General features: G+C 38.6%; 39 protein-coding genes and 3 pseudogenes. 30 read left to right on the forward strand and 12 right to left on the reverse strand.

Annotation, left to right across the window (positions count from 1 at the left end; translation table 11 throughout):
• Nucleotides 1–171: pseudogene (locus tag LPA49_RS19675) on the forward strand (IS5/IS1182 family transposase); the annotation flags it as partial.
• Nucleotides 172–349: 178 nt separating this feature from the next.
• Here LPA49_RS19675 and LPA49_RS19680 read toward each other — a convergent pair.
• Nucleotides 350–898 carry a hypothetical protein gene (locus tag LPA49_RS19680; RefSeq protein ID WP_036973812.1) on the reverse strand — a complete coding sequence of 183 codons (549 nt, stop codon included), beginning with the start codon at nt 896–898 and terminating at the stop codon, nt 350–352.
• Nucleotides 899–1,081: 183 nt separating this feature from the next.
• Here LPA49_RS19680 and LPA49_RS19685 point away from each other — a divergent pair, with 183 nt between their 5' ends.
• From LPA49_RS19685 to yfaE, 17 genes are all read left to right on the forward strand, one after another.
• Entirely contained in the window at nt 1,082–2,779 is a 1,698-nt protein-coding gene (locus LPA49_RS19685; RefSeq protein ID WP_036973813.1) for a hypothetical protein, read from the forward strand.
• Nucleotides 2,780–2,871: 92 nt separating this feature from the next.
• Complete coding sequence (locus LPA49_RS19690; RefSeq protein WP_230237544.1) at nt 2,872–8,796, forward strand: conjugal transfer protein TraG N-terminal domain-containing protein; 5,925 nt, start codon at nt 2,872–2,874, stop codon at nt 8,794–8,796.
• 8 nt (nt 8,797–8,804) lie between these two features.
• The gene (locus LPA49_RS19695) at nt 8,805–10,637 is read left to right on the forward strand and encodes a UvrD-helicase domain-containing protein (RefSeq protein ID WP_230237546.1); all 1,833 of its coding nucleotides are present in this window, start codon (nt 8,805–8,807) and stop codon (nt 10,635–10,637) included.
• Nucleotides 10,638–11,203: 566 nt separating this feature from the next.
• Entirely contained in the window at nt 11,204–11,521 is a 318-nt protein-coding gene (locus tag LPA49_RS19700) for a hypothetical protein (RefSeq protein ID WP_036973816.1), read from the forward strand.
• 79 nt (nt 11,522–11,600) lie between these two features.
• Nucleotides 11,601–11,789: a hypothetical protein gene (locus tag LPA49_RS19705; protein WP_199528639.1), complete on the forward strand. Its 189-nt coding sequence runs from the start codon at nt 11,601–11,603 to the stop codon at nt 11,787–11,789.
• Nucleotides 11,790–11,959: 170 nt separating this feature from the next.
• Nucleotides 11,960–12,553 carry a single-stranded DNA-binding protein gene (locus tag LPA49_RS19710; RefSeq protein ID WP_036973818.1) on the forward strand — a complete coding sequence of 198 codons (594 nt, stop codon included), beginning with the start codon at nt 11,960–11,962 and terminating at the stop codon, nt 12,551–12,553.
• 268 nt (nt 12,554–12,821) lie between these two features.
• Nucleotides 12,822–12,962 carry a hypothetical protein gene (locus tag LPA49_RS19715; protein WP_155950871.1) on the forward strand — a complete coding sequence of 47 codons (141 nt, stop codon included), beginning with the start codon at nt 12,822–12,824 and terminating at the stop codon, nt 12,960–12,962.
• An 89-nt stretch (nt 12,963–13,051) separates the two neighbouring features.
• A complete protein-coding gene (locus LPA49_RS19720; protein WP_036973819.1) occupies nt 13,052–13,663 on the forward strand; it encodes a hypothetical protein in 612 nt (203 codons plus the stop codon).
• 9 nt (nt 13,664–13,672) lie between these two features.
• On the forward strand, nt 13,673–13,993 hold the full coding sequence (locus tag LPA49_RS19725; protein ID WP_036973820.1) for a hypothetical protein: 321 nt from the start codon (nt 13,673–13,675) through the stop codon (nt 13,991–13,993).
• Nucleotides 13,994–14,078: 85 nt separating this feature from the next.
• Nucleotides 14,079–15,131, forward strand: a complete 1,053-nt coding sequence (locus LPA49_RS19730; protein ID WP_230237548.1) for an AAA family ATPase — start codon at nt 14,079–14,081, stop codon at nt 15,129–15,131.
• Between the two features lie 62 nt (nt 15,132–15,193).
• Nucleotides 15,194–15,718 (forward strand): hypothetical protein, encoded by a 525-nt coding sequence (locus LPA49_RS19735; protein WP_230237550.1) that lies wholly within the window; start codon nt 15,194–15,196, stop codon nt 15,716–15,718.
• A gap of 94 nt (nt 15,719–15,812) precedes the next feature.
• On the forward strand, nt 15,813–16,910 hold the full coding sequence (locus LPA49_RS19740; protein ID WP_036973823.1) for a DUF3150 domain-containing protein: 1,098 nt from the start codon (nt 15,813–15,815) through the stop codon (nt 16,908–16,910).
• A 103-nt stretch (nt 16,911–17,013) separates the two neighbouring features.
• On the forward strand, nt 17,014–18,594 hold the full coding sequence (locus LPA49_RS19745; protein ID WP_230237552.1) for a VWA domain-containing protein: 1,581 nt from the start codon (nt 17,014–17,016) through the stop codon (nt 18,592–18,594).
• Between the two features lie 338 nt (nt 18,595–18,932).
• Nucleotides 18,933–19,427 carry a DNA repair protein RadC gene (gene radC / locus LPA49_RS19750; protein ID WP_230237553.1) on the forward strand — a complete coding sequence of 165 codons (495 nt, stop codon included), beginning with the start codon at nt 18,933–18,935 and terminating at the stop codon, nt 19,425–19,427.
• An 81-nt stretch (nt 19,428–19,508) separates the two neighbouring features.
• Complete coding sequence (locus tag LPA49_RS19755) at nt 19,509–19,667, forward strand: hypothetical protein (RefSeq protein ID WP_161805763.1); 159 nt, start codon at nt 19,509–19,511, stop codon at nt 19,665–19,667.
• Between the two features lie 109 nt (nt 19,668–19,776).
• A complete protein-coding gene (locus LPA49_RS19760; RefSeq protein ID WP_230237555.1) occupies nt 19,777–20,898 on the forward strand; it encodes a toprim domain-containing protein in 1,122 nt (373 codons plus the stop codon).
• Entirely contained in the window at nt 20,895–21,137 is a 243-nt protein-coding gene (gene yfaE / locus LPA49_RS19765) for a class I ribonucleotide reductase maintenance protein YfaE (RefSeq protein WP_230237557.1), read from the forward strand. Before LPA49_RS19760 ends, yfaE begins: the two co-directional genes overlap by 4 nt.
• 831 nt (nt 21,138–21,968) lie before the next feature.
• On the opposite strand, the gene LPA49_RS19770 is transcribed toward yfaE, so the two are convergent.
• Complete coding sequence (locus tag LPA49_RS19770) at nt 21,969–22,940, reverse strand: integron integrase (RefSeq protein WP_230237559.1); 972 nt, start codon at nt 22,938–22,940, stop codon at nt 21,969–21,971.
• A 246-nt stretch (nt 22,941–23,186) separates the two neighbouring features.
• Between LPA49_RS19770 and LPA49_RS19775 the strand changes: the two genes are divergently transcribed.
• The 5 genes from LPA49_RS19775 (at nt 23,187) to LPA49_RS19795 (ending at nt 27,330) form a co-directional block, all read left to right on the forward strand.
• Nucleotides 23,187–23,570 (forward strand): hypothetical protein, encoded by a 384-nt coding sequence (locus tag LPA49_RS19775; RefSeq protein WP_230237560.1) that lies wholly within the window; start codon nt 23,187–23,189, stop codon nt 23,568–23,570.
• 119 nt (nt 23,571–23,689) lie between these two features.
• Entirely contained in the window at nt 23,690–24,064 is a 375-nt protein-coding gene (locus LPA49_RS19780) for a hypothetical protein (protein ID WP_058584486.1), read from the forward strand.
• 154 nt (nt 24,065–24,218) lie between these two features.
• Complete coding sequence (locus LPA49_RS19785; protein WP_230237562.1) at nt 24,219–25,226, forward strand: DUF4062 domain-containing protein; 1,008 nt, start codon at nt 24,219–24,221, stop codon at nt 25,224–25,226.
• Nucleotides 25,227–25,826: 600 nt separating this feature from the next.
• A complete protein-coding gene (locus LPA49_RS19790) occupies nt 25,827–26,102 on the forward strand; it encodes a helix-turn-helix transcriptional regulator (RefSeq protein ID WP_036973834.1) in 276 nt (91 codons plus the stop codon).
• Nucleotides 26,095–27,330 (forward strand): type II toxin-antitoxin system HipA family toxin, encoded by a 1,236-nt coding sequence (locus LPA49_RS19795; RefSeq protein ID WP_036973835.1) that lies wholly within the window; start codon nt 26,095–26,097, stop codon nt 27,328–27,330. Before LPA49_RS19790 ends, LPA49_RS19795 begins: the two co-directional genes overlap by 8 nt.
• 94 nt (nt 27,331–27,424) lie before the next feature.
• On the opposite strand, the gene LPA49_RS19800 is transcribed toward LPA49_RS19795, so the two are convergent.
• The 7 genes and pseudogenes from LPA49_RS19800 to tnpA all read right to left on the reverse strand — a co-directional run bounded on the left by LPA49_RS19800 (nt 27,425) and on the right by tnpA (nt 34,092).
• Complete coding sequence (locus LPA49_RS19800) at nt 27,425–27,601, reverse strand: hypothetical protein (RefSeq protein ID WP_155950874.1); 177 nt, start codon at nt 27,599–27,601, stop codon at nt 27,425–27,427.
• Nucleotides 27,602–28,516, reverse strand: coding sequence for a hypothetical protein (locus tag LPA49_RS19805; RefSeq protein WP_036973836.1), 915 nt, complete (start codon nt 28,514–28,516; stop codon nt 27,602–27,604).
• A complete protein-coding gene (locus LPA49_RS19810) occupies nt 28,516–29,301 on the reverse strand; it encodes a recombinase RecT (protein ID WP_036973837.1) in 786 nt (261 codons plus the stop codon). Before LPA49_RS19810 ends, LPA49_RS19805 begins: the two co-directional genes overlap by 1 nt.
• Nucleotides 29,302–29,361: 60 nt before the next feature.
• Nucleotides 29,362–30,498, reverse strand: a complete 1,137-nt coding sequence (locus tag LPA49_RS19815; protein WP_036973838.1) for a PD-(D/E)XK nuclease-like domain-containing protein — start codon at nt 30,496–30,498, stop codon at nt 29,362–29,364.
• Between the two features lie 320 nt (nt 30,499–30,818).
• Nucleotides 30,819–31,659 (reverse strand): annotated as a pseudogene (locus LPA49_RS19820) (IS982 family transposase).
• Nucleotides 31,660–32,745: 1,086 nt separating this feature from the next.
• Nucleotides 32,746–33,543 carry a hypothetical protein gene (locus LPA49_RS19825; protein ID WP_230237564.1) on the reverse strand — a complete coding sequence of 266 codons (798 nt, stop codon included), beginning with the start codon at nt 33,541–33,543 and terminating at the stop codon, nt 32,746–32,748.
• Between the two features lie 153 nt (nt 33,544–33,696).
• Nucleotides 33,697–34,092, reverse strand: coding sequence for an IS200/IS605 family transposase (tnpA, locus tag LPA49_RS19830; protein ID WP_036973840.1), 396 nt, complete (start codon nt 34,090–34,092; stop codon nt 33,697–33,699).
• A 38-nt stretch (nt 34,093–34,130) separates the two neighbouring features.
• Between tnpA and LPA49_RS19835 the strand changes: the two genes are divergently transcribed.
• Both LPA49_RS19835 and LPA49_RS19840 read left to right on the forward strand, forming a co-directional pair.
• Nucleotides 34,131–34,592 carry a helix-turn-helix domain-containing protein gene (locus LPA49_RS19835; RefSeq protein ID WP_230237566.1) on the forward strand — a complete coding sequence of 154 codons (462 nt, stop codon included), beginning with the start codon at nt 34,131–34,133 and terminating at the stop codon, nt 34,590–34,592.
• Nucleotides 34,592–35,365, forward strand: a complete 774-nt coding sequence (locus LPA49_RS19840; protein ID WP_230237568.1) for a transposase — start codon at nt 34,592–34,594, stop codon at nt 35,363–35,365. The genes LPA49_RS19835 and LPA49_RS19840 overlap by 1 nt, the downstream gene beginning before the upstream one ends.
• Before the next feature lie 30 nt (nt 35,366–35,395).
• Here LPA49_RS19840 and LPA49_RS19845 read toward each other — a convergent pair whose 3' ends face one another.
• Nucleotides 35,396–36,124, reverse strand: a complete 729-nt coding sequence (locus LPA49_RS19845) for a hypothetical protein (RefSeq protein ID WP_036973842.1) — start codon at nt 36,122–36,124, stop codon at nt 35,396–35,398.
• 159 nt (nt 36,125–36,283) lie between these two features.
• On the opposite strand from LPA49_RS19845, the gene LPA49_RS19850 reads away from it, so the two are divergent.
• Complete coding sequence (locus LPA49_RS19850) at nt 36,284–36,448, forward strand: hypothetical protein (RefSeq protein ID WP_155950875.1); 165 nt, start codon at nt 36,284–36,286, stop codon at nt 36,446–36,448.
• A 417-nt stretch (nt 36,449–36,865) separates the two neighbouring features.
• A complete protein-coding gene (locus tag LPA49_RS19855; protein WP_036973843.1) occupies nt 36,866–39,640 on the forward strand; it encodes a collagenase in 2,775 nt (924 codons plus the stop codon).
• Nucleotides 39,641–40,041: 401 nt separating this feature from the next.
• Here the strand turns inward: LPA49_RS19855 and LPA49_RS19860 are convergent, their stop codons facing one another.
• Nucleotides 40,042–42,519, reverse strand: a complete 2,478-nt coding sequence (locus LPA49_RS19860) for a hypothetical protein (RefSeq protein ID WP_230237570.1) — start codon at nt 42,517–42,519, stop codon at nt 40,042–40,044.
• 65 nt (nt 42,520–42,584) lie between these two features.
• Between LPA49_RS19860 and LPA49_RS19865 the strand changes: the two genes are divergently transcribed.
• The 3 genes from LPA49_RS19865 (at nt 42,585) to LPA49_RS19875 (ending at nt 47,844) form a co-directional block, all read left to right on the forward strand.
• Nucleotides 42,585–44,333, forward strand: coding sequence for an MFS transporter (locus LPA49_RS19865; RefSeq protein ID WP_036973845.1), 1,749 nt, complete (start codon nt 42,585–42,587; stop codon nt 44,331–44,333).
• Between the two features lie 4 nt (nt 44,334–44,337).
• Entirely contained in the window at nt 44,338–46,707 is a 2,370-nt protein-coding gene (ygjK, locus tag LPA49_RS19870; protein WP_036973846.1) for an alpha-glucosidase, read from the forward strand.
• Between the two features lie 168 nt (nt 46,708–46,875).
• Complete coding sequence (locus tag LPA49_RS19875) at nt 46,876–47,844, forward strand: dihydrodipicolinate synthase family protein (RefSeq protein ID WP_036973847.1); 969 nt, start codon at nt 46,876–46,878, stop codon at nt 47,842–47,844.
• 61 nt (nt 47,845–47,905) lie between these two features.
• On the opposite strand, the pseudogene LPA49_RS19880 reads toward LPA49_RS19875, so the two are convergent.
• Nucleotides 47,906–48,166 (reverse strand): annotated as a pseudogene (locus tag LPA49_RS19880) (RNA-guided endonuclease TnpB family protein); the annotation flags it as partial.

Here is a 48,166-nt window from a genome sequence, read left to right on the forward strand (position 1 = left end):
CCCTTTGGCACAATTAAACTCTGGATGGGAGCTACCCACTTACTAACACGAGGTTTAAAAAGCGTGGGGACAGAAATAAGTCTTCATGTCCTAGCTTACAACTTCAGAAGAATGATAACAATTATGGGAGTTAACGGCCTAAGTAAAGCAATTAGAGTAGCGTTGCCATAGCAGTTTCGCTCGCGCGGAGAAAATTGCGATACTGAGAAAAAATCGATCGCAACCATCTTAAATGGTTTCAAACTAAGAACATACCCAAGACAATTTATTAAAAATTAGTTTTCACACAGTCTGGGCAGAAAGCCGCCCTTTTGGAAATAGGTGTTAAAGAGAAGTATTAAAAGATTTCCTATAAATTACATTCATTAATCAATAACTGACTTATAGAGTCAGACTTTTTTGATAGTTTAAGGAGCTCATCATCCTTTGAAGGGGCTGTTGAATAGTTGAATTCTGAGCTAGAAAGAGTGTTCTTGATTTCTAAATAGTTAGATGAGAATTTTTGACAAAATTCAGTTATCTCCGCGTTAACTATTTCTTCGGAATTTTTCTTGTTCCTCATGTATAACTTGTAGTTCTCCGTTACAACTTCTAAAGCTGCATGATCGTAGCGTATGGTCGCAATCACTTCACTATCTTCGATTGTATAGTCAACAATATTAACAGAAATAGGTCGTAAGATGTTGGCCTTCTCGCTGTAGCTTGATAAACCGGCTTGAGAATTGTTAACAATGAAATAAGCGCCTAGCTTTTGAGCTGCTTCTTTATATATTAAATCTGCAATGTTGTACTCATTAACCGTGAGGCCGATAGTTTTAAACTTGATAACTCTGACAGTATCAGCCGCATGAGCGCCATGGCTCAATACAAAAATGACTAGTAAAAATACAAATTTCATAAATCCTCCTTCAAGCTGAAAAGTATAAATTATTGAATGCAGGTTTGTGAAAATATAAAAAACACAATGAGGTTTTTTTATAACCTATTGTAAATAATTGATATTTAGTTTTGTTTTTAACCGCTGCACGAAATGAAATTTATGAAATGATTAATACAGTTTTAGTTATTGGAGGTCGTTTTAATGAATTTATTGAAAGCGCTAGCAAATGGGGCTTTTATATCGATTGTATTCCATGCGATCGGGAGTGCTTATGGTGCAGAAAAGGTTAGTGTCAATTTAACGCTCGATAATACCACTGAGTACGACGCACAAGTAATAGAGTATTTACTTCACAAAAAAGCTGTGGAGCAAGCAAAAGTAAACCTCAACACGAATGTTATAAGCGGCAATCAATTATTGCCGAATATAAGGGCAAAACTTAAAGAGCTAAACATTAAGCAAGAGCAAAGTACCCTTAATGCAACGGCTACTTTTGAGTTAGCTGAAGGTCCTGAGTTAATGGCTAATAAGAATACTATTAGGATTTATGACGAAGTATTTCTGTTTAATGGCGTCGAAACAAAACAATCATCAATGAAAAAAAGACTCAAAGAAAAGGTGTTTGAATATAAATTCTTTGCTGATATCCAAAGCAAATTATCTAACCTAGTGACAATATCAGACTATAAAATCAAAGAACCTCAAATTAGTGAAGACCAAATGATTTATGGTGGCCTTAAGCTCTCAGAAGTATTGAACATCCGCGCTTTAGTTGCAGCCCAAAGTTACTCTCGTAAAAGTATCTCAAATGGAGTAAATATTCGAAATGAAGAGTGTGCGCAGCTTGATTCAAATCTGTTAGATGTAAACCCTCAATTTCCATCGATTGGAAAAACTGCACACTGGCCAGAATTTAAAGTAGGCGTATCGATGCTAACACTCCAGCTCTTGACTGGGTTATCTCCAAAAGTTTTAGAAATTGATTTTACTAAAAACTTACTACTATCCGAATTGCAAAAGTCTAGAGCGAGAGTAAAAGACTATAATAGTGACTTATTGCCTTATTCAAATATGTGGGATGCATACAGAGAAAGCATAGAGAACTTCAAAAATGTATTAAATGGGCAGACGTCCAATTTATCTGAAGAATATATGGGGAATATTGAGGCATCACCTTTCAGTCAATATCCGTTTGCAGATGTTAAGCAAGTTACAATGCACCTTAGCTTTGATGAATTAATTAGTGAAGGGGACTACGATGGTATTGAGTTCAATGATTGGTTTTGGGGTCCGAAAAACTACTATGGAGTACGAAACAGCTATATTAATCGCGTAGATGATTTATCGAGAGGCAAGCCTTACTTTTTTCTTGTGATAGAGGTTTCAGGTGTAAAATTCTATCGAGCTGTCCTAGATGTAAACTTTATTCATAACAAGCATAGTTCGGCAAAAGTAAATTTAATTCCAATAGATGTTTTGTCATTTTTACCAGGGTCAGAGTTAAATATCTTTAATCGAACAGACTACCGTAAGTTGTGGCTAAAATCTTTGGAACAAGTATCCGTGACTGATGGTTCAATGAGTAATCGAGCAGTCAATATACTGCCAAAAGAAACAATTGATTGTTTGCCCGATACGTTTGCTTTTGATGTAACACTAAGTGAGTTGTTTGCTTTTAGAAAGGGGCAGACTGCATTACTCGACGGCGACTTTAACCCGGTAAAAAATTCACATGGAGACTACGTTGTTAATCAGAATGGTTTTCTAGGTTTAATGTCTACAGAAGAGCCCGCCTTTCCCGTATCTGTCAGCATGATGGGTAACTCGATAAATATTAGCTATTACAAAGACCATAAAATTGGGGATATAAGCGTTTATTTTGAGAAAAAGGTATTTTAATCAAAAAATACTGAAATTCAGTTGAAAATCACGCTTTTAAAATTTTTTTCAATTTTAAGATTAAGCCAGACTCAATATTCTGGCTTTTTTTTATGGATTTTACAATTTACTCAATCGGTGAAACAGCGTTCATGTATGAGGTTCTAATGGGCCTTCGAAGAATGTTTGATTTTGGCTTTTCATCTTTGCATATTTTGATAGGTGCTACAGCTCTACTTTCACTGATGACTCTTGTAGTAAAAAGTTGGATCAACCCAAACTCTAACCCAGTACTATCTTGGTTTATTGGGCTTTGCATGTTCATGGTCTTGTGTGGTCCATTTTCTAAAGTAGATGTTGTTATTGAGTCGGTAAGAACAGGAGATGTGTATTATGTGAATGATGCACCTGGCATAGCAGCTGTTATTGCAATGATGACCTCAGGAATGTATGGGCTTTCACGAGATTATGAAGATTCATTCGCCTCACCGGATGGTTATCAGGCTGGTCAATTTCTCGATCCGATGAGAGCGCTAGTGGCGCTTGATAAATTTGGATATATGGGCTCTGAAGAACTAGATTCAGGCGTTAATGCCCAAAGGTACAGAATCAAAACATCTACAATGAACTACCTTCAAGACTGTGTAATTTGGGATCTTCAAGTTGGTGGCAATGACGCTGAGCTAAATGCTGACAAAATAAAAAATGCCCCAATGGAAAACTTCCTTGAGTCTATAAGAATTAATACACCATCAAGAAGCACTTATATTCAAATAGACACTCCTGCCATGGAGCTATTAACATGCCCAAACGCATACTTGAAGCTCAAAAGTTACTTTGATAGCTCAAGTTTCAGAGAGATGACTGACAGGTTTTTGCAGAAAGAAAATGTAAAACCACAAGATGTTGAAGCCGGTGCGGAATCGATTTCTGCATTAAGCGCGACAATGAATGCATATCATTTAGCGACGGGAAGGTATTTATCAAATGTTTTTGCTGAAGCTGCTGCAAAAAGTGGGGATATGCAAGGGCTCCGCTCTGAACTTACTTTAATAGAAACAAAGTCTCAGCGACATTACCAAATGGCCGCGGATAGAAACCTAGCTTTGGAGCTATCAATTGGTTTTGCAACCTTCATTGAGGCCTTTGTGTTTTTCTTGATCCCAGTTATTGCAATCATGCTTGTAATGGGTGCTGAAGCTATGAAATCAGCTGCTATGTTCTTTGGGGTAACTGTGTGGGTTAACTTGTGGCCGGTAACCATGAGTGCGGTTAACCTTTTTACTTTACTTGCTATTCAAGGTCGATTTACATCAGTGTCAGCTGGTGGCGGTGGTGTAAGTGCAATCACATTTGGTATGTGGGGGCATAGCATGTCAACAATCGAATCATTTATTGCAGTGGCAAGTAGTTTAGCTGCTGCAGTTCCTATGCTCACTTTATATATACTGCATAGGGGTGTTCACACCATGATGGGTGTATCTAATAAGACGTCTCCTGATACAAATATTGATTCAAAGAAATTGTCACCTGATGTCACAACATCTGCAAATGGAGGTAAAGCAAGTCAAGGTGATACTACTATGCAAGCCAGTGATGTTCATTCCTCATATGGCCAATGGAGCCAAGCTCAACTGAATGGTGGACAACGAAATGATGTAAGTATTAATCCGGGTGGCGCAGGGCCTGCCTCGGGTTACCTTAAACAGTCATCAGCTGAGTTGTCAGCGATTGGCTCTAGAAATACTCAATTGGCAAATACTGAAGCCGCTAGCCAAACATTACAAAAAACTGCCACTGATAGTAAATCTGCTACTTTAGATTCAATCAAAGGGTATAAACAAGGAGAGTCGTTTGAGAGTGTGGATAGTTCACAATTATCAGAGGACGAAGCTTTCTTAGCGGCACAAACCGCAGCATATGCAACTGAAAATAACATGAGTTTATCTGATGCATATGATCACGTATTACAGGGCTCGGCAAGCATGGTAGCAAAGGGGGCTCCATCAATAGCAGGGTTTGGTTTAGGTGCTGATGCGAAAGCAGCGATCACAGCAAAAGCGGCATCACAAAAGCAAGTAGGCGCCTCAGAAAGATTGTCAGAGGACGAACGTGCACAAGTTTCTGAATCGATAAAAGCAAACTGGGGGAATGCAGTAAAAATGGCTCAATCATCGAGCAGTGATAACTCAGTTGCAAGTAAAGAGGCGGTTTACCGACAGGAAGCTGTTACAAATGCTCATACAAATATGCTTCAAGCTCAAGCCCTTGAAGCTGAGGGGAATACAGCTAGCTCCGCTTCAAAAGTAATGTCGCAAATGAATGCAGGTGAGGTTCAAAACTCAACCACAGGAGCAAATAAAGCATCAATCGGTTCAATTGTTTCAACACTTTCAGATGAGCAGCAGCATGTTCTTTTAGGTAGTTTGATTGGTGATGAAGGCTTAAATAGTTTATCTGGTGACAAGAGAAGTGCTTTAATTTCTGAGCTGGGAGATAGGTTCGACTACCACAAAGAGCAGGTAAATAAAGGTGATAACGCGAGATTACCAGAAAGCCAAAAAAATAATATTGCTTTGGCCAATACGGTTACTGATGCAATCGCAAGAATGTCTGGAAATACTGAAGTGCTGTCTACAGATCATAATGGTAACCAACTTCCTCTTTCAACTGGAGTTACAGCACTAAAACAAGCTAATACCGAAAGAGGAGCTTCTGCAGGCTTAATGAGAGAACTAGGTGAAACACTACAAGCGCCGAGCCTAATTTCACTTAGTGACCAATTGAATGGATATAAACCGAGTGATAATTCACATATTCCAAAACCTGAAGATAATACTGGCATAGACACCAACACTTTAAGTAATGATGTAAATAGTGGCATAAAGACTGATCCAACAAACATGTTCAATAATGAGCGTAATGCACAAGCATTTGCTGAACACAAAGAGCAATCTCAAAACGAGGTTAGTAGTAGAGGGGCATCTGGTACAGGTGCTGTTAAAGCTAAGGGTGAGGATGTTGTTTCTGAGTCAGAAGATAAAAATGCAAATAATTTAGCGCATGCATTTGGATCATTAAAAGTATTAGGCTCAGAATCTAATGAATTATCTGGCGGTGTAGTTAGTTCTATTGGCTCACTATTCACCTCTTCAGTGGGTGAGGCTGTTACGGATGAGTTTAAGAAGTCTGGTAATGGTGAAGGTATTAATTCGAATCTAATTGAAATGGGTTTTAGTGTTTTATCAAACAATACACCAGAAGCTATTAGAAACTTACTAACTAGCGCAGCAAATGGTGAAGGTTCGATTATTAATGGTGAACGCTTATCTCCAAATGAAACACTAATGTATGCTGGGGCTGTTCAAACAGCAATGCGCCCTGAGTCCCTAGCTGCCTTCAATGAAAGTTTAAATTCAAACTCAGCTCTTCTTGCTTCAACGCTACCTAATAACCCTTACAGAAATGCTCAAGAAAATATCTCAGCTGTACAGGAGATGAGAGAGAATGAATCAATTAATAATGCCCTGAAGAGTAGTGAGTTAATTGCGGCATACTCAGCATTGGCAAACCTTGATGACGGTCAAATTGAGGACGTAATTGCAGCCACGAAAGGAGATGATAGTTTCTTAGGTATTAATGATGCTAAATACGCTCGTCATTTAGAAGCGCTAAATGAGTTATCCCCACAGTTAGGTTTAGAACCTCAGTACAACCCATCAAGGTATAAAGATGAGCCAAGTCAAAAAGGTAGTTTGGAATCAGTAAACTACGACTCTCAAGCTAGCTCAATGGCTGGGTTTGCTGGATTAAATGAGAGAGAAAATTTAGATCGAACTGAAAACAGATCGAAACCTAGTGGCCAAGGTCTTGTTGAGGGTATTACCAAAGGAAATTATGACCAAGATGCCAAAGAGATAGCTAAATATGCGTTAGCAAACTTTAATGCAACTGGTGATACATCAGGAGTTAGCTTTAAGGAACTTAATGATCGAAATTTAGATAATTTTAAATCAGCACAAGTTTCTAGTCGAGAATTTAGTATTCCTGACTTTACTAACATCACCCCTAAAGCAATGGAAGATCTGAATAAGATGAGGGATGCACTTTTAATTGCAGGTAAAGATAGCGAGGCAGAAACACTAACAAATACAATTGCTTCTATTACTTCAGATGAGCAAACTAAAAATGGGTATGAATCAAGTGCATCTAAGGAGCATGAAAGCCAAGTAATTAATAACGCAATTCACTCAGAAGGTGTTTCTAGTAAAGCGAAGGAGTTTGCCGCGAACGCCCTTTATGGCACAAGCGATACTCCAAGAAATCTTTCTCATGATGACATGAGAGATCTACTTACAATAAACAACTTACTAAGTACAGCTCCAGAAGCACAAAGAACATTAAGTGAAGCGATCACAACTGCCTTCACACCGAATTATAGTGATGCCGGTACTAAAGAAGCAAATCCACCTGTAAACAGCCTTAATTCAAGCGAAGCCTCAGTGCCGCAACAGTCTGTAAATGAAAGTGATTATGATAAGAGCTCTGTCACACAACAGAATGCACTGAGCGTAACACCAAAAAGCTTATCAGTTGATAATAACCGTGGTGAAGAAATAGAAGAAACCCCTATCAAGCCAAGTGAGGTAAATAGTGGGGTTAACAGTACTGGTAAAGATGAAAGCGGGAATGTTCTATCTAAAGAGTCATCGATTGCAGGCAATGATTCAAGGGATCGTATTGATACCTACCAATATTCTGGCACAAAAGATGATTCTTATCCGAATACTACAGATTCAGGTCGTTTTTTAGTGGGCACACAATCAGAAAACCTTCAGGCTTCAGTAAGTAATGGCGGCACATTAAATAGTGAGGTTGGTTCTACTGGCAGTACCACTAGTCCAGGGTTGCAAAGCAGCCCTGCGAGTACAGACCAATCAGAAAGCCTTAAGGCATCGGCAAGTACTGGCGGTAAGTTAAATAGTGAGAATAGTTCGACTGATCGCAATGCTAGTCCAGAGTTGCAAAGCAGCCTTGTGAGTCCAGACCAATCAGAAAGCCTTCAGGCATCGGCAAGTACTGGCGGTAAGTTAAATAGTGAGAATGGTTCGACTGATCGCAATGCTAGTCCAGAGTTGCAAAGCAGCCTTGTGAGTCCAGACCAATCAGAAAGCCTTCAGGCATCGGCAAGTGGTGGCGGTACGTTAAATAGTGAGAATGGTTCGACTGATCGCAATGCTAGTCCAGAGTTGCAAAGCAGCCTTGTAAGTCCAGACCAATCAGAAAACCTTCAGGCATCGGTAAATACTGGCGGTACGTTAAATAGTGAGAGCGGTTTAAGTGACCGCACAGCTAGTCCTGAGTTGCAAAGCAGTTCTGTGAGTCTAGACCAATCAGAAAGCCTTCAGGCATCGGTAAATACTGGCGGTACGTTAAATAGTGAGAGCGGTTTAAGTGACCGCACAGCTAGTCCAGAGTTGCAAAGCAGTCCTGTGAGTCCAGACCAATCAGAAAACCTTCAGGCATCGGCAAGTGGTGGTTCTATTGTTGCTGAGCCTAGTCTAAAACCTGACACAAGCGGTGATAATGTGCAGACTCAATCACAGTTAATTGCTTCTAATTCTTCTCAGAAAGGTGAGTCTTTTGAACAATCTAACTCAGATGAAAGTTCAGTTGTGAACAACTCTAGTTCTGAGAACCTAAGTTTTAATGAAACAAACGCTGGTGAAGCAGCGATGGTTAGCAATAGAGAAAATTCAATTGAAGAGAGAAGCCCTTCTGGCCTACATCCTGTAGCTGGTGGTGAAGTCACTAGGACCGAGTCACAAGAGGTTGGATTAAGGCAAGTTCTTGATAATACAGAAATGAGCAATGATGCATTATTAAAAGCGGAAAATATCTTGTCTCTAGGTACAAATTCCAATTTGAGCTCATTTACAAAGGAAGAAAAAGCAGAGCTATTAGATTTGGCTGACAATCTAGAGGCAAATAATTACATAGCTGAATCATTACGAATCAAAAGAACGTTGGAGAGCTAACATTGACGATGACATTAGAGCAAGAATCAGCAGCTAACGATGTTAATAATCACTCTTTGATTCTTGCTACAGCAGGTAGTGGTAAAACAAAAACATTAATTGAAAAAGTAAAAAACGTACTAAAAAAATCATATGACAGGAAGGTTATTCTCGTTACATTTACAAATGCGGCCGTCAACGAAATGCAAGAAAGGTTGGAAATAGCTCTTCCACAATCATCAATAAATAGAGTTTCTGTAACTACATTTCACAGGCAGTTTCTTAACCAAACAAAGAAACTCATGCAAGGTAAGCTACTAATTGGAGCAACATACTTCAACTTTATTGAGAGGTTGAAGAATTACATCGAAAATGAGCACCTACTACCGGAGTTAAAAGTAACATTCAATGACATTACGAGCATTTTGAATGATCAGCCATTAGATGAAAAAAAAGGGTTTGATAAAGACGCTGTTAAGCTAGTTAAAGAATGTTATCAAGAGTTAAAGATAAAGAACCACCTTTATGACTTAGATGACGCAACCAGGCGCGCGGTAGAAGGAACTTTAAGTGGGGAAATACAGCTATTAAATTGTACAGACCTAATGATTGATGAGTTTCAAGACACAGATTTACTACAATATGAGTGGATTGCCCTGCAGGGGCGCGGAGGGATTAATCTAACACCTGTTGGAGATGATGATCAAAGTATCTACTCATGGAGAGGCGCTAGAAGTTATGAAACAATGCTTAAGTTTAAAGATGAATTTAAACCCAATATTCATATGCTTGCAAAGTGTTTTAGATGTAGACCTGAAATAATAGATGCCAGTAAAAATCTAATAGAATTTAATAAAGATAGAATTCCCAAAGGTATGGTTTCGGGGAAGGAAATTGGTGGCACTGTTAAAACATACATACATAAATTTAAAAAAAGTATGCTGTTAACATTTTTGGAGAACTACAGTAAATATGATGGTGAGTGGGCGATCCTAAGCAGAACTAATGTTGCATTGGACTCAATAGAAGAGTTTCTGATAGAACATGAAGTAGCGTATTCAAGAAACAATCAAACAAGTATTTTTAAAACAAGCGCTGGTGATTTTGTAATTAAACTGTGTTCTTATCTTTTAAATAAGTTTGTACACTACCATTTGTCAGAAGTTTTAGGGTACTTAAAAGAGGATGAGAACCTAATTCCTTTAATTTCTGAAAGTATCAAGAGTAATTCTGATATTGAGTCATATCTAAATAATTATGGTCAATCAATTAATGGAACGGCTTTTGAAATGTTCTATTCAAATTATTATTTATTTGAAAATACTCATGATTCTAAAGAGATAAACACCAGAATTGATTTGTTGATTGATTTCATCATAGAGCGCCGCTCAAAAGGCGACAAGCTGAATAAATGCGCTGTTGAAACATTACTTCTTGAAGGGCTCAAGACCAAAACAGGCTCTTGGTTCGAAAGAATTAAGCTTTACTCAGATAAAATTAAAGAGCAAAACAGCAAATCTGAAATTGATAAATCAGTAGTAACTTTAACCACATACCATGGCTCTAAAGGCCTAGAGTGGACTAATGTGGCTATTTTTGATGTTATCCATGAAACAATGCCAAATATGCAGTCACCAATCGATGAGGAAAGACGTTTGCTGTTTGTTGGGATGACACGCGCTGAGCAACGGTTATTTATTCATAGCTACTTAAATAAGGCTGATATTGATGATTTAAAGGATGTGGGTGAATTGGCACTATTCAAAAAAGATTACGAATATAGCCCGCCAATAACATCAGATATTAATGATGTTTGTTTTCCAAGCGAGTTTATCGAAGAGATTTACTACACTAACGATTAATCAAATGTTGTTTGACTTATTTCTGGAAATTTAATCTTTTGTATTGTTGACTAAAAATTTATAAGCAATTATATTGATTATAACCCTAAAGGTTCAGCCTTTAGGGTTAATCAATCAACACAGACTATCAACGTCACAACCACTCTTCTGAGTCATTATCGGAATACAAATTTCCAATAATGATTTCTCAATCCACTTTACCTTTTAGGTCTTTGATTTTTGCACTATGCATAATTATGCCTATTGGTATTTAAAGTGGCTTCTAGCTGTTGAAGTTAAATCTCAGCGTTAATACCTTCTTGGTATTAAGACGGTTGAAGTGATTCTTTCACAAATACCTAACCAATTCCTATACGGGATACTCTTCTGTATAGGAATCGAAATCTCATTCGATGCGACCGCTATACAGATCTACTTATTTTTAGTTCTGCGTTTTCGGTCAAATGCATTGGAGGAGATTATGGATATCATTCTTATATTACTGGCGTGCACATATGTTGCAATCAAAATTCACAGCATTATCGTTAAGCCAATTCTATCAATAGCTAGTTCAAGCTGGGGTTAATTTGAATAAACTAATTCCAACCTACTCGGGCTACAACAATCACAATCAGTTAAAGATTCAGAGTGTATATTGCATTGTATATGACAGGTTAACGTTAAAAGTTTTAGCAACAGCTGAAACACATAACGAGGCCAGTCAAATAGCAACTGAGATATTCAACAAAGACAAAGTATTCGCTGTTCCCGGTGAAATTAGGTTTTCAGATGAGAGTATTTCACATAGTAATATTCTTGGAATGAACCTTGTTAATTTTGAATTCTTTGTTGAAGCAAATATGAGTCATCCACTGATTAAATCAACTTTCACAGGCGAGCATTAGCTCCCTGTGAATTTCCTTACTGGTTATACCTATGCAGCTTGAAGCAGGATGCTTAGGTATAACCAATAAGGAGAAACCTATGTTTGAAGATTCCGCTTTTCATATTTTCGACAAATCAACATCAACACTTACATTATTCACGGGTGAGATAAAACAGATTGATGTTAATCATTTAGACAAACCAGACTACCTATCAGCTGTAAAGCAAAAGGCCATTTCTAGTGGCTTAATTGGCGAAAGCGATTTTGTATGTGAATGGGATGTTTAACAGATAGTAGGGTAAACCTTACTCTCTGAATGGGCTTTATATATTAGAGTTTATTCAAAGGGTTACGGTGAATATTGCCGTTATTTTTGATTAAGTCGCGCGATATTTTCTTTATGTAATTATATCTACATCAGTTGTGATGATTTTATAACTTTATAGAAGGCTTATATATGCGTACTGCAAAAGATAATTCAGCAAGGCTTGGTGGTAGAGTCGCGAGTCTTGATATCAGAAATGGTCAAGATGGGTATTTTGGTACTGTGACAATTGCTTGTGATGACGGCTACTTTAAGAAGTCAAACGAACCTAACGGACAAAGTGAGTGGGTTGACAGAACTTACTTTTTTGATGTCAAAGTGGATAGTCGGTTTTTAAAGAATTTTAAACCAGCTATTGAAGTAGGGGACGAAGTAACTTTAAGAGGAAAACTTGTTCAAGAAAAGTGGACTGATAATGGTGGGCAAAACCGCTCTTCAACAAAGATTAAAGCTATCGAGCTAATTCAACATCTTAGAAAAGTTGAAGTGGAATGTTTAAAAGCCTCTGGCTTAATTGGCAATCAGAACCAACAAAATGGTCACCCACAACAAAATAGTTCTTCAAACTACCAAAGTGCGCCTCAGCATCATAGTCAACAGCAAAATAATGCACAAAACTATCAGCGCAGCCAGCAAGACCAGAGCGCACCAATACACTATCCGCAATCGCAGGGCGGTTTTGCTCCTAAACCTCAACCAGGAGGGTATGGCGGTAGTCAACAATAACAAGCTAGATAAGGTTTCCTAGCCTAGGAATTTGCATGACAAGGATGTTACTTTTGTTTTTTCTAATATTCATAATACCTTTTCGCTTCTCGCGAATAACTCTGCTATGGCAGTTAAAGTTGAATATTAGTTACGCACTCTCAACATCAAGTTGAAAAGCAAAAATCTATTTTGTGAGTGCACACCAAGCAACTTCGTTGCTTGTCTTAATCTCTGAGGGTTTAACCTTCACAGGTTAGTCCTTCAGCTTTTTAACTTGGAGGAGCTTATGAATAACAAGTCAATCGGCGCATATCTACGTCGTCGTGAGCGCAAATTAATTAAACGAGCAAAACGTAATAGATCTAACAAGTTAGCTATTCGCGCAAGCCGTTTATATCAAGAGTCAAACCGCGTTTTCCACGGTTAACTTCTAACTCAACCTATCTACCAACCCAGCAAGGGAATTTTCCCTTGCTGGGGATGTTCCCTTTAAAAATCTCTTTGGAGGAGAACATCATGGCTAGACCAAAAAAGGCCATAACCAAAGCTCAAATAAATGCAGAACTTGAAAGAAAGAAGCAGTTTAAACCGAAGCGAAAAACTGATCACTTTCTGTCAGTAAATGCAGAATATACGTGCCATTCGTTAGACGAAGATATCATAACAGCTCACCGAGTTGGTAAAGTTGCCCTTGGGCAGGATGTATTTTTTAGTTTAATGGATGATTGTTTGGATGCTGCAAGAGGTGAATATTACATTCATTGGTCAGACGAGAACATTAAGGCGTTATGGGAAAGTATTTTGTATCGTTCACTTGGTATGCTTCGATATGCTAAAGCGAATTCAGAGATACTAAACGACGAACTTGAATGGATTTGCTCTGCAAATTTTGATTATGTATGCCAGTCTCTAGATTTAGATGCTTGTTTAATTAGAATTGCAGTACCACAGATCTTACAACAGTATAATCAACTTAATGAAATACTTGTAACTAACAAATACGCTAAAGCTCTTTGTGAATACAAGCACTTCATCTTAAATGGTAGCAATTGCTCATCGTCTAACTCTCATCTTTATAGTGACTTAGAAGGGCCAGACATCCCTCCTTGGCATGATCTAAAGTTTTAGGAGTTGATAATGGAAATTTATCCTACTCATGAGTCTAATACTTGGATTCTACTTGATGATAATGTTACTGAGCGAAAACTGCTATTAGGTCAGAGTGATGAAGGCTATCACTTTGGTCATATTGATGGTTGGCCAGACTCAGTTGAAGTTTGGAATTCTACCAGTTATGCAACTGAGGAATTAGCAGCAGAGGCTCAAGTGAATTTTATGCTAGACCTTGCAGTTGAGGATGAAACAGAAGCAGCATTTGAATATTGTTCTGTTCTAGACTTACCAAACCTTCATCTTTATGAAAAAAGTTATATAGACTTTTTAGAAGTACCATTTTAAATATTAAGAAATCAAACCCATCAAGGGACACTACACCCTTGACGGGATAAGTGTCCCTCAAAAATCTATTTGGAGGAGACACAATATGAATACTCAAGCACAATCAAACGTATCTACAATTAAACCTGCAACTAAAATTGATTATAACGAAATGATAGAAGTTGATGCTCATGAGCGTTTTCCTGAAATCTTCGACCCTAATCAATACAAGATTAAAATTCGTAAACACCGCCACCCAAATTGTCAAAAAGCTGACATGCATTATACGCCTGATGAAGCAACTCTTCGTAAAGCGTTAGCATGGTGGCTTGCGCCCGCTCAACCGAAGCCTCTTGGCTTGGTGGGTGAAACAGGTACAGGTAAAACGGAGTTATTACTATTCATTGCAGATCGCTTTAATGAGCCTGTTTTTATTGAAAAAGTAACCGTAGCCATGAGTGGTGAGCGTTTAGAGGGTGGTTATGAATTAATTGTTAATGGAAAAGGTCATAATGTCACTCGCAAGCGATACAGCCAAGCTGCATGCGGATACAAATACGGTGGTTTAGTTATCTTAGATGAAGTTGATAAAGCTAATGAAGATTTATCAACATCGCTTCATTTGTTTGTTGAAGGCAAACCTTGGACACTTAGTGTTTTCGGTGAAACCATAAACAAACATGCTAACTGTCGAATAGCTGCTACAGCTAATACTACCGGTGGTGGTGATAGTGATAGGTATATTACTTCACAACGTTTAGACCAAGCATTACGTTCACGTTTTGGTTGGTTAAAAACTAAATATCCAAGCAAAGCAGTTGAGTTGGAAATTTTGGAAAAGAACTTTCCGAAACTAACATTGCCGATTCGCAAGCTTATGGTACAAACAGCTGACTCTTTAAGAACAGCTGCATTAGGTAAAGACCACGATGGCAACATCGATAATGGATTAGGGTGTGTTTTTTCAACACGAACTTTAGTCCACTGGGGTTTTTACATGATGACATTTGGTGCCAATCGTTCTCCATATGAGTCATTTGAATTTTCGTTCTTAGGTTCCATTGATAATGATGAAATTGAAGAGGTTAATTCTGTTGTTCAACGAGTATGGGGTGATGAAATTAATAAACCACTTGGCGAGTTAATTCAAAAAAAGTAACTACCTCAAACACTAACACATCTTCTAACTCGGCTAACTTAAAAGTTGAGAGAGGGGACACAGTGTTTGAGTGCTTTGAAGTTGAAAATGGTCGTTTTGTTGGTTTTAGCTACCAACCATCAAATGGTAAATACCTCCGTATTGAAGGGGGTAAAGACCCACTTAAAATTGACGATGTAAGAGACATTAAAGCTATGAGTATGTCTGAGTTAATTCAGGCAACCGATAAGATTGATTACATTAGGAACGGCAATCCTTATTTTCTTATTCATTCGGATGAGAAAATGAAGAACTGTGACTTTGTAAACTGTCGAGCTCAAGTTATGTTCAATGCTCAAGGTAACCTGAAATGCAATAACCCGTTTGATGTTTATCATCATGCCGGTGAAGGAAAATATTGGGCTATAACATCATTCCAAAATACGACATATGTGTTGTTCAAGAATGATAATACTGAATGGAAATGGGTTTTTATGTCTGTAAACGGTGAGAGAAATGCTCTTGCCAAAAATAAAGAACAAAGAGGTTATTCACTTATGGGAATAGGCCACTTTAATCAAAATACATGGGATATTGAAGTGATGTAACAAATCGCAGGTCCTATTAATCAACCAACCCTTTGGGGAGTACTTTCCCCAACAGGGAAGTCTCCCCTTTTTTTATCAAATTGGAGGAGACAACATGTCTTTATCAAACGAAGCAATCGCAAACGGCAAAGAGTTAGCAGAACAAAACACTTCACTTAAAAATGGAGCATGTTTGTTAGGCTGGCAATTAAGATCGCCATGTGGTGAATCAACTTTACCGAACGCAAAGATAGAACTAGATGGTCAGAAAGTATCATCTAATCAAATCAAGGGGAGTAAATTACAGTGGTTTCCTAGAAGCAAGCTGAAGCTTACAACGAAGTACAACAACCGGCTTACACGAACTTTTAATAGTTATGGTGTTAAGTATGGAGACTTTACGGTTGTCCCAACGACCAGGTTAGATGAGCTTAAGTCAGAGCTTGATGGAATAAAGCGTGATTGGCAAGATGAAGTATCAGTATTAATTGCTGAATATGATATTTCAGTTAATCAACATATGGCTGAAAATTCAGATATCGCTGCACTGATCTATAAATACGCTTTATCTCAGGTTGAGTTCCAATCAAAATTCAAACTGTCGTTTACAAAGCCTTTGGCTATGAAAGCGCTTTTTGATGATGATGAAGACGATATCAAAAACGATGTTGCAGAAACTCTTTGGCAAGAAATCGCTAAAGAAGCAGGCAGTGTATATAAAACAAACTGGTTTAAAGACAAAACGCCAGTTAATCGCGTAAGCCAAAAAGTACGTTCACCATTTAGAAGAATGATGAATAAACTTATTGATTTATCATTTGTAGATAATGGTATTGAAAACGTGGTTAGTACAATACAGGAGGTTTTAAATAACTTACCTTCTAGTGGCTACATTGAAGGTCATTCATTTTCAGAGTTAACCAACTGGTTACTCGTAATGAGTAATGAAGACACACTTCGCCTTCATGCTGAAGGAAAACCTCAATATAGTGCAACACCAGAGCCGGAAGTAATTACACATGAGGATACCGACGTAGCGAGCCTTTTCGTTTCAGGTAAATCTAGTGAAACTGCTTCTGAGAGTTCAATCATTTTAGAAACAGCTGATCAAGAAAATTCATTTGAATTTGACCTAGCGCCTAAAGAAGAAACCGTTTTTTTCGAGCCCGCTGAGCGTAACAACTCTTTAGGTGATTTTGGATTTAATTGGTAACAAATTAAGGAAGCAATCTAGCTTCCTTTAATTCTAAACCCACAGGGGATACTCACCCCTTGTGGGTGTATCCCCCTCTTAAACATTTCTGGAGGAGATGCAAATGAATAAATCAAAACTATTAAAACGATTTAGAATGCTTTCAAGAGTAATGAGTAACCGTGGTGACATTACGATTAACTTAACTGGTAACAGATGCTATACAGATTACAACAGCATTACTTTACCCGTAGGTGATCTTGAAAACCCCGATTATCTCGAACTTTTGGAAGGCGCTATTGATCATGAAGTAGGCCATCTACGATGGACCGATAGAACATGGACAGCTAAGTCGTATGAAAAAGGGGTATTTTTCAATGCTATTAGAAATGGCATTGAGGATATTCGTATGGAAAGAATGGTTTGTCTGGAGTGGCCGGGCGCCATCTTAAATTTATCTAAGATGGTTACTCAAGGTATTAAAAAGGGATGGTTCAGTAAACCAACTGATAGGTTCCCACCTTCATTACTGCTGCAAGCTGTAGTTGTATATTATGGTCGATATAAAATTAACAACCAAGTACAACTAAAGGAGTTCTGTGAAATTGCATTAGCTTTATTAACTGATTGTATTGGCCAAAAACCAGTACAAGATTTAATTTTGTTATTGGATACGATACCAACGCTTCAATCTAACCAACATAGTTATGAACTTACAGAACAGATCATTCAATTACTTAAAAAAATAGAGTTTGAACCGGGCGATAGCCAAGGTGATGACTCAGGCGATAGCCAAGGTCAAAACTCAAATGTTAGCCAGCAAGTTATTAATTTTGTAAATGAATGCCTAAATGCCGATGAAAGTCAGCTCATGGCAGATTTGCATGAACAAGTTAATAACGAGCTAGAGAAAATGGCCGATGAAGTAAGATCAAGTAATGATATGGAGCAACTAATTCAATTCAATGCTCCTTTAATATCAAAAAATGATCGTGGCACAGTTGGTACTGCAACGCTAAACCAAGCTAAGAGACTTTCAACACCTATAAGTCGAGAACTCCATAAAATAATTTATGGGTTAGACCGAAAAAGTGTGAATTTTTCTAAGCAAGGTAGAACTGTTGAGGCAAATAGACTTGCTGGAGTAAAAGCTGGTAATTTTAATGTTTTTAAATCAGAAAGAATTACTAAAGCTCCAACAATGGCGATATCAGTTCTCGTAGACAGGTCTAGTTCAATGAGTGCTGATGATATGAATGGTGTTAATACTTCTGCGCTTGCAATTAACTTAGCAATAGATAAGTTGAAAGGCGTAAATAGTGAATGCATATATTTCAGTGCCGGTGACCTATATGAAGCAAAATGCTTTAAATCAACAACTAAAGCCGTTAAAGACAACTTTAGAGTCAGTAGTAGAGGCGGAACACATACAGGGTTAAGCCTTTATTCTGTAATTCGTAGGCTTTCACTACGTGTAGAGCAAAAGAAAGTTGTTTTTATCATTACTGATGGCCAAGCAAGCGATCTAAAGTATTTAGAAAAGTCGATTAAAATGTCGGAACTTCTAGGTATTCAAATTGTATGCATTGGTATAAACACAGGAATGCTTTATGGCTTTGAGAATCAGGAATTACTCAACATTCAAACCGTTGAAGAGTTACCTTCAATTCTAAAACAAGTAATTAAAAATAAATTAATTGCTTAACCAAGTAATGCGCCCTTTTGGACGCATTTTAAAGCAAACACAATGTTTTAAAATGCGGCTATAAGCCAAATAGATTTTCTGCTTTTATCTTAATTTACTGATGGCACCTTGCTATCAAATTTACCGTAAGGTAATTAATTTTGATAAAGCATAAAAGCTACTCAAATCCTTGTATTTGTGTAGAACAAGTATCGACGTCTCGTTGTTACTTTGGGTTTAACCCTAGACTTAGCATAAGCGAGTTCAGCTTGCTTGTGTTCAACAAACTTAAATCAACCCATAGGGGATTATTATCCTCTGGGTAATTGTCTCCGCTTAATGTTTCTTTGGAGGAGACAATGACTATTTCTAACTTAAAACTAAATGAAGTAACTGGTAAATATATAATCACGTCTGAGCTTAGCTCTGATGAAATTATTGAAACAGCCAAGAAGCTTCTAAACAATAGGTTGAGAAGAGGAGCTATTTTTAATAGTCCTACTCAAGTAACTGATTATCTTGAAGTCCATTTGAAGGGGTTAGAGCATGAGGTTTTTTACATGCTTTACCTTGATAACCAAAATAGACTAATAGACAAAGAAATACTTTTTACCGGAACGATAAATGCTGCAAGTGTTTATCCCCGGGAGATTGTAAAAAGTGTACTAAAAAAGAATGCATCTTCTGTCATTTTAGCGCACAACCACCCATCAGGTATTGCCGAACCATCGCAAGCAGACAAGCTAATAACCACTAAGATCCAACATGCACTCAATCATATTGATGTACAAGTGTTAGATCACATCATTATTGGCGAAAATACTGTCTCTTTTGCTGAGCGCGGTCTTATCTAACTCAAATTAAAACCATTCCTTGTGGGGATACTTCCCATAAGGGGCGTATCCCCTTTTTTGTACTCTTTGGAGGAGATACGCATGAATAATTCAATTAAAAAGGCAATTATGCCAATCCCATCGTCAATACCTAACACAGAAGTGAGAGAGGTACATATTGGCGATAAAACGATTCTTTCATTACGTGCTAAGTGGGGACCTTTATTTGAAGGTCAACAACGAGCTCAAGCTCAAGGCTAAACGTATGAGTTAGCCTTAGGGCTAACTCTTCTTTTTATTCGAGGCGACCACCTAAAGCGCCTTGTATTCAGGACGCTTTAGGGTCGTCTTGAGGAATAGGAGAATTGTAATGATTGAATCAAAAATAGATAAAGTACTCGCTTTAGTTGAGTCAAATGGCGGGTGGTCTTCTGTCTACTCAGCCTACCCAGGACTTAATGAAGCAGTTTCAAAATCAAATAACCACGGTGGTTCACCACAAGTACCATGCCCAAAAACTGGAAACGGAAGAACTAAGTTTCGCCTTTTCCGCGATTGGGTTGATACCGGTGGCGCATACCATAACGATGTAGGTGCTTTACCCGGTGGAATAGATGTAATTGCGTTTATGGAGAGTTGCTCAAAAAGCGACGCTTTAAACAAAATAATCGATATCTGTGGTGGTGACTTATCAAGCATCTCGCGCGAATACGTTAAAAATGTGAAAGCTTCACAGCCAAAAGGTATTAACGATGATGAAAAAGCAAAACGAGTTGCAAAACTTGAGAAGCTATTTCAACACGCTATTCCTGCAGCTCATGATCAATCTGGTCGGATACAAGCTTACTTGAACAGCCGTGGACTTAAAACTGATGCGAAAACTTTACCGTATACACTTGGGTATGCTGATGAGCTTTGGTGGGGAGGTGGTCAGTCTAAACCTAAGAAACTTCATGGTTTACTAGGTTCAATGACTGATCCAGATGGTAATCGGATCACGATTCATCGAATTTTCCTTAACAAGCAAGGCTTAAAAGCAGATGTACCTAATGCGAAGATGTTAATGCCTCCGCCCAGCTATATTGGTGGATGTTCAATTAAAATTGACTCACCAGTAACTGAAGGTGATAACACCTTTATTGGCGTATGTGAGGGAATTGAAACTGCATTAGCTGTTCGTGAGGCTACAGGTTGTCCTATGTGGTCATGCTATTCGGACACATTACTAAAAATGGTAAAAATTCCAGATAGTGTGACTTCAGTATTAATTTTTGCTGATAAGGATGCATCTGGAGCAGGTCAAGAAAAAGCAGAAGCATTAGCTGCGAGGCTACGTAGAGAAGGAAAGTTTGTTGATATTTATATGCCACCTTTAGATATACCTAATGGTAGCAAAAGTATGGACTGGCTGGACACTTACAACTTAGCAGGCCCTAGTGCTTTTCCATTTCGCTTACCTGTTGACATCTCTGTTAATGCTGGGGGCAAATGATTAGCGTTTCTGGTCAAGTTTACAAAGACACAAATGGAACACTATTGCAGACTTTAGAGCTGAATAGTGTTGCCCCTACATCTAACTGTAAATCAGGATTTTGTGGGGCATGTCGCATCAAATTACTAAAAGGTGATGTCGAATATATCGATGAACCAATTGGCTTTAAAAATGAAGGTGAAATATTACCTTGCGTTTGTAAACCAAAAGGTGACATTGAGGTTGAAGTAACCTTTTAGATTATTACAACCAACCCATGCGGGGAGCCCCTCAGGGGAGCCTCCCCCCTGTTCTTTGGTAGTAATGAGTCAACATCATATAGAAATGGCAAAAGTTAGTGGTTCTCAGTTACGTCATTTTGCAGCAGAAAGATCCTTGGGGATTATCCCCTTAAGGGTGTGCTCTCTCAAATTTACTTTTGAGAGATTTAAATGAATTGCTTACGAAAAAATGCTAAATAAGATCATGGTTGAACTTATCTTATTAGAAATAATTGTTGGCTATATTCTGGAACACTTTGTTAGTGCTGTTGGGATATGTTTGGCCCGTGTGCTTTCGACAACAAAACATTCTACGAAATTAAAATTTATGGGTTTATAAAGTTTTGTGTGTGTTGGCACCTATTCTGGTAGGTTTCTATATAACTTTAAAATGGTTCCGAGGAGGGCGAACAAGATGAATGAAATACAAGCTATTGGTTTGATATTTTTCATTATTGATAATGTAGTTTTTTTCGGTAGTTACTTAGGGATGCACCACCGATTAAGCAAAAAATAAAAAAGACCGTTTTACGGTCTTTTTTGGGTCATAATTTTAAGTTAGATGGTTTTGTAAGGAGCAGCTTAGCCCAAGTTACTTGTTCGAAATTTAATTTTTGAGGGAGTAACTTATATACTGAGCATTAAAGCATCATTCAAAAATGGCAGCGACCCTGTGTGCACGTTGTTATTTCTAAATTGTTTCTGCCCCAAAATAAGTTAGGTTAAATGCTCTAACTGCTGCTTTGAGCAATCAAGAAACGGTCCAAGCCCTATACATTGAATGATAAGTTAACGCATCTTTAATAATAGCTAGAAAATTTTGCTTAATGGGCTTACAACACCGTTTGCTCCTTGTTGTAAAACATGGGTGTAAATCTGTGTGGTTTTGACATCAGAATGGCCCAATTGTGCTTGAACGGTGCGAATATCGGCGCCACTTTGCAATAGGTGCGTTGCAAATGAATGGCGCAAGGTATGAGGCGTAATAACCTTTGTAATATTGGTTTGCTTTAATGCTTTTTTAATCGCTTTTCTAACACATGTAGGGTGGAAATGGTGGCGACGTATCTCGCCAGTTTCTGGGTCATCACTTAATTTGTAGGAAGGAAATAAGTATTGCCACGCTAGTGATTTATTAGCTGAGGGATATTTACGAGTTAAAGCGTTAGGCATCCACACACCTGCGTATCGCTTGTTTTGTAAATCTAATCTTAAATATTCTTCAACTTGCAAAATTTGATTTCTAAGTAATGGGATCAACTCCGTTGCAAGAGTAACTATACGATGCTTGTTGCCTTTTCCGTTCCAAATTTGAATGCATTTGTAATCAAAATCAATGTCCTTTACTCGCAATTGCACCGCTTCCATCACACGCAAACCACTTCCATACATTAACCCCGTGATTAAGTAATATCGCTTGGAAAGATGACTCATCAATTGCTTTACTTCATCAGGCGTCATCACTACAGGCAGCTTGGGTTGTCGATTACTTCGTGCAAAATTCAAGTTTAAAGAAAGCTCATTTTTGACAATATGTTTATATAAAAAAGCCAGCGCATTTAAAGCTGCACTTTGTGTTCTAGGTGACATATTACGTTTTAATACAATATGGTCTAAAAACGCTTTGACTTCTGCATCTCTCATTGAGCTTGGGTGACGTTTGTTGTGAAAGTGAATAAATTTTGCGATCCAACCTAAATAAGCATTAATTGTTCTTAATGAATACTGACGAGTGAGCATATAGTCTGCAATGTAGTTTAAATAAGGAGAGCGAGTTTTCATTTTCATTCCTTTGAAATGAAACTGTATATATATACAGTTTTAGCTCAGTCGCTCGTATAGTCAAGAAAACGACCCAATCGCTCGTTTTTATCCTGAGGTAAAAGCGAGAACTCCTAAATTTTAATAACACTGGTAATTAGTTAACAAGTTTGTTAGAAATAATCTAATAAGAAAAACGAGCTACGCTGTGGTAGAAAAACGCGCGATTAGCTCGCTATAAACATGTTAGGTGCCCAAGGAAGACTTTTGAATTCAATAAAAATTTTAGCTATTTCTACTTTGATATCCCTGACTGGATGCACCACCGGTCAACTTTATTATGTTGATGCCCAAGGTAATAATATACTCGGTTGTGACGTTGAGTTCGTTGGTTTACCAAGCGTCGATAAATACGCTGTTGAATACGCACTGAGCTTATGTGCAAAAAGTATTGTTAAAAAAGGTAACACAATAAACGACACTCATCTGCTATCAGTTGATACATCTATACCCGATGCTCCATGCGGTAAAGCTTGGACGCATCCCATCGCGAAGAAGCAGTTTAAAGATGGTTACCTTTCAAGCAAAGAATATGGCTATATTGTCGCGCACATTGATTTAGGGATGGCAGTTTTAAATGAGTGCACCTAACAAAAAAATTAAGTCACTCACTTCGTTCGCTGGGACGCATACACGTGGGCTGCTTCGCATTATAGCCCACATGTATGCGCCCCTTATTTAAAAGTTATATGACTCAAGGATGACGAAGAATGCATTTGCCTTTAAAAGATTTGGAAAAGGAACATTCAATACCGGAAGTATGGAAAGACTCCATTTGCAAAGTGGTTATTCAATTAACCAAAGATAATTTTGAACTCCACAATGTCTCGGAATACATCACTCTTCAATCTAGCGATTTGGCCGAGTTTAATAGAGAAAATGTTCTTGAATATGGTTGTTGTCTAAAGGCGTTATCTACTGAATGTTGGGAACGTTCATGCTATCAATGGCAAGGTGATTATTGGGATTTAATCATCGATTTATGTACTGTAGAAGAAGGCGTTAGTGATCTCGTTCTGAAAGGTCGAATTTATCCCATAGTTTCAGGCTACAAATATGAGTTTGGCATGGTATATGTTCCGTAGTTTTATTAGGCCGTCACATAACAAACGCATTAACACTCGCTTTGCTCGCTAGGGACAAATACACGTAGGCTCCCCTCGTGTTGCTCGGTAGTTTAGCCTACGTATATTTGCCCATTATGCGGGCGTTAGGCGCTACCACCAATAAAGGACAATCATGGAAAAAAGATATCAGGTGTTTGTTAGTTCAACTTATGCGGATTTGAAAGATGAAAGACAGCATGTGCTACAAGCACTTATGGAAATGGACTGTATCCCAGCAGGAATGGAATTGTTCCCAGCCGCTGATGAAGAACAATGGGAGTTCATTAAGAAAATCATCGATGATTGCGATTACTACCTTCTTATAATTGGCGGGCGTTATGGCTCTGTAACTCCTGACGGTATTAGCTACACAGAAAAAGAGGTCGATTACGCGGTTGAAAATGGATTAAAGGTTGTAGCATTAATACACGGATCTCCAGACGATATTCCTTTCGGTAAATCAGAAAAAGATCCGGAGTTACGGGACAAGTTACTAAGTTTCAAAGATAAAGTAATGGATGGGAGATTAGTAAAATTTTGGAGCACTGCACAAGAGCTACCTGGCTTGGTTGCATTAAGTCTTACTAAGACCATTAAAATGTACCCAGCTGTAGGCTGGGTCCGTGCTAATAATGTTGCGAACGAAGATATTCTCAGTGAGATCAATGAATTAAGAAAGCTTAATGCATCACTCCAAACTTCTTTATCTAAAGCTGAAGCTCAACATAGACCCGCAGTAGAGGGAATGGCTGATCTGGACTCAGCTATCAAAGTTAGTGGCACGTATAAAACTCAAAATCCAGGATATAGCCCGAGAAGCCATGCCTTTACTTGTGAAATTACATGGCGAGAGTTATTTGCACTTATTTCACCATACCTAATAGAACATCCCAGCGATGCAGCTGTTAAATCTAAGTTAGCAGAAGCTCTGAAAGAAAAAGAAACGGGCAGCACTTCAGGGTATTCAGCAACAATAAACGACCAAGAATTCAAAACTATTAGTATTCAGCTTAAAGCTTATGGTCTAGTTAGCACTAGATATACACAAACCAACAAAGGTGGAATGGCGTTATTTTGGTCATTAACTCAAAAAGGTGAGCAACTAATGATAGAAAGTCGCGTCGTAAGAGAAGGCGCCTAACAAAGCAAAGCACTCGGACGCAGCAAAGCTGCGCCGGTGTTTGAGGCGTTACTGATTAAATACTCTAACGTGTTTTTGTCCAAAGATGAGTTTCTTATCTTATGGTCAAGATTGTCACTGCTCAAGCTCCCTAGTGTGATTTTTAATACTCAAATACTCAGTTGTAGCTCGATTGAGACTTGGTAGTAGCAATTATTTTGAACCTTTATTAAATTCACCCGTTCAACTCTTACACAAATTTAACTAGAAGAGTTTCTGTAGAACCCTTTTTAATACCAATAGGATCAATGCCTAAAGCCAAAGCCACCACCAGAAATAATGGGAGATGTAGGTTTAATTATTAAAAGCAGTGAATACACAGATTAATTTATAAGGCAGAATTCTAATCTTGATACTTTTTGATGCTATAGTAACAAATTCAACTAATAATCTTATTTTTTTGTTACTATAACAGCAATTTTATTCACCATCGGTGATGGCTTTTATATTGTCTCTTGATGAAATAACCTTCAATACCATTTCATATGTGACACAATAGTAACAAATAATGTCATTATTTATGCTATAATTGATACTATAGTGACATATTTGGAGGTGTGTATGTTATCCCTTTATACTGCTTATGATTTGCAGATGGATCTCAAAGAGTTTATCAAGTCAGCTCGAAAAAAAGACAAACTCAGTGTTCAGAAGTTAGCCGATCTGTCTGGCGTGCCTTATGCGACGATCCGAAAGTTTGAATCATCTGGTAACATCTCATTGCGTCAGTTTCTAATGCTTTATGAGACCGTCGGAGACTTGAAAAAAGTGAAAGAGCTGACAAAGTCGTGTGAGCCTGAATTCAAATCAATAGAGGATGTGCTACGACATGCTTAAATCTGCCCTAACCGTAAGGCGTAAGCTTAGCACCGGTGAAAAGGTGCTTGTCGGCAAGCTTGTTGAAAATAGTCAACAAAGCTTCTTTCAATTTGACGAGACGTATTTAAACGCTCACTCTACTTCTTTGGCCCCGTTCAATTTAAAAGCAGACACAAGCCTACAAGCTGCGCCTAGAAAACCGCATTATGGCATCCATGGAGTTTTTGCAGACAGCCTCCCTGATGGTTGGGGTCTTTATCTCATGGATCGTGTATTTAGGCAGAACAATCAGAACCCAAAAACAGTTACCGCTTTAGAGCGTTTGGCCTACCTAGGTGAGAGATGTATGGGGGCGTTGAGCTATGAGCCAGAGTTAGATTTACTTGATGAGTCCAAGGATTCAATTGATATTATTACCCTCGGTCGAGCTGCGATTGAAGAATTTGAAGGCACTGAGTCAGCTTTGCTTGAGCACTTGATGAAAACGGGTGGATCGGGTGGTGCTAGGCCAAAAATGAACGTTACGCGTTTAGCGAATGGTCAATATTCAACATTAGACGACGTACAAGGCACAAAGCTTATAGTAAAGCTTACATCAGAAAAGTTTGACTTGAAGCACTCTGAATCAATAGTTGAATATTGCTACATGCAAATTGCTCGTAATGTTGGCATCGAGGTTCCTGAGTTTGATTTAATTGATGCGGGTAATGGAAGATATTGGCTAGAGCAGGAGCGATTTGATTGCACAGAGCAAGGTGGTCGAATTCATATGATTTCTGCTTGTGGGTTATTAGATGCCCCTTTTCGAGAACCTTCTTTGGACTATGTGGATTTAGTAAAAGCTACGCGCATCATGTGCAGTGTTACAGAGTCTCAGAAGCTCATTAAGCGTTGCATGTTTAACTATTTAACTGTTAACCAAGATGATCATAGTAAGAACTTCAGTTTTCTTGCCAGTGACTCCGATGTTTGGACGCTATCACCTTTCTACGACATTGTTTACAGCCCAAGTCCTTACAAAGAGCATATGACGGCTTTTGGTGGTAATGGCCAAACACCAAAGAATGTACTAAATCAGCTAGCTGCTCAGTCGGGGTTGTCTTCAAAAAAAGCGATTATGACTATGGCTGAAGAAATATTTGAAGCAACGCGCTCGTTTAGGCATGAGGCCAAGCATTTAGGTTTGTCATCTAATCTAATCAATGAGATTGATAATGATATGATAGAAAAGTTTAAGGCGCTTTAAATACAGGATAATTAAAATTGTCATGCCTTATTTTGCAAATGTCAGATAAGTTGAGAGATCTATACTATTTTTAGTCTAAAATAGGAGCCGCCTGTTAAGGCCCATACCAAAAATATGAAAGCTGACTTATCTGACAAATTTCGGTGCCAGCTTCATCATAATTTAGCTTATATTTATGCTGAATTGGGCTAAACCAAAAGTTAACTGGTTTACCGTTTTCCACTTCCTTAAAAGCTATTTGAATTAAAATTTCTGACTCAACTTTAATCATTCAGATAACTCCAAAATCAAGGTTATAAAATTCACACTGATCTTCTGATGCTTCTTTTATTTCGGTATCTTCATTACTCACTTGGCGGTTATGTTGGCCTAGTACGATAATATTTGCAGGTGGTTCAATGATGTCATCTAGTTTTTTTAATGCTTCTTCAAGTTCTCCACCTTCTGTTGATACGTACTGTGAAGTAATTACGCAGCTAGCAAACTTATCGTTATTGGCCTCTTTGTAGTACTTAAAGAAATCAGAGTAATATGAAGTTAATCGGCTTTTTAAAACGGGTAAGATTGGATGGCTAATTACGCTATCCTGCATGTCCAGTGTTTTCAAGGCACGAAGAATTAATGCAAAACCAGCCCATTCAAGTGTATTGTTGAATACATCCATACCCCCAAATACTTTGTTTTGCCATGCATCAAAAGCAGAGTGCATTTCATACTCATCCATATACCAAACTTTGCTTGTACCATTTTCAAACTCTAATAATAAATAGCAACCAGAGTATGAAGCCTCCTGAGTGCTATCGCCTTTAACGTGAGATACTTTGTTTGAGCTAACATCAATTGAAAATTTATCGTTGTCATAAACCACTGCAAGTTCATAGCTTTTTACAATACCTTGAGTTTCAAGGTAGGCAATTACATTATCTGTATTTAGTGCAGGAAACAGACAATATGCAGTAGTGTAGGGATGTTTCCTAACTCTTATGTTTACTAGGTTAAGCAGCTCAGGACTCAGAGAGCCGATCAAAATATCCACATCTTTAATTGTCGCAATAACGTCATCTAGGGCGCACTCTTTAATCAAAGCGGAATAATGAGAATGTGAAGCCAAGTTGAACAATGTTTCCCACTGTTTAATATTGTCTGAAGCAGATTTGATTAGCTTTTCAATTTGAACTGATAACATTAGTACGCCTCACGTGAATAAGCACTTTCGAATTGTTCTTCATAAGCTTGCTGATTGGAGCTGTGCTGACAATCTTGATCATCAAACAACATTGGGTCATTCATAACACTATCTCTATAAATACAAGGGCAGAGGGTCTTCCAGTGACGTTTAATAAGGGTTTTCTCCCTCATTTGATCCACATGCACTGAAAGCCACGCTTCATTGCCCATCACCTTACCTTGCTCTTCAATAGCTAAAATTTCTTCAGGAGGCATAACTGTAGTCTTAAAAGAACCATCAATTAGCTCAGTTTGACAATAGCCACCGGCTAATTGTCCACGCATTGCTTTAGATAGAACGGTTGTAGTGTGGGTAACTTTTGAATTTACACCGTTGTATTGGAAAGTGTCTTTTTCATAAAAAACATTCGCATTAATTTGTTTTACTTTTCCAGAACGGTAAGCAAGTTTAAGAATTCCCTTGTAGCCTAATCCTAATTGAGTCACATATTGGCCTGATGATTCACTATACTCAGTTTTTAAAAAGCAAAGCTGCTCAGTAGGGCAAAGTGAAAGGCCTATTTTTGCAGCTTTTAAAAATGAACTGATTACGGACTCAACTGGAGTGTACGGGAAGCTGTATTCTACGTTTAATCCAGACATAACGATTTGATAGACGTAGTTTAGCTCTGTATTAAAGTCAAGCTTATAACCATTTTCGGAAAGATAAGCATCAAACTGGCCTTTGCATGCTGTTAATTTTCCATACAATAAATTTTGATATTCTTGAAGTGATAAACTCATAACGCTCACCGTTGAACTTGGATATGTAATTAGAATATTTGATTTAAAAAATCGCGCTTATTACCAGTCAATAACAACGACCTCATCGTTTTTGGTGTATCCATACCAGTTTTCGCTATCTAAACATTCTTTAAGAGTTGCAATTGCTTTCTTCATGTCATTATGAGCAATCATCTGGCGGGTACGTTTCAACTCAAAAATCTCGCATATATCAGCCTCTAAATATTCAACACCGATAAAAGCAAACAATTTAACGGGAATACCTGCTAAATTCGCAACATACTTATAGAAACTCTCTTGAACGTCATATCGAAGGTCTCGGCATTGGAATCTAAACTTATTTGGATTGGCTGAACGAGTAGACTTAACATCACTGGCAATTGCATGCTTGTTAATGTAATCGAATTTTACTTTAAGCATTAATCCAGAGTCAGGATCTCGCGCTATTACAGTAAGTTCCGCAAAACCATTTGAAATTAATCGCTTAGCTCTAGCGTGAGATTTGAATGTATCCAAAATTCTATGGGCGTCATCCCAGACTAAACCATCTATTGGTGTCTTATGGGTTATGTGTGAAAGCGCTCCATCGTTGAAAGCAGCTAATAGGCTAGAACACTTATTATTTTCGACCATTTTTACAGCTTCGTTGTAGGCTTTGACTCCAGCGCCTTTTATTATGGATTTCGCAATCAAATCATCAAAAATTAGGGTGTTTGGTTTAGCATCTAACAAGCGCTTAACTAACTCTGATTTAGTGCCTGAGGCCTTTTGACCTGCGGCTTTTAATGCGTCCTTTAGCTCAGCACTTGTGTGAAGCGCTGTAGGATACTCAATGGCAAGAGGTACACGGAAATAGCGATCATAAAAACCAATTGGCTCTAATATTAACTCATGACCATAAGTGCCAGTATCAAGAGTGTTTCTTTGTGCAGCAGTTCGTTTTCTTTCCTCATTAGAAAAATATTGACGAAATACATGAGCTGGTGTGTTTTTCGCTAACTCTTTAATCAGAGATGAGCTATGAGCATCTAATTCGTGGTAAACAGAATTTGGCACACCGCTATAAATACCTTCAACAAGATCACCATTAGAGTCCAAAAAGTTTGGATTACCTAAATCATCGTATGCAGGCAGAATAGTGTTAAGCCATTCTGTGGGTTTTTCTGTTTCTTGAACTTTTAGATTTGCTGATGCCATGTTCTTGCCTTGCTCTACTTATTTAAAGTAGTAACATCATGTCATAGAGATTTTTTCGTGCTGAACTGAAGAAGAAAACCTATCTTCAAAGTTAATGATGAGAATTGAGCGCGATCTTTAATTTTATATTTTCAGATAGTTAAGTCATTTAGAAAGTATATAGTTTGACTCTGAGGTGCTTGCATCACACTTTCACTCTAGCTATGCTGAATTTTCAATAAGTTATAGCGGTATAATATGTCTAGGAAGATTGGCCATACTGAGGTGCAGTATCGTAAGAGGATTAAAGAAGGGCGTGGTACCTCAGATCTGTATAAGAATTAAAGCCGAGTCACTTTTATACTCGGCTTTTTAGTCTGAAAGGTATAGGCAATTAATCCAGCCATTAAATTAACCATAAATGAGATGCAGCTGCGGTGCCTTGTGTGGTCTATTTGAGCCATATTTTTCAGCTGGTCGAAAACTGTTTCAATGATGAAACGCTTTGATAACATCGCTCTATCCCAAGATGATATTGGCTGACGTTTCATATTACTTCGTTGACCTGTAATAAAATCAATGCCTTGCTCAGCAAGTTCCGCTTTTAGGTTTGCAGATATATAACCTTTATCAGCGTATAAACTACCTGTAACATTATCAACCATATCTAATACCGGCTGTCTATCATCAACATTCCCAGCTGTCACTTTTACAGCTAGTAAACCCCCTTCATCATTCATGATGAGGTGGAGTTTAAAGCCATAAAACCAGCCCATTGTTCCTTTGCCTCGTTTGGCTTCTCCCACGAAAACTTGGTGGCGAGGAATACGCATGCTGTGACACACCTTGAGAGAAGTGGAATCGATAAATGCAATGCCTGTTGGCTTATCAAAGCGCTGCTTTAAGTAGCTACATAGAGCGGGTAAGGTAGCCTAACAACTTCAACATACGTGTATAACTAACTAAATCAGGAGAATAATGTCGCCAATACTGGCAAACAAATTTGGTGTAGTAAGTTTTAAAGTCGCGGTAACCTGATTGATGAAAAGCAATCAATCTAGTCATGACTTCGCTAGAAGATAGGCGGGATGGTTTAATGCGTTGCTTTTCACCTGTTGATATTAGGTGCTCAAGCCATTGAGGTTCAAACAATAAACAAAAATCATCGACATCTACGTAAATTGCATCTAAGTTATAATTGCATCTAAGTTATTCATGCCCTTGCCTCGGTAATCTTATATTTCTTGGTCGAAAGATCTGAGCACCGCAAGGGCATTTAGTTCCATTTCTTATGTGCAGCTCAGGTTAGTTAGTACTTTGGTTGCTTAGAACTGCCTAGATACAGGAGGCGGCAGTGACATTTGTAAGGAAAAAGCAAGGCGTGCCATGCTTATTTTTTTGTTAAAAATCAACTGTTGTGGGTGAACAATAAAGTTTCATACTGCTAGGAGGCAACTTGTAGCAGTAAAACTTTACCAGTTCTTGTTGCTTGTTCTACGAAACAAGTAGTTTGTTTTAGTTTTTCACTGTTTTGTTTCGTTAAGGTGGTAAATATTTCAGGTTTAGTATGAAACTTTATAATTTGAATCGAGCAAGAATATAAGCTGTTACCTAAGTCCAGTATGAATCTATCTTTCCCAGCTCCAAATTTCCAAACCAAAACACCAGAGCTGCAGCCCTGCTCAGTATGAAACTATATTGCGTGATGACAGCAATTAGGTTAACGATAATAACTTGATCATTAAGAGCAAGTATTTGTAGAGCTGTCACCAGAGGGTACAATACAGAATGGCGAACTCTTTGAGTCTTTAAGATGTTTTTGAACGGTACTGTGATAATTCGCCCGGATATGAATTAAATGGCAGGTTGATAACAGGCTTCAGTGTCACATATGAAAAGCGCCATGTAGAAGGAGCTTGGGCAACTCACCCTTGCTTCAAAGTTCACTTTTCTAACGATGAGTTGAGGCCGTTTTCTATCAAAAAAGCTATTAAGTCTTTAGCTGATAACCAAAACTAGAACTTTAAGTAATAATAGTATAAAGCAGCTAAGTTAAAGACATCCATTTTATAGCATCTATCTATTGCCAACTCACTGTGAGAGAGTATTAAAATATCATACTAAAATGGCTGCGATCGCAATCGATACGCAGCCATTCCAAAATCGAAAATGTCCAGAAGAGAGTTACAAGAGTATGATACTTTAATATTCAGTTGTAGCTTGATTTGGACTTGATAGTAGCTTTTAGTATGAATCTTTATTCCTCTCCTACACTAACTCGCACTGGTTAGCTGAAGCCATACTCATGAACTCATCAACTATCGTGCTTAGCTGGGGAAACCTAGTTTTGACCTCGTATAAGTACATCAAAAGCTCTTGATTGTTGGTTTCGCAATTCAGATAAAAAGGTATGGTTATTAAGTAGTCAGCAAGTGCTGGTGGTATGATTTCAGCATGATCGGCATTGTTACGAAGCTCGAAAAACTCTAAGTCACTAACAGCAGAAATGTTAAGCTCATTTAGTTCATCACTTTTGCTCTTAACATACTCAATATCTGCCTTCATTGCCCAAAATGGCACCCAAGCTGAGTGGCTGAAGTTATTTATAAGTTTTTTATAATCACATTTTTCAGTTAGGCTACAATCTAAGAATTCTAAATTAGCTTCGTTGATGTCATAAGGTAATGATTTTACAGCCTCAAAACTGTCTTTTATGACACCAGTCTCTTCAGTAGAGGCAAACTTTATACGATGAAGCCAATATAAAACTAAACCATCAGCATACTCGCTGCTTAAACTTTTAAGGTTTATTCCAGCATAACTCTCAACAGGAATAAATTGGCCGTTCCAAGTAACCGGTTCAGAGAACAGAAATGTACCTTGGTTAAGCTTGTCATTAAAGTGATCGATAATAGTTGAGCAGTCAAAAGTTGGATCTACACTAGAGTTGTCAGCGGGGTGACGTAATTGCAAATAAACTATTGATAAAATAGAGCAAAGTAAAATGGCAATGATAAACCACTTTGAGTTTTGATATTTTGAGTATTTATTCTGGTTTGTAAACATAAAAGCCTCCATATGTATGCTTAATAATGTACAGATATACGCAACATATAGAGGCAAAAAAAATCTAATATTTTTAAAAAATTACTTTTTATCTAAACTCACCGAGAAAACCCCGTGATCAGAACAAAGTGATGTCGCGGGGATGAATAGGTGTCACCCCTGCTCTTGGATATATTTTCGTATAGTCTCTGCGCTTGCATTCCCTACAGAACACACAAAGTACCCATCTGACCAAAATGTTTTCTCTTTCCAAAATTGGTTTTTCAGATAAGGAAATGATTTCCAGATTTTAGCGGTTGTGGCTTGCTTAATCCTCCTTGCGTGCTGGCCTACTGAATATCGAGTGCCGATTGTAATCAGCATATGAATGTGATCTTTGTCTATCTCAACCTCTTCGATCCTAAAGTCAGATGATAGAGAAACATCGAAAACCGTTTTCTTTACAAACTCACCCTGCCTTCCGTTTAGCAGAGGTTTTCTGTACTTAACCACCAAAATTAAATGAAGCGAAATTAGATATTTGCAGTGAGATTTAGTTTCATATTCCATCTTGACAACTTGGCCTTATACAGTAGTCTATACAGTATATGAAAAAGACGCTCAGATACAACTACAGGCTAAACCCTACGCCAGAACAAGAAGTTAAGCTCATTGAGTTTGGTGCGATAGCGCGTGGCATTTGGAATCTGTTGTTGTCTGAAAATATGCGTCGATATGAATACGATAAAACATTCCTGTTTTACAAAGATATGGCTTCTCTCCTCAAGGAAATTAAGCCATTCGAGGAATTTAGCTGGATTAAAGCGTTTGATTCTGCTGCTGCTCAGCAGGTTGCTCGCGACTTGGAAACAGCGATGAAGAATGCATTTTCTAAAGGTCGTTTGCAGCATTTTCCAAAGCACAAAGTTTCCTACAAAAGGAAGCGGCTTCACAATGATAGCTTCCGAGCGGTCAATAATTCCAACTGTATTCGAATTGAAAATGACGCTATAAGCATCCCAAAGGTCGGCAAAGTGCCAATCGTTCTGCATCGTGAGCTAGTGAGCTAGTGAGCAAAATTAAGACCGTCACTGTTCAATATCGTCACGGAAAATGGGAATGCAGTATCACTCAGGAAGTGGAATGCAAAACGGCTAAACAAGTTTTGGAAACTATCACTGGCTTTGACATCAACTCAAAGCAAACGGTTGTTGGTTCGAACGGATTTGTGGCCGATAATCCGAAGTTTTTAAAACAGTCAAAAGAGAAGCTAAATCAATTGCAACGCCAGCTTGCACGTCGAACCAAAGGCTCAAATCGTTGGCACAAAACTAAACAACGCATCAATAAACTACACGGTAAAATCTCAAGGCAAAGGCTCGACTTTGCGCACAAAATTTCACGACAGATAATCAATGAAACTGATATAGCGTGTTTTGAAGATTTAAACGTAAAAGCGATGCAAAAGTTCAATGGCAGCATGGTTGCCGATAACGTAATGGGGCTGATAACTCAGCTTTCAAAATACAAAGCTGAGTTAGAGGGCAAGTTGTATCACGAAATTGGTCGATTTGAGAAGTCCACTGGGATCTGCTCAGAGTGCGGCCAAAACCATGTTTTAACATTGAACGATAGGTATTTCACTTGTGTAGCTTGCGGAACGTATCAAAACCGTGATCTATCGTCGGCTAAGAGCATAGAAAAGACAGGTGAATTAGATTTAATTGCGGCTGGCATCGTCGCAAGGGTAGCACCCGTATCTCAGGAGAAACAATCCGTTAAAACGAAAGTCTTCGAATTATCGAAGTTGGATTTTGGATCTGAGAAAAAAGAAGCAGCCTAGCCGTTAAGCTAGACTGTAGAAGCCCAGTGATCAGAGCGAAGCGATGTCGCTGGGTAGTTCACTTTGAGGTTGCTCAGCTTTTCGTAGCTCTACCTCTTTTTTGATCTCAAGCTCTTTAAGCTCAACATCACGCTGGTGAGTGGCTTGAATTGCTTTTTGTTCATCGCTCTTTCTATTCTGCAGTCGCTTTTCAAGTTCATCGAATGCAACAGACACTTTCTCTTCTACTGTTTTAGCACGCAAAGACTGTATTGCTCGGTTATATTCTTCATAAGGCATTTTTACAAGAACATATGCATTTGCTACTCCATCAACATTATACAATTCACGCTTTACTCTCTGCGCACCGGCAACACTAACTTCTTCGACAATTGAATCAATAAGCATATTAATTTGAGTCTCAAGGTTTGAATCTAGAGTCTGGTTTTCATATGAACGCTCTTGGCCAGAGATAAGCTGTTTAAAGCTCTTTGCTACATCAAATTTAGCTCTGAGCTCGGCTGCTTTTAATGCAAAAGGAGGTTTGTTTGATGAACCGAATCCAACGCCAAATACACCTGTTGAGTCAGATTGTGGTACATCTAAGTACCAATCTGGAATACTATTAATGAGTTGGTCCATTTTCTCGGTTTTTTTATCAACTTGCTTTTGGTGAGCAACTTCTATCTGTTCAATTTTTTCATGAATACCGTTACTAGAACATGCTGAAACTGTTAGTACAGTGATCGCGATTAATAGGTGACGTTTTAAAGTTTTCATGCATTTCTCCAAATTTGAATTTCAAAAGTAACGATACAGGATGTTTAAAAACGCGCATTTTTAAAAAAACTTAAATTTGATTAACCAGCAGGACAGTATTTAAGATCCGTATAACCCCCAAATTTGTGAGGGTTATTGAAGAAACTAAAGGATTTTTGCATGAACAAATTCGCCATATTGTTTGGGTTGTCATTTATTTTGCCCAGTAAAGTAATCGCTGTAACTGGTGGAGGAGATCAAGGCGGCCCAGCATATGAAAGTTGGCAAGGGTTGATTATTAAAGATGAAAATCGTTGCTATCCTGAGGTTAAGTTGCAGGCTTGACCATTCCGAGAGCGCTATTTGCTCCCTTACCTTTTCTAGATAGTAAAAACTAACATCTAAACAAATGATGACCTGAGTGTGGCCAACTGAAAACTATTTTAATTTTAAGAGCTGTTAATTTCGTTACTTTTACATTATACAAGTTTATCTTTAGTTTAGGGTGTATTTACATTTACGCATATCTACAGCTTTGTCCTTTCTAGCCATACTTCTCATTCTAAATATTTAATGACTTTGTTTTCTTAGTTGAAATATAGATTAACTTCAGACCTTATTTCTTTCGTCAAACCATCAACAGGATCTACTTACATCGTTATTTAAATATAAAATATATTGTATACAATGATAATTATATGTTACAAAAGTGTTTCTCTTTCCGGGTTGGATAGAGAAAACAATAATTATCAAAGGTAAATTATGAAAATTAAAACATTAATTCTGGCGCTACCTATACTTGGAGCAAGCTCTTTAGCTCAATCAGCTAACCTGCAAGAGCGCTTGTTTACACCAAAAAATGCAGAAATTGAGCGCACACATCATCACGGTGTAGATCACCAACATAATGAAAAAGCCCCTATAGCTGAGTTGCAAAAGCAGCCGCAACAACTTAATCAATTTATGATGCGCAGCCAAGCCGCCGTTGTCAGTTGTGATTTAGCTGCGATGGCAAGTGCAAGCACTAGTACAATTATCACTGAACTTAAAAGCCAAGGTACTAGTTGTATTAATGAACTTTTTAGTGCGCCATCTTCTATTCAGAGTCAGGTTTATAGTTCAGATAACATGTATGCCGTTGCAAATCATGCTAAGTCACTCTCACAGACTTATGCTGGTGGTGGAGATGTTGATTTAGAAGCGCTGTTTTTATATTTGCGTGCGGGTTTTTATGTTGAGTTTTATAATGCTGACGTGAATTTTAGCTCTTGGGTACAACCTGCAGTAGTTGATGCTATAGATGCATTTGTAAACAATAGCCACTTTTATGATGATAATGATGGACACGGTAAAACACTTGCTGAAGTTATCATAACTATGGATAGTGCTGAGCAGCAGCATCGTTACTTAAACGTAGTAAAGCAGTGGTTAACGCGCTTCAATGAGAGTTATGCTGCAAAATGGAATATGCGCAGTGCTGTTAATGGTATTTTCACGCTACTTTATCGTGGCCAGTGGAATGATGCATTTGTAACCGCTATCGGCACTGATACTGACTTAGTTGCTAAGCTAAGCGCATTTACTCAAAAGCAGTGGATGATAGACTCAGATGCACAATACTTGATTGTTAACGCTGCCAGTGAACTAGCTCGTTTAAAACAATATTCAGGCACGCCAATACAAGAAAGTGTTGATACTGGTTTGAAAGCTATTTTTAGCACCTATAACAGTTTTGGTTATGGTGATGCAGTATGGCTTGCAGCAGCTGATTCTGTAAGTTATTACGCAGATTGTAATGACTACGGTATTTGTGGCTTTGTTGATGAACTAACTCAACAAGTGTTGTCACAAAATTATAGCTGTAGTAGTACTATAAAAATTCGCTCGCAAAATATGACGGCTATTCAACATGCAGCAGCATGTGATGCTATGGGCGCTGAAGAAGGGCTTTTTCATAATAAGCTAGCCACAAATAACACCCCTGTTGCTGATGACAACAATAACTTTTTACAAGTAAATATATTTGACAGTAGTGACGATTATAGCAAGTACGCAGGTGCTATCTTTGGTATAAATACTAACAATGGTGGTATGTATTTAGAAGGTGACCCATCTGTAGCTGGCAACCAAGCTAATTTTATAGCTTATGAAGCAAGTTATGCCAATGCAGAGCACTATGTATGGAACTTAGAGCACGAGTATGTTCACTATTTAGATGGCCGTTTCGACTTATATGGTGACTTTAACGCACCCACAGAAGATATTGTCTGGTGGTCAGAGGGGGTTGCAGAGTATGTTGCTAATTTAAATAACAACGATGCTGCAAAAGCCACTATTAGTGATGGCTCGCGCTATACACTAGCGCAAATTTTTGACACCACCTATGATGGATTTGATCAAGATCGAATTTATCGCTGGGGTTACTTAGCTGTTCGCTTTATGTTTGAACGTCACAACAACGAACTTGATGCTATGTTGGCTCATACCCGCACTGGTAATTGGAGTGCCTATAAATCAAAAACTGTAGAGTGGGCCAATAATTATGAGAATGAATTTGTACAGTGGTGCGATGACTTAGTTGCAGGTACGAGCACTAATACCCCACCAATAGCACAAATTAATGGCCCATATTCTGGCATGCAAAATAACAGTATAAGCTTCACGAGTAATGGTAGTAATGATAGCGATGGTAGTATCGCTAGTTATCAATGGAACTTTGGCGATGGTAGCAGTTCAAATCTGGCAAATCCTACTCATAGTTACACAAGTGCAGGAGAATACACCATAACATTAACTGTGGTTGATAATGAAGGTGCAAGCCAAACTGTCACTACAGTAGCAACTATCGAAGCTGACAGTAGTGTTGATGATGGTGTGCTATTGAATAGCCAGCCAATTAACATCAGTGGCGCTCAAGATGAATTTTTATATTTCACTTTTGATGTTCCTTCAGGCGCCAGCGACCTTATGTTTAATTTAACTGGTGGTACAGGTGATGCGGATTTATATGTAAGTTTTGAAGTAGCACCGAGTGAAGCTATATATGATTGTCGCCCTTACATTGGTGGTAACGAAGAGTCGTGTACTATTAATCCTGCACAAGTAGGCCGATACCATGTGATGGTTAGAGGTTATAATGCATTTGATAACGTTCAGTTAACAGCATCATTTACCCAAGTGACTTCTAACGTGCCAGATGTGTGTGCTAGTCAAGGCAGCCGAAGCAGTGGCCGCTTAAATGATGGCGAAGTAATTTGTCTAGGTAATAGCGATCCTATGTGGTTTAGCATTGCAGATGTTCAAGGCCAAAATGGTATTGCCATCACCACCGCTAATGGTAGTGGTGATTTAAGTCTAAGCTACGCTGCAAGTGGTTGGCCAAATGGTAACAATGAAGTGGCTGAGTCAAATAATAGCGGAAATGGAGAGTGTATTTATATTTCAGGCCAGAGTGAATACTGGGGCTACCTAAAAGTAGCAGGTAATAGCACTGGTGCAAGCTTAGTCGTCGACTTTAACAGTCAAGGGTGTCCTTAGTTAATATATAAACTTAAAGCGTGATCTCACGTACTTTATATAATGGAGTCATCAGTTTTCTGGTGGCTCTTTTTTTATAAAGAAACAAATGCAAAGGTTCATTTATTCAAAGTCAAAACCCCCTTTATCTTTTTTCTGGTGTTTTAAACTAACTATAAATTGAACTACTTGGATGTAAAGTTGATAAATAAACATTCAATTGTACTTACGTTGCAAAAGTGTCGATAAAGCTGACAACTTCAATATTGATGAGTGCATTGAAAGGTAATTAAATTAGGGCATAGATGGCTGAGTATGAAGAGAAAGGAAGCAACTCAGTTAACGCTGGACTAAATAATGGTTATCTAAAGAGAAGCTTAAAGCCACTTTCTTGCGAAAGTGGCGTCGTCCTATTGTTAAGCTTAGGACAAAGTAAGCTCTTGAATAAGGCGAATAGGCTCACCATCAACATTTAAAATGGCCTTTACAGAAATCTGTTGTGGTTTGTCAGTTTTTGTTACTTTGAAGGTGTATGTTTTTTGTTCATAAGGTGCTAAATCAACACTTTTCTGTTGAGATTTTGCGGGAGTGGCTTGCTCGAATGATGTCGAGGTTAGAATAATGTCACCAATTGTATCTCCAGAATAAGGCCCAGATAAATTAAGCTCTACTAACCAATAGTCTTCATGCTCTTTCGTTTTAATTACATTAAACTCAACGCCATTAAACGGGGTTACTCGCTTTGAGAGCGTAGATTGGTGCGTTAACGACTTCCATTTGAGAGTTTGCGCAATAGTAACCTTATCAGCATTTATTTCTGTTGGCAGTGAGATATTATGTGTTCCTGAGCTCAAGCTGCGTTTTAGCTGATGAGTTTTGCTTGGCTTATTAGCACTATTTGTGAGTGTCACTTGTGCAGTAATTTCTAAAGGGGAATCAGTTGGATTGACAACTCTTAAAAAAGGCTTCTGTTGGTGATAATAAATATCAGATTTAACCCCGGAAAGTGTACTAAAACCAGCATTATTTAATGTGGCTATATATTGACTTTCTAAGGCCTCTAGTTCAGAACTGGCTTCATCGTGCAGCTCTATAGAGGGTAATTTTGCTAAAATATTACTCAACTCAAGATCGCATTGTGGTATAAACCCCTCGTGTTGCTGGCAGGTTTTAAAAACTCGGTTTAGTAGATCATAATTTTTAAAAAGCCAAGGGTTTGTAAGCGCATTCTCTGCTGTGATAGGCAACAAGCGAGAAGGGGTAGGATTAAATAAGTAAGGGGTGATTTTATGATTGTTATTTTGACCTAACAAGCTGATCTTTTCGCTGTTAAGTGTTGCAATCATTTGCTTATTCAGGGGAATAGAAAATTGTTGGGTTACTTTCTTACTACCACGTTGAGCGTGTAAGTTAATGCTTAATTGTGCTTGCTCGAGCGTTAGGTTTATTGCAAGTTTCTTATCTGCGATTAATGCACTTTTTATCTCAGGTGTCAGGGCTATTTGCTTTGCTTTAAAGTTATCGTAGCTTTGTGCATTTATAATTAAGTGACTGCCATCTTCAATAAGCAGCATCAGCAATTGATCATCACTTGCCTGCTTTTCACCAACAAAAGTACGGCGATATTTTTGGTTTTTTTGGTTACGCTTTCCTTGTAGTGCTATGCCAATTTTTCCTCGATGTAATTGAGCAGCTTCGAACTCGATTAGCGCGGCCACTTGGTGTTTATTTGCCACATCAATGAGCGAACTCGGCTTTGGAGCAGGAAAGTCCATGACTGGGTGATTAGCCGTTGAGGGGGGGGTAATATCTAACCGCGATAATGCCGTCGATTGAGTGTTACGTAGCCAGTAAGCGTTACCGTCTTGCTCCCAAGGGCCCGATACAATATGGAAGCTAGGCTGGATATTCTCTACAAAATCAGCAAAACCTTGTTCTATTTCCGACCAATTTTTAAAAGTACTCTTAAGCAGTGAGTTAGCTGTTGAAAGTGTGGCTTCGCTGTGTGGGTTCGCTAATCTGAGCTCTTCAATAAAGTGAGCAAAGTACTGTGCCCGTTCAGGAGAGCTTAAAAGGTAATGAATTATAAAAAAATTAAGTCCACGTTTTAGTGCTGGATCGTCATTTATTTCTTCAATTGTAGGTTTATTTGCGCTGTAATATTGTTTTAAACCGGTTTCAATGTAATTCATTGGGGCGCGATCAAATACCATGACGGTGAGTTGTTTTTGCTTAGGATCATAAACATGGTGAGCAATCGAATCAGCTAAACCTTCGGTGATCCAATTAGGTGCCCACGTTGAATGGCCGTTTAATGCCATATGAAAAGCATGCATGGTTTCGTGAATAACTATATAACGCTGATGGTGCTCACGGTGGCTGGGGAAATTATATCCGGCACGGTTATAAAACATAGTTTCACCACCGGCCGTTTTATGTACTCCACGTAAAAAACCATCATCAAGCATGGCTTCTCGTACACGGGAGCGACTACTACCATAAACAACTGCAATGCGTTGGCGCTCAATATTTGGGGGAGCCATACCAAATAAAGCAACATAATGTGGATATGCCATTTCAAGTAGCTCTAAGTATAGCGTGACCTTCTCTTTGGGTAGATCACTTTTTAGCGCAAAGTGCTTACTTACCCACCAGTTGTAGCCCCGACTATTTCCTATTTTGCCATCGCTGTATGTATATGGAATTGTTTTTCCTAAAAACTCAATATCGATATTATTGAGTGTGCTGGTATAGCCCTGGACGGTAATGTTTGCTTGCATTTTACTTGGGCCGCTTTTTATGTTGCCGATATCAGGTTTATTATTCGCACTAGTATTAGGCGTGGGCTGACAGGCAGTGAGTAGTAAAGTTAATAATGTGAGAGATATAATTTTTGTCATTTTAGTTGCTTTGCTTGTATATTGTATGCAATATAAAATACTGCGTTTAATTGAAAAAGTAAACTATGAATAATAACCAACAATTACAATCAGCAGCACAGCAGGAAACTGGTAAAAATAAACAAACTTGGCGTAGCTTTGGGTTAGGTTTCTACTTGGCTAATACCATGGAAATTTTTGAGCGTTTAGCTTGGTATGGCTTTTTTGCAGTATCGTCGGTGTATATGACCACACCCATTGAGCAAGGGGGGGTCGGATTTAGTGATGCAGAGCGAGGCGCCGTGCAGGGGATAATTCCGTTTTTTTTATACTTATTACCTGTGATCACTGGGGCTTTTGCCGATCGCTATGGCTATAAAAAAATGTTTACATGCTCATTTATTGTGATGGCGCCGAGTTATTACTTTTTGGGTCAAGTGACAGACTTTAATTCGTTCTTTATGATTTTAATGTTAGTCGCTTTTGGTGCATCCTGCTTTAAGCCTGTTGTAGTTGGCACTATAAGTCAAAACACTAACGACAGTAACCGGGGTTTAGGCTTTGGTATTTTTTACACTATGGTTAATTTGGGGGGCTTCATAGGCCCGTTAGTGGCTGGGTATTTACGGACTATTAGTTGGGATGCGGTATTTATTATGTCGGCATCTTGGATAGTTGTTAATTTTATTCCATTGCTCTTTTACCGTGAGTCAAGCAGCAAACTACGTAGCAGCATAGGGGCGGCAGCGGTTTTACAGCAAGCTCAACATGTTTTGGGTAACAGCCGTTTCGCATTGTTACTGTTTACCAGTGTAATTATTTTAATGACGGGGGGAGTTAGCTGGTTAACATATACTCAAGCTTTTTCGCTAATTACGATTTGGTTAGCTGCGAACTGGTTATGGGATAAGTGCGTAAGCGTGCAAAAAGCGTCTAAATGGTATCTACAACCGGTGAGGGTTAGCAACCGTAGTTTTGCACTATATTTAGCAATATTAACGGGGTTTTGGACGGTATATAACCAACTTTTCTATACTCTACCTCTGTTTATACGTGACTATATTGATACTCAAGATTTAGTTGCAATCTTGAGCTACTTTAGTCAATCAGCAGTGGATTTTTTTGCTTATGTTGATATTCAGGCTTTAAGTAACAAACTGCAAACACTGGCTGCTACTCATAGTGTAACACCAGTCAAAGAGGTAAATTTAGAGGCTGTGCGTCTAGAGTTAGTCCACTTAAAAGTTAATGTTCCTGTTGCTGAAATAACGCTATTTTTTAAACAAGCCAGTGCTTCTAGCTTTTCGGCTGAGCAAAGTATGCAATTGGCGCAGCAGTGGCTTAAATACCGACAGGTAAACCCTGAATACCTGATTAATTTAGATTTTGCAGCTATTGTTCTGTTACAAATAATAGTAAGTGTTAAATGCCAGCATTTTAAAGTTATATCTGTCCTAATAAGCGGTTTAATTGTCACAGCAGGTGCTTTTTTAGTGTTGTTATTAATGAGCGCGGGGGTATTACTAAGCCAATTGGGAGGTTTAGTAGTGGTAACGGTTATATTATTAATTGCTTTTGGTGAAATGCTCACCTCTCCAAAAAGCCAAGAGTATGTAGCCAGCATAGCTCCAAAAGGCAGTGCTGCTATGTTTATGGGTTATTACTTTGTATCTATGGCATTAGGCTTTTTATTTGCTGGATTTTTGTCTGGGTGGAGTTATGGTTACCTAGTCAAAGAGATAAAATCCCCCGAAATCATGTGGCTATTATTTGCAGGCATTGCACTAGTTACCGGATTTGGTTTTTATTTATTAGCGCGATACAAAAAGGGCTAAATAAATGATTTTTAAAAATCTGTTTATTTTAATCACCGTGCTTTTAATCAGTCATTGTGAGGCTGCTGCTAGTGAGGTGGTTGATTATAAAAACTTAATAGATAGAACCGGAAGCCCATATTATATGCAGGACTTTGAGCAAGGCGGCCACCAACGTTTTAGCCCTCTTTTTGATCTAGGCGCGTGGCATGGACATTTGCTACCAACAGATGAAAACGTCGGCGCGTTCACCGGGCCTGCTATTGTTACTGAGGAGTATTTAAATTTTATAGCGCCTTATCTAGAAAAGCTGACTGTTTATAAAGGCATGAAAGTCGATGAGGCCAATAAAGTGAAGCTAGCAATGCGGGCTTACAGCGAACCCGGCGCGTTAGTGCAAGAGCTGAGCGGTGATGGGGTAAACATAACGCTTACTTTGCGCTTTGTGACAAATCGCACTTCATTAGTTAAAACACAGATTAAAACCACTGAGCCTGTTACATTACATTTCACAGGAAAGCTTATAAACCATTTACGTGCTAACAATGGCACCGAAAAAGCGGGGCGTTCGCCATTTGTGGTTTATCCGAAATTAACCCCCCGATGGCAAGTCACCAGCAATAGTATTGCGATTAGTTTTGGCAAAGTAAGGGCGCATGGACACCTGCTCACCTCGGGGAGTTCACAGTTATTGCTTAAAAAAACGTTAGCGGTTAAAACACGTCATGACGACCTAAGTTACTCAAGCACAACGCACATAAAAAACAATCGCACATTCTACACAAGCTATTCATATTTATTAAATAATCAAGACGTGGTACGTGAAAGAGAGATTGTTGATGAAATTTTAAAGCAACCCGAACACTATTTATCACGTAGTAAATTACGTTGGCAAGAGTATATAAATAAAGCGACACAGCCAATTAGTAACAAGCAGCCAGCCTTACAAAAACTTGCGGTAAAAAGTGTTGAAACGTTAATTGGAAATTGGCGCAGTAAAGCTGGTGCCGTAGGTTTTGATACCGTTAGTCCTGCCGTGACCGGTCGCTGGTTTTCAGGTAATCAAACTTGGCCTTGGGATAGCTACAAGCAGGCATATGCACTGGTAACATTTAATCCAGAGCTTGCTAAACAAAATTTGAATGCTGTGTTTGAGCATCAAATAACGCCAAACGATGCTGTCAGGCCATGGGATGCTGGATTTATACCTGACTTAGTGGCCTATAATTTTAGTGCAAAACGCGGTGGGGACGGCACAAATTGGAATGAGCGTAATACTAAGCCAAGCTTGGCAGCTTGGGCTGTGTGGCAGGTGTTTGAAAATACAGGCGATACTCAGTGGCTCGCGCACATATACCCTAAACTAGTTGCTTATCGTGGATGGTGGCTACGCAATCGTGATCATAATAAAAACGGTGTGCCAGAGTATGGTGCCACGGTTGATAAAGCCCATAATACTCGTGACGGCAAGTTATTATTTAATGTAAAAACCTCGGCAGGTTGGCGAACAAGAAGTGGCTTAAAAAACTATAGGACTTACCTAAACGATGAAGCAACCTTAGAAATTAAAGTTCCGGCACAAACAGCCGCATCTTGGGAATCTGGTCGTGATGATGCTGCTGTGTTTGGTTTTATAAATAATCAACAGTTAAATCGTTATATAAAAAACGGCGGGATTCGTGGTGACTGGCACGTTGGTTTTGCAGAAAATCGTAATGATACAGGTACATTAGTTGGGTATTCATTATTGCAAGAATCTGTGGATCAAGCCTCTTATATGGCTGCTGATAACCGTTATTTAAGTAAAATAGCGAAGCAGCTTAAGTTACCGCACCAAGCAAGTTACTTTTTAAGGCAAGCCGCTCAGTTAAGGGATTATATCAATCGGTGCATGTTTGATAAAAATACAGGCTTCTACTACGACATTGAAATAGCAGATACCCCCTTAGCGAATGGTTGCGCTGGGAGGACTTTAGTAAAAAGAGGCAAAGGTCCTGAAGGGTGGTCACCGTTGTTTAATCAAGTAGCGAGTATGGAACAGGCCAGTGATGTGGTAAAAACAATGCTTGATAACAATGAGTTTAATACTTACGTTCCGCTTGGCAGTGCTGCGCTGACTAATCCGGCTTTCGGTGCGGATATATATTGGCGTGGACGAGTATGGCTTGATCAAGCTTACTTTGGGTTAGTAGGTATGAGTCATTACGGTTATTGCAAACAAGCTCAGCAATTAAGTGAAAAGCTATTAAATCATGCCAATGGTTTGCTTTCTAATGCGCCAATACGTGAGAATTATAATCCGCTTAATGGTGAGCAACAAGGAGCGCCTAACTTTTCATGGAGCGCAGCACACTTATTACTAATTGCTCAAAAGCAAGGTAAATGGTGCCAATAATTGGCACTGTTTAATTCAGTTCACCAGACTAATCACACTATGGCATAAATTAATCACCACTGCTTAAGCTTCACAAATTACAAGAGAATTAACACAAATAGAATATTGTATACAATATTCTATTTGTGTTAATATTTATAGGAGTTACCTTTAAGCACAGGAAATATGATGAAAACAACGAACACAGATTGGCGCTTTTCAGTTATGCCGGCCGTATTCACATGGCTAAAAGAGTCTGAATCTGGATCATTTGAAATAGACTTTGATACAACAAAGAAATACGCTGCAGAAATTTTAAAAGTACAAGGGAAAGGCGGTAGTAGAATGGGGGGGCTTGTTGGCTCAGGCACATTAGGTGAAAATAGTTATCTAAGTGTTGATCAGCGTCTTTCTTTACTTGAAGCTCTTTCTGATGTTGCAAAAGAATACGGTGTGCCACTGATCAGTGGTGCTGCGGCAGAAACGAAAGAAGAAATAGCTGAAATTGTAAAGCAACTTGCATCTGTTGGCGTAGATACTGTCATGGTTATGCCACCAAAAACCAAAGAAGCACCTAGTGATGAAGATATGTATGCATATTATGCGCTTTGTGCAACAGCCGCTAAAGAGGCTGGCATTACAATTATGCCTTATAACAACCCAGATGCAGCTGGCTACCATGCGCTCTCAACCGAGCTTCTTAAAAAACTTGCTGCGCTTCCTGAAGTAACTGCGTTAAAAATATCGACGTCAGATGTTTCAATCATTGAGACGATAATGCTAGAAAACAAAGATGCAAAAATTTTGGCAGGTGTAGACACTGTCACTGTGCATGCCGGACTAGCAGGAGCATGTGGCGGGATCACAGGTGTAGGTTGTATCTTTCCAAAAGCGAGTGTGACGATGCAGGAGTATGTAAATAAAGGGGAATGGGCTGAGGCTAACAAAATTTCTCAGGCTATGAATTCCATCTCTTACTTGGATGCTCAACCGCTACTTATGGAGTACCTTAAGTGCGCATTTGGAATTCATCATGACGATAAGGATGGTGGACTTCGTACTTTCGGTAATAAATTAACTCAACAGCAAATTGATGACGTTCGTGCAAGATACCTTATAGCACGAGAGAGGCTTAAAGCTTTGGACTTGTTAGGCTAATTCGTTGTCTAGTTCTGTGAACTACTCGCGCCTAAAGGCATCGAGCTTCCAAGATAATAGCCTAAGCTACTAACCTTTCTTTTTTGACGCTTCGTTGGACACCGCTAGTCGAGCTTTTGACTCGGCTAGTCTTACGATTGCCTCCACGTCCACTATCTGCCTGAGTTATTAGAACTCCATCGCCAGACAACACCGTTCCAGTGTCTAATATTAGGTTAATTGCCCGTTTCTTTATGACCTTTGATGCATTGTTATCTGCATTGTCAGTATTGCCACAGTTACCGCACACAAATAGCTCTTGTGATTTACGGTTGTCGGGGTG

Source organism: Pseudoalteromonas sp. MB41 (assembly GCF_020966275.1).
GTDB lineage: Bacteria > Pseudomonadota > Gammaproteobacteria > Enterobacterales > Alteromonadaceae > Pseudoalteromonas > Pseudoalteromonas lipolytica.

What these genes read in the sequence shown, in the direction of transcription:
- LPA49_RS19785 (WP_230237562.1), top strand. Translation starts at nt 24,219, where the DNA reads ATGGAAAAAAGATATCAGGTGTTTGTTAGTTCAACTTATGCGGATTTG.
- LPA49_RS19845 (WP_036973842.1), bottom strand. Translation starts at nt 36,124, where the DNA reads ATGAAAACTTTAAAACGTCACCTATTAATCGCGATCACTGTACTAACA.
- LPA49_RS19755 (WP_161805763.1), top strand. Translation starts at nt 19,509, where the DNA reads ATGAATAATTCAATTAAAAAGGCAATTATGCCAATCCCATCGTCAATA.
- LPA49_RS19850 (WP_155950875.1), top strand. Translation starts at nt 36,284, where the DNA reads ATGAACAAATTCGCCATATTGTTTGGGTTGTCATTTATTTTGCCCAGT.
- LPA49_RS19835 (WP_230237566.1), top strand. Translation starts at nt 34,131, where the DNA reads ATGAAAAAGACGCTCAGATACAACTACAGGCTAAACCCTACGCCAGAA.
- LPA49_RS19730 (WP_230237548.1), top strand. Translation starts at nt 14,079, where the DNA reads ATGAATACTCAAGCACAATCAAACGTATCTACAATTAAACCTGCAACT.
- LPA49_RS19795 (WP_036973835.1), top strand. Translation starts at nt 26,095, where the DNA reads ATGCTTAAATCTGCCCTAACCGTAAGGCGTAAGCTTAGCACCGGTGAA.
- LPA49_RS19825 (WP_230237564.1), bottom strand. Translation starts at nt 33,543, where the DNA reads ATGTTTACAAACCAGAATAAATACTCAAAATATCAAAACTCAAAGTGG.
- LPA49_RS19800 (WP_155950874.1), bottom strand. Translation starts at nt 27,601, where the DNA reads ATGATTAAAGTTGAGTCAGAAATTTTAATTCAAATAGCTTTTAAGGAA.
- LPA49_RS19680 (WP_036973812.1), bottom strand. Translation starts at nt 898, where the DNA reads ATGAAATTTGTATTTTTACTAGTCATTTTTGTATTGAGCCATGGCGCT.
- tnpA (WP_036973840.1), bottom strand. Translation starts at nt 34,092, where the DNA reads ATGGAATATGAAACTAAATCTCACTGCAAATATCTAATTTCGCTTCAT.
- LPA49_RS19760 (WP_230237555.1), top strand. Translation starts at nt 19,777, where the DNA reads ATGATTGAATCAAAAATAGATAAAGTACTCGCTTTAGTTGAGTCAAAT.
- LPA49_RS19715 (WP_155950871.1), top strand. Translation starts at nt 12,822, where the DNA reads ATGAATAACAAGTCAATCGGCGCATATCTACGTCGTCGTGAGCGCAAA.
- LPA49_RS19790 (WP_036973834.1), top strand. Translation starts at nt 25,827, where the DNA reads ATGTTATCCCTTTATACTGCTTATGATTTGCAGATGGATCTCAAAGAG.
- LPA49_RS19770 (WP_230237559.1), bottom strand. Translation starts at nt 22,940, where the DNA reads ATGAAAACTCGCTCTCCTTATTTAAACTACATTGCAGACTATATGCTC.
- LPA49_RS19705 (WP_199528639.1), top strand. Translation starts at nt 11,601, where the DNA reads ATGTTTGAAGATTCCGCTTTTCATATTTTCGACAAATCAACATCAACA.
- LPA49_RS19855 (WP_036973843.1), top strand. Translation starts at nt 36,866, where the DNA reads ATGAAAATTAAAACATTAATTCTGGCGCTACCTATACTTGGAGCAAGC.
- LPA49_RS19745 (WP_230237552.1), top strand. Translation starts at nt 17,014, where the DNA reads ATGAATAAATCAAAACTATTAAAACGATTTAGAATGCTTTCAAGAGTA.
- LPA49_RS19865 (WP_036973845.1), top strand. Translation starts at nt 42,585, where the DNA reads ATGAATAATAACCAACAATTACAATCAGCAGCACAGCAGGAAACTGGT.
- ygjK (WP_036973846.1), top strand. Translation starts at nt 44,338, where the DNA reads ATGATTTTTAAAAATCTGTTTATTTTAATCACCGTGCTTTTAATCAGT.
- LPA49_RS19805 (WP_036973836.1), bottom strand. Translation starts at nt 28,516, where the DNA reads ATGTTATCAGTTCAAATTGAAAAGCTAATCAAATCTGCTTCAGACAAT.
- LPA49_RS19740 (WP_036973823.1), top strand. Translation starts at nt 15,813, where the DNA reads ATGTCTTTATCAAACGAAGCAATCGCAAACGGCAAAGAGTTAGCAGAA.
- LPA49_RS19875 (WP_036973847.1), top strand. Translation starts at nt 46,876, where the DNA reads ATGAAAACAACGAACACAGATTGGCGCTTTTCAGTTATGCCGGCCGTA.
- LPA49_RS19685 (WP_036973813.1), top strand. Translation starts at nt 1,082, where the DNA reads ATGAATTTATTGAAAGCGCTAGCAAATGGGGCTTTTATATCGATTGTA.
- LPA49_RS19720 (WP_036973819.1), top strand. Translation starts at nt 13,052, where the DNA reads ATGGCTAGACCAAAAAAGGCCATAACCAAAGCTCAAATAAATGCAGAA.
- LPA49_RS19860 (WP_230237570.1), bottom strand. Translation starts at nt 42,519, where the DNA reads ATGACAAAAATTATATCTCTCACATTATTAACTTTACTACTCACTGCC.
- LPA49_RS19710 (WP_036973818.1), top strand. Translation starts at nt 11,960, where the DNA reads ATGCGTACTGCAAAAGATAATTCAGCAAGGCTTGGTGGTAGAGTCGCG.
- LPA49_RS19690 (WP_230237544.1), top strand. Translation starts at nt 2,872, where the DNA reads ATGGATTTTACAATTTACTCAATCGGTGAAACAGCGTTCATGTATGAG.
- yfaE (WP_230237557.1), top strand. Translation starts at nt 20,895, where the DNA reads ATGATTAGCGTTTCTGGTCAAGTTTACAAAGACACAAATGGAACACTA.
- radC (WP_230237553.1), top strand. Translation starts at nt 18,933, where the DNA reads ATGACTATTTCTAACTTAAAACTAAATGAAGTAACTGGTAAATATATA.
- LPA49_RS19810 (WP_036973837.1), bottom strand. Translation starts at nt 29,301, where the DNA reads ATGAGTTTATCACTTCAAGAATATCAAAATTTATTGTATGGAAAATTA.
- LPA49_RS19695 (WP_230237546.1), top strand. Translation starts at nt 8,805, where the DNA reads ATGACATTAGAGCAAGAATCAGCAGCTAACGATGTTAATAATCACTCT.
- LPA49_RS19725 (WP_036973820.1), top strand. Translation starts at nt 13,673, where the DNA reads ATGGAAATTTATCCTACTCATGAGTCTAATACTTGGATTCTACTTGAT.
- LPA49_RS19815 (WP_036973838.1), bottom strand. Translation starts at nt 30,498, where the DNA reads ATGGCATCAGCAAATCTAAAAGTTCAAGAAACAGAAAAACCCACAGAA.
- LPA49_RS19780 (WP_058584486.1), top strand. Translation starts at nt 23,690, where the DNA reads ATGCATTTGCCTTTAAAAGATTTGGAAAAGGAACATTCAATACCGGAA.